The organism is Candidatus Peregrinibacteria bacterium (genome assembly GCA_030700255.1).
GTDB lineage: Bacteria > Patescibacteriota > Gracilibacteria > UBA1369 > JABINC01 > JABINC01.
Genome location: JAUYJN010000036.1, coordinates 1 through 57,671, shown reverse-complemented (window position 1 = coordinate 57,671; position 57,671 = coordinate 1). Strand labels below are relative to the sequence as shown.

Below are 57,671 nucleotides of genomic sequence, written 5' to 3'. Positions count from 1 at the left end.
CTAAAAGATGATTCTGAGGAAGAATTTGCTATAGTTGGTACTACTGAAAGTGACCCTCTAAACTATCTTCTCTCAAATGAGTCACCTATCGGTGCCGCACTTATTGATAAAATGGTTGGTGAAGAAGTGAAAGTTCAAGTCCCGGCAGGAACAGTCAAATATAAAATAATGTCTATCAAATAGGTATTATCTTTTCTTCTTAGTCTTTTTTTTCGGCACCGGTATGTATTTATCAGTCACCATCTTTTTCTTTGAGCTGTGTGCCTGTGCGTAGGCTTTTTTCTTGTGAACCGATACTATCTGCCAAATCTCATAAATACTCCATAGTATGAGCATATATGCGATTATTCTCATCCCAAATAATGGTATACTTAAATGTCTGGCACCTATCGTGAGTAATCCGAGTATTCCTATTAAAGCTAATTTTTGTAAATGCTTCTTTTGTAATTTCCTTACCAATTTATTTTCTTGGTGCTTTGCTGCTAACAATCGTAAGTGAGCGCGCAGTACAAATAAGGCTACGAAATATATTGCTATAAATATACTTAAGATAGATGCGGTAGGTGTGAGGTTAAAATAATATCCGAATGTGAAGAAGTTACTGATTTCCATGGGCTTGTTTTTTAAGTTGCCTTAAGTATATACACGAAGCGGCTGTTATAATAAAGGATAAATAAAGCGTTATGCTTATATTGAATATTGTATTGATCGTATCTCCTCTGAATATATTCTCTATAAATAGAGATGTGCTGATTAGCATTATGATAAATGTTGCTTTGAAGCCTTGGATCCGGAGATCCTCTTTTTTTCTTTTGAAGTACTCTCGGGTTATAAATATTGATATACAAAATAAAACAGTCCCATAGATTTGAGTTGGATGTACCGGTGATATGATTGGGATGTCCATGTTTTTGAATGCAATACCTATTGGTAAATCAGTTTTTGAGCCATACCCTATGCCATCAAATAACTTACCTATATACACGACCGGTAAGGCATAAAGAAAAGGCCCCATAACATAGTCCATCCATTTCTTAAATGATTCTTTGTTTTTTCTTGTGATATACAGTAATGCGATGACTGATGATAATAAACCGCCCCAAAAAGAAAATCCTTTATCCCAGAATGCAAATATCGAGAATATACTTCTTAAATTAATTTCATAAAAATAATATGATGCATTTGAAATAACATGGACTATTCTTGCACCGATGATAAAGCTTATAATTATAAAAGAACTATTTTCGTATAGTAATTTAAAGTCATCACGTTTTTTTTGGAGAGATTTTATGAGTAATTGTATGAAAATAAAAAAACCTGCTATTATAAATATCCAAATAGTAGAAATTATGAATGGGCCTATTTCAAATAACGTTGGGTACATTAGAAGTTTATATTAACAAATAGTATGACTAGAATAATAAGTGAATAAGATATGTAATTGAACATTTTATTTTCTTTCATAAAAAATCTTTTTGTTTGCAAGCTTATGTGTAATAAAAACACAGTTAGTATAAGATAGGTAAATACAGGTGATAAGAATATATTTGTTTGCCAATAAAATTTCTCATTTAGGAATATACTCTTAAAAGTCAGGTAATAATTTATGAAATAATACGCTATATAAAATGTTAAAAGCCAACCAGTTATTATGATTAAATCGCTATCCAGTTCACTATGGTGGTCATGATGTTTTTCCAGATTCTCTGATTTTAAAACTGATTTTAACTGAGTTTTCAGATCTTTCTTTTTAAATCTTAATTCTCTTATTTCTGTTTTGACTTCTGATTTCAAAGTTTTTGGTGCTTTTAGCCATATTCTTATGTAGTCAAGAATTTGTCCGTTGACTAATTTCATTTCATTTTTGATTTTCTCTACCTCTACTGATTCTTTCTTTAGGAATTTTTTAAAAAAAGACAACTTGCCTTCTGATATATTTATATCTTCATTGAATAGACCTATATTAGGATTTGTATCTAATTTATGTATTTCAAGTAATAACTTTTGAGTATCTAGCTTAATACGGTCTCTCTCTTGTACGAACCCATCTTGCTGTAGGTAAATTTCTTTTTCTTGTATACTTTTTAGTAGTTCTTCAGATGTTTGTTTTATAAAGTTAAGATTGTTCGAGTTTTTTAGTCTAAGTAATTTGTCTTCTATTTGTTCTATGTGTTTTTTCTCTTCCGGCTTTATACTGTCACCGAATTTTTGAAGTACTTCGTTTACTTTTATAATTACAAATTCAACTTCTTTTAATAGCTTAGATCTTACATCTTTTTCTTTGTCAGTAAGAATATCCGGAGCATCTTTTTCTGCTTTTATTACATCATAGCTGGCGCTGATATCTTCTATATTTATTCTAGCTTGTTGTTTTTCTTCTTCAGTTGCATCCATTTTATATAGTGCCAAAACTTGGAAACTATATTCCTCTATAAGTCTTTTGTATGCGCTTTTTAAATCGGTCTCGGGTATCGTACCTATTATTTTCTTCCCAGACTTGTCTAGGGCCTCAAATTTGAGTTTTTTGTCATTTTCCTCTTTGGTATCTTGAGTTTCATCTACTATTTGTATACTCAAAACTGCCAACCCTAAATCATTTAGTTGAATTCTGGCATTCTCTTCGCTTATGGCATTAATAAACCCACTTAGCTTTTTATTTTCATTGTTTATTGCTGTGTATTTGAACGTTGAACTCATCAGTTGTGCAGTTAAATATTAACGCTTTGCCTTCGCTGCTTTAATAAGTCCAAGGAAAAATGGATGTGGTTTATCAGGTCTTGAAAGAAATTCAGGATGGAATTGACTTCCCATCATGAATGGATGATTTTTTAATTCTGCTACTTCAACCAGACCTGCCTCCTCATATATACCACTTGCTACCCAGTCTGAACCTTCTAATTTTTGAACGAATTCATTGTTAACTTCATATCTATGCCTATGTCTTTCTACGATTTGAGTACGATTGTAGTATTTTTTAGCTTTGGTGTCTTTTTGTAATGTACATGGGAATGCACCAAGTCTGAGTGTGCCACCCATCTTGCATCCTTTGAATTGCCCAGGTAAGAAATGAATGATGTATTTTGATCGGTCTAATTTCTCATTTTCGTCAAATTCTTCTGATGTTATTTGTGGATCATTGAGGAAATGTCTTGCGTATTCTATAGTTAAAATTTGCATTCCGAGGCAAAGACCCAGATATGGGAATTTGTTCTCTCTCGCATATTTAGCAGCCAAAATTTTACCTTCAACTCCGCGTATTCCAAATCCTCCGGGTACTACCATTCCATCACATTTTTTTAGACGATCCCATGTTGATTTCTTCTTTTTTTCGAGCTCTTCTGATGAGATCCATTCTAAATCAAGGTCGCGGTCTTCGTAATAACATGCTATTTTGAGTGATTCAATCACGGACAGGTATGCATCATCGAGACCTGTATATTTGCCCACAAGAGCGATCTTGATAGATGGTTTTTTCTTATCAATTTTCTCTACAAATTCTTTCCATTTTGTCATTCTTGGAGATACTTTTCCGAGGTTTAGTTTTTCAGCTATTATTTGTGCAACTTTGTGTTTTTGAAATTCCAGTGGAACTTTGTAGATAGAATTTAGTGTTAGCGCCGGAATTACCGCTTTTAATTCTACATCACAAAAAAGTGAAATTTTTTGTAGCATTTCTTTTGGGATATCATAGTCTGCACGCGCTACTATGATGTCCGGCTGGATACCGATTGAGCGTAGGTCCCGTACTGACGCTTGAGTTGGTTTTGTTTTTAGTTCTCCTGAGCCTTTTAAGTATGGGAGTAGGGTTAGGTGTACATAAAGCGTATTTTCACGCCCTAGCTCGTGTCTAAGCTGTCTGATTGATTCCAAGTATGGTAGCCCTTCTATATCTCCGGTTGTTCCGCCAATCTCAACAAGAACTATATCTGCTTTACTCTTTTTGCCTGCTTTTAAGATGCGGTCTTTAATTGCTCCTGTGATATGTGGGATAATTTGAATAGTTCCTCCTAGAAATTTCCCTTCACGCTCCTTGTCTAAAACTTCCATGTAGATTTTCCCTGTACTGACTGATGAATCTTTTGAGAGATTCTCTCCGATGAAGCGTTCATAGTGTCCTAGGTCCAAATCTGTTTCACCTCCATCTTCTGTGACAAATACTTCTCCATGTTGAAATGGACTCATTGTACCCGGATCTACATTTAAGTATGGATCCAACTTCATTGAAAATACTTTTAAACCACTAGCCTTAAGAAGCGTACCGATAGATGCTGATGCGATCCCTTTTCCAAGAGATGAGCACACGCCACCGGTAACGAAGATGTATTTTGTCATATTTATTTTAAATTTCTATTTAAGTCCTACTGCGATTTTGACTTCTTCTAGCGTTTTATTGGCAAATTCATTCGCCTTGTCTGCGCCTTCGTTTAAAACGGATTTAATGTAATCCAAATTCTTCTCGAGTTCAACTCGTTTTTTGCGATATGGTCCAAAGTAATCCATGATGCGTTCTAAAAGCATTTTCTTCACTTCTCCATAGCCAAGCCCACCATTTTTGTACTTATCTGCAAGGTCTTTTCGCTCCGTTTCATTCAAAAAAAGCTTGAAGATTTGATAAACGTTACAAGTAGAAGGGTCTTTCTTCTCTTCCACACCTTTTGAATCAGTGACTATGCCCATTACTTGTTTCTTTAAAATCCCTTCTTCTGCGAAAAATTCGATTGTATTGCCATAACTTTTACTCATTTTCCGACCATCTGAACCGGGGACTATTGCTACTTCCTTAGGTGTAAATTCTTCAGGCAATCCAAATAGTGGTTTATCTGCTTTGCAGTATTGATTATTGAATTTTGTCGCTATATCTCTCGCAATTTCAAGATGTTGTTTTTGATCCTTCCCAACCGGCACAAGACTCGGTTTGTATAGAAGTATGTCTGCAGCCATGAGTACAGGGTATATAAACAGTCCTGCAGTTGTATCTTTTACACCTTTGTTTTGCGCATCTTTCCAAGAGTGAGCTCTTTCTAGAAGTCCATGTGGAGTTAAGCATGCAAGAATCCAAGCAAGCTCTGTATGAGCAGGGACGTCACTCTGTCGAAAGAATACTGTTTTTGATGGATCAAGGCCGAGCGCGAGGTAATCGAGCGCGAGGAACAGTGTATATTCTTTTAATTTAGCCGGATCTTTAACAGTCGTTAAGGCATGCATATCAGCCATAAAAATAAATGATTCAAATTCGGGGTTATTGCCCATATCTACATTTTGCTTCATTGCACCAAAATAATTCCCCAGATGAGGAACCCCGGACGGCTGTATTCCAGATAAGATTCTTTGCATTTTTATGATTTATTTTACTCTCGGACATTCTAATGAACATGCTGTTTTTTGGCAACTTGATGTTTTGCTTGGTGAAGTATGGCTTTTTATGATTTCAAATGTGGTTTTGAGCTTTGAAAGTTGTGCTTCAGAGCTTGTGCCCACGCATAAGTCACGAACGCCGTACTTCAGAGGCAATTCTCGGAGAAATCGTCGTGAAAGTCATACTTCAGACCTCATTTTTGAAACCTTAGTGAATGATTATTTATTAAACTATTTGCAAAATCATCTTTCATGGTGTTATGATGTTGTACTAATTTTTAATAAATTAATATGGATGTAATAGAAGATGTTGTTGATGAGGTAATTGTTGAAGATGGTGGTGTTGAACAAAGTAAAGTCTTATCTTTTGATGAAGCGGCGGAGGAATTGATTGTTATGCTTGAAGAAATGAAAGGTGGTATGATTTTGAATCTTAAAGTTGTTTCGAATGAAGAATTGCTTGAGCATATTCGTAATCGGACTGAAATTGGTTTAAGACTTATTCATAATCATATAGAAGTTCAGGAACGATTATCTAGAGGCAGAGCTGAGGAAGATGATTTTTCTCATAAAGCAAAAGGCCTTGCTCGTAGTGTACGGGAGTTGCTAGCGGGAGTTGCTAGATTATTCTAATCTTTGAAGATAATAGATTTTAGATCCTGTCGATTTTGATTTCCCTGAGTGTTTCCGGGGTTAGTCCGTCTAGGGCTTTGTCGGGGTTTGAGCTTTGGATAAACACGTTGTAGTGGTGCGCATTTGCGTGGTAGGGGATGTAGTCTGGGGCGAGGTAGATTTTGGTTTTTTTAGTTGGTTGTGTTGGTGGTTTAGATACGATCTGTTGTAGTTGCTTTGTTAGGTTTTGAGCTTTTTTTATGCAAGGTTTGAGGTCTTTGTCGATTACTGTTAGTTTTATGATTTTTGAAAATGGTGGAAAATCAAATTTTTGACGTTCAGAGACTTCTTGTGCATAGAATTCGTGGTAATCATCCCTTGCGGCAGAGAGGATCATTTTGTTGTCAGGGTTATAAGTTTGGATTACGACTTCCCCGTGCTTGTCACCCCTAGCCGTACGGCCAGCTACTTGTGTCAAAAGTTGAAAGATTTTTTCACTTGAACGGAAGTCGGGTATGTTGAGGCCTATTTCCGCAAGTACTATTCCGACCAATGTGACATCTTGAATATCCCAACCTTTTGCTATCATTTGTGTTCCTATGAGTATATCTGCTTCGTGGTTTTTGAAAGTTTCGTAAATTTGTTTTATACCTCCTTCCTTTGCAGTTGTATCACTGTCGGCTCGGATTATTTTTGCCTTGGTGAAATGTTTTTGAATTTCTTCTTCGACTTTTTCTGTTCCAAGTCCTGTTAATTTAAAATTATGGCCTTGGCATTTTGGGCACATTGAGGTCATCGGTTTTGCGATGCCACAATGATGGCATTGGAGGGTAGGGGAATTGTGATCGAAGCTCGCTGCGCTTGATCGGTGATATGTGAGTGGGATGCCACATGTGTCGCAGGCCTCTTTGAATCCACAATCTTTACATATTATGGCGCTTGCGGAGCCCCTGCGGTTTACGAATAGGATTATTTGTTCATTTTTGGATAATTTTTCTCGTATTTTTGATATTAATAATTCTGAAAATATTGAGAAGTTTTTTTTCTTCCATTCTTCTTTCATGTCTACCAAATATACGTCGCGACGGCTGTCTTTTGCGATTTTTTCATCTATGTGGTTTAGCTCGATTTGTGAATTTGATTTCATAGCTGAGAAATAAGTTTCTATATTTGGAGTGGCTGATCCGTATATGACTTTTATGTTTTTTAGTTTTGCTATCTCAGCAGCGACGCGCTTGGCATTGTAGCGCGGAGCGGTATCTTGCTTGAAACTCGAATCATGCGATTCATCCAGAATTATTATGCCAAGATTCTGAAATGGTGCAAAAAGTGCGCTCCGCGCTCCAATTAAAATCTTAGTTTTCCCCATGTATACATTTAGCCAACTATCTGTTCTTTCTTTCTGTGTTTGTCCGCTATGCATTATAGAAATGATGTCTTTGCCAAATACACTTTTAAAATACTCCTCCGTTTGAGGTGTAAGGGAAATCTCCGGTAGTAAAATCAGTGATTGGTTGCCCTTTTCAAGTTGTTCGTGAATCAGATGTAGATAAACTTCCGTCTTACCAGATCCTGTGACTCCATGTAGTAAGTGTAATAATTTTTTACTTTTCTGAATATCTTCAAATACTTTTTTTTGTTGAGTTGTGAAATTTGATTTTCTAGTTCGAAGCTTACTTTCGTTATGTGTCATTTTCACTTCTTCAATTGTGTTTAAATGAGACTCTTCATATTGCTCGATGAATTCTTTTTCGATCAATGATTTGATGATTTGCTTTGAGAAATCTTTGCTTAATACATAGTCTTCTTTTCTGTCTTTTATTTCTAGAAGTTCCATAAGTAAATATTGTTTTTTTGAACGAGTCAGCTCTTTTTTTAGTTCTTCAAAATCTTTTTTTCGAATTTCATCTTTGAGCTTGTACCATATCGTCTTTGGTAATTTCACCTTATGATCCCAAATTCGAGACGGCAAAAATAATTTTGCTGCCATAACTTTTCCGCAGAAGTAGAATTTAGCAATCCAGTTTATTAACTCAACAGTTGATTCATTTATTGAAATTTCTGAGATTTCGAGTACCGGTCTTGTTTTGAATTTTGGTGCAATACTCGTTTTGTTGATAACAAGCCCATGCATGAAGCTTTTACGGAATGGTATTTTTACAATACTACCAATATTTATTCGCCCTTCAAATTCCGCCGGTACGGAGTAGGTGAGGGTTTCAATATTACAGCTGTTACTGGGGATTACTTCGATATACATATTTGTACAAAAAAAGAGAGGGTAATGCTATGCGTAGCATACCCTCTCTTCTATTTATTTTGAAATCTTTTCTCTTGTTTCTTGGTCTATTTAATCAGCAAGTAGTCCTTCTACTATTACCTTAGCTGCTTCACCACGAGTCATAGACTCATTTGGTGCAAATGTGTAGTAGTTTTTACCGGAAACGATATTCATATCTCTTGCTATTTCTATCCAACGCATACCCCAATGTGAAGCAGGTACGTCGGTGAATGAGCTAGCATTAACTCGTGATGGATTCTCACCCATTGCGCTTAGAACCATTTTCACAGCTTCTGCACGAGATACTTCGTTATTTGGTTTGAATGATCCATCTAGATATCCATCAACGATACCAAGCTCTTTTGCAGTATATAAGTAATCTCCATACCATTCTCTTGACTCTACATCTGTGAACGGGCTGCGATTAGCATTCATAATTTCTTCATTCATAGCACCTAGTAACATTTTCACAAACTCTGCTCTAGTTACAGCATTGTTTGGTCCAAATACTCTAGACCGTCCATATCCACTAACTATTCCCAGTTCACATAGTTCATTAACGTAAGTTTTTGACCAGTGATTGTAGATGTCAGTAAGTGTACATCTCTCCGTCTCACGTACCGGCTCATCACTTGCTAGAACCGGAGCATCTCCTCTAGCCATAAGTGGAATATATCCATTACTTGGAGGTAGAGTAAACCCACCACCACCACTTGAACTGTTACCACCACCACTACTAATGAATGGCGATGCTATTGTTTCACACGCGTCTCCAACTCCATTATTATTTTCATCTAACTGATTTGTATTTGGTTCTGTTATACAGTTGTCTATACCGTCAAGTATTCCATCATGATCTAAGTCAGCCTCAGTTGGACTTGGGTCACATGGATCACCAAGACCATCACCATCTGTATCAAGTTGGGAAGGATTGGCGATCGCAGGACAGTTGTCCACAGAGTCAGCGACTCCATCAAGATCAGAGTCCACTATCGGTTCATCATCATCATCATCACAAGCATCACCAACGCCATCACCATCTGTATCTAGCTGATCAGCGTTTAAAATATCAGGACAGTTATCAGTTGCATCTGGAACACCATCACCATCTGTATCTGTCGTTGTGTCTTCATTTGAACAACCGGGAAGTGTGTTATCAGGGTCACAGTAATCAACCGGACTAGATTCTCCTTCATCAAGTACCGCATCTCCGTTTAAATCTTCGTCACCGTCATTTATACCGTCGCCATCCGCATCAACGTCTTCCCAGTAATCAAGTCCATCGGCATCAGGATCGAATTCTGTTTCAAGTACCCACCATACATCTTCACGCTCATCTGTAACACCATCACCATCTGTATCATTAAGGTAAGAACCGATTTCAGAAGTACCATCGGCAGTAGTTGTTACTGTAGCTGTTACGTACTTAAGTAATGGGCTTAATACGAAATTTGTAAGTTGGAATTCTCCTCCGGTTACAGTCACTGTTGCGACTGGGAATGGAGTTGAATTAGCAGTTTCATCTTCGTTATTTGCAACATATATATCAACAAGTGAACCATCCGGTGCAGAAACTGAACCGAATACTGCATTGTGTGTAGTTGGGTATGCAAGGATCGGAGTCATCACACCATTGTTACCATCTATTAAGTTGATACCTTTTGCTCCACTAAGTAAACTAGCAATCTGATTGAATCGTATGCTATTTCCGAAACTTGCTGCTCCATCTACTGTTATTGCGGCAACATTTAATCCTGCAAAAAAGTTATTTTGAACATCATTGTTATTTGATCCGTTGGTAAGTATTAGTCCATCGTTGTGGATAGAGAATCCAAAAGATGTATTGCTTGGCATTGCATTAATGTAATTACCTTGAACTAGATTGTCATCTGAGTCACTTAATATAAGGTCAGCAGAGTTATTACCACCTATGTAATTAGCATCACCTTCGCCCTCTCCACCAATTGTAGTATTGTTAGCATCTTGAAGGTACATACCATATTCATTGCCAGTACTTATGTATCCATTGTTTCCAATGTAATTGTTTTTGAAAATAGAATTTTCTATTCTATTCCCATAAATACCATATGTATTATTCCAAAAATGGTTATAAAGGTTTAAATCATTTGTATTGAAATCTCCAACTTGGAAGTTATCAGCTTGATATAGGTTTAGACCTGCGGCATCCGGAGTTGTGAAGTTTTGAAAAGTAATACCGGTTACCAGTCCGCCATTTACTTGGTCAAATTTAAGTCCGTATGCACCTGGCAAAGTAAGTAAACTACCATCTAATGTAAAGAAGTTTCCACCATGGATAGTAGTGCCATCAGCAGTGATTACCGGCAACAAACTACTTGGCTGTATTATAGTTGGAACAGTGAAATCAAAAACGATCGTATCGTTACCATCCCCAATAGTTTCGCCTCCATGTAATATACATCCGGCAACTGGCATTTGAGCAGGCACACCATCGTCATTAAAAAGCTGCCCACATTCCATGCCAGTAAGAGAATTTACTGAAGCTGTTCCATTTACAAGTTGAATAGCTTCTCTAAGAGTAAGCTCATCATTGAAAGAATCTGGATAGCTTACATCGTTCGAGGTAGAATTCACATGTAGTGTCCCTGCGAAACTAGTTCCCGCAAAGACCGTAAAGAGTAGGGTCGTTAGACCAACTCGACAAAGGTTTTTAAACATAGTGCTTTTCATGTTATTTGAATTAAATTTATAATTTTGCTAAATAAGACGTGATTCTAGTACAATCACATCCCACTGTCAAGCTTTTAGGTGAGGTTTTCATTATTTATTTAATCTGCGCCACGCACACAAGATAGGTGAAGCTGTAAATATAGATGAATACGTCCCTACAATCACTCCCATAAGTAGTGCGAATACGAAGTATTTTACACTCTCTGCTCCGAATAAAAATAGTGCCGCAATTGTAAATAAAGTTGAAATAGATGTGTTTAAGCTGCGCGCCATAGTTTCATTCAAAGCTGTATTTGTAACGGTGTCAAACTCTGTATTCCTTTTCATTATGAATAAATTCTCACGTATTCTGTCGAAGACAACTATAGTGTCATGTACAGAGAATCCCATAATTGTGAGTAGGGCGGTAACAAATAGAGCGTCCATTTCTACATTTAAGAAATGACCAAGCAGTACAAATACCCCAACTGTTATGATAACATCATGTGCTAATGCAAGGATCGCGCAGAAACCAAATTTCCATGGAGATATCTCTTTTGGTATTTTCCTGAAGGCGAAAGCTATATAAAGCACAATCATGATTGCAGTAATAAATAATGCAATTAAAGCTTTTTTCTTTAGTGAGCTACCAAGAGTTGGTCCAACTACTGTAAAGCGAGGCTCTTCTACTTGTCCGAATTTCTCACTTAATTTTGCAAGTAGCAAATCATGTTGTTCATTTGTTATGTCTTTTGTTCTGATAATGAAACTTCCGTCTTCGCTTGGTAGTATTAAAGGTGAGCTAAAATCAACTATTTCTTGATTCTGTTCAGCTAGTTCTGAATGAGTGTTTGCGAATATTGTGGCTATCTCTTCACTAGTCGCCGGAGATGCTGTTTTGATTTCCATCATCGCTCCACCTGTAAAATCTATTCCCAGGTTGAATCCAAATGCTAGGGTTGCGATTATACTTATCCCTATAAGGGCTCCGGAGATGCTAAACCAAACTTTAGAATTCTTAATTATTTCAAAGTGTCTTTTTTCTTTCTTTCTCTTCAATCCAAATTCAAGCCATTTTCGACCTTTTTCTGTCGATGCCATTACATCGAAGAAAGCACGTGTGATTGTTATAGCTGTGAACATAGAGACCAATATACCTGCGGCAAGATTGATTGCGAAACCTTTGATAATAGAAGTTCCGAAATAAAGTAGAATTGAACATGTGATTAATGAGGAATAGTTTGAATCACGGATAGAGCTCCAAGCTCTCTCAAATCCAATCTCGATTGCAGCTTTCATAGGTTTGCCGATATTTACTTCTTCTTTGATACGTTCAAAAATAAGTACGTTAGCGTCTACAGCCATACCTATAGAAAGTATAACCCCTGCAATACCCGCTAGAGTCAATACTATTGGTGAGCTGAGTAGGAATATTAAGAAGAAGAACACGAATGAGGCAACCAGAAATGATATTAATTTCTCACCTCCGGAGTCTTCATTTTTTAGAATCATCGATATGAGTCCTGAATATATGACAAGTGCAATAATGAAACTTAAGGTCATAGGAATCGCTATCTTTATAAGGAAGAACAGAAGGATCGCATATATAAGGAGTGCTAGGTTCGCTATAAGGCCACTTAGCCTGTAATAAAGCATCATGTACATAGCGAGGATGATTAAGCCAAGGATACCTGCATATATACTTTTAGCGAGGGCGTCAGCACCAAGAGATGCCCCGATAGAATACTGCCCTGATAAGATGATTGGGGCAGGGATAGCTCCGGTGTTTAAGTCTCGAGCTAGTGTAGAGGCCTCTTCATATGTGAAATTTCCTGTGATTTGAGCGTCTCCGCCAAGGATTTTTTCATTTACGTTAGGTGCTGATATTAATTCTCCACCTACAAAGATTGCTATAGGCTTACCTACATTTCTTCCTGTAATTTCTCCAAATAATTTTTTACCTTCATCATTGAATTTGATAGATACTAAAGCGTTATTGAATTGATCAGCTACCACGCTTGCTCTTACAAAATGTTCTCCGGTTAATCCGGTCTCTCTCCATCCATCAGGAACGGTTGAATAAAATAACGTTTGGAATTTATATGATTTTTCAATAACGGTTTTTGTGCTTGCTTCCTCTGTATCGTTTGCCCTTATAAGGTGGTAACCGAATGGAGTCTCTACAACGTCTGATAATTGATTTACTTTAAGTGTAAGTGCCGCTGCTGTAAAAGTAGGATCATAATAAGGTGCTTCTCCATCTTTCAAAGTCTTCACCGGTTCGATCAATTTACCACCTGTAGATTTTGCAGCAGGTTCATCAGAGTATTCTTTTGCTAAGGCTTCAAAATCACCGCTATTTTGTAATTTTTGTTGTACTTCTTTGATTCTTTCCAGTGCCTCATCTTGACTTCGTGTAACTGTACCACTAGCACCTTTGGCACCGGTATATGAAACGACTATATGACTTACAGTCGTTTGTTTTTCTGTTGTTTTCTGCACCTCTTCCTCTGCCGCATCCAGTCTTTTTATTATATAGATACCGGTTTTATCTTGACCTGTTTCGGTAAACCCTTCACTTATTTCCAGAAGACCATTGTAGAGTTCACCATTTTTTAACTTACTAAGTACATTTTTCAGATCTTCATTACCTAGAGTTTCTTCAGATATGAATTCTTTGCCATCATAAAACGACGTTTTCCCTGGGAATGCCTGCATTTCCTCGTTCCCAACTAGGGTGAAATTGTCATTTTCTTTTATTTTTTCTAATGCGCTATTAGCATAATTTCGTATTTTTTCTTTTTCATCACTAGCTAATCGTTCTTGCCTCTCTTTGAACTCTAATTGGATTGTTTTTCCGACTAATCTTTTTGCCTCATCAATATCTTTGATACCGGCAAGTTCTACGACTATATGATGTTCGTCAGCTATTTGTGAAGTATATATGTTTGGTTCTGATACTCCCAGGTTATTAACACGTTTGTTGATTACTTCTGTAATACCTTCTATTATTGCAGCTTGATCTGCGACTTCAACCTTTCTTAGGTCAATCTTGTAGTCCAATTGAGTTCCACCTTGAAGATCGAGTCCAAGATGTATTTTTTGGCTAAGATTTAAGCCTGGTATTATTTTGTTCTGGTTGACTTGTGGCATGTCCAAGAATCCAAGTAAAGCAGCCATTAATAGGATGGGTAGCAGTCTTCTGGTAACTATTTTCTTCATTTTATTAAATTAAATTATGTTTTTTTTGATAATTCTTCGTCGAGAGTTTCATCATTTCCTTTGCCTGACCTTCCATAATCATCGTGTAGTTTGACTACATCTGTCAGCTCCGGAGTTGATACTTCGAAGATCTCACTGTCCTCTATGGCCTCAACGCGGTGGATAGTATATGGAGTGATGTCGAATTTGTCACCAGGATTTAAAATTATCTCTTGCAAATTCCGCTCATCCTTTCCGAATGTAAATTTCACTTTACCACTATATACATATTGGGTTTCTGTTTTATGCTCATGATACTGCAAAGATAGTCGGCAACCTTTATTAACTTCAAGTATTTTTCCTGCGTAGTTATCAGTGTGTGCGAACCATATCTCGCGGCCCCATGGTTTTAGTTTGATTTTAATTTCTTCCATTATAAAAGTTCTTTATTTGTTTTACTGAGTTCTTTGAGTAAATCTTTGAGATCAGATGTGCGATTTTTATCGCATATTAGCAAGGCGTCATCAGTTTCTACAACTACTATATCCTTTACCCCAAAGGCGGCCACTAATTTTTTTGAATAGTTGTATATAAGTGAACTCTCCGTGTCAACAACTAGAGTTTTACCTTTTTGTACATTTGCTTCCGGATTTTTGGTTAATTCATCATATAGAGATTTCCATGTGCCAATGTCGCTCCAACCTAAATATGCAGGTATAATCCTAACATTTTTCTTATTTAATTTTTCCATTATTCCATAATCTATCGAAATTTTCTTACATGCTTCGTATTCTTGTTTTATTTCCGGTTTAGCCCAATCCTCCTCTATGCTTTTCATCATTTTCATCAATCTTTTGTAGGTGTCCGGCATGAATTCCGCATAAGCATCCATAATTGTGTCGAGCCTCCATACGTATAAACCTGTATTCCACATATATTTAAAAGATTCGACAAGTTTTTTTGCTGTCTCCACATTAGGTTTTTCGATGAATTTTTCAAAGCTGTATACTTCGTGTCCGTCCACCGGGTCCAGAGCCTCTCCTATCATTACATAACCATAGCTCGTGCTTGGATATAGGGCTTTTACTTCTATTATATTTATAGTTCCTTCTTTTCGCGCTATCTTGTCGGCTACTTGTAATTTTTCTTGGAACGTTTTTTTCTCTTTAATATATTGATCTGAATATATTACGGCCATTGTTTCATGAGGATGATTTTTTGCTATGTATGCAGCTGCGAAACCTATACATGTGGCTGTATCGCGCATTGCCGGCTCTATAATAAAATTTTCATCAGGTATTCTTTTTGCTTGAGATTTAACTTCTTCTTCATATTTTTTGTTTGTAGCAATGTATATATCCTCCGGTTCCAAAAAATCCAACCTGTCGATTGTTTCTTCAAGCATAGTTTTGTTTGAAATCAATTTGTGCAATTGTTTTGGGCTTTTGTCCCTAGAGAGCGGCCAAAGCCTACTTCCCGAACCTCCCGCCAGTATTACTGCTTTCATTAGTCGTGCAATTAGTATTAATGTTATTAACCAGAGTATACGGAGTAACGAATTCAGAATCTATATATAAAATAGTTCCAAATACCATTTGATTATAGCTTCTCCATAAAAAAATGCGATATATGTTCCAATCACTAGGAATGGTCCGAATGGTATCATACTTTTTCTTGTGAATTTTTTGGAAGTTAGGAGGAGCAAACTTATAACTGCACCTATGCAGTATCCTACGAATAAAGCCAGTAAAACAGCTTTCCATCCGAGTAAAACACCCATCACAGCTCCAATCCGAAGATCTCCTCCACCGATCCATTTGCCCTTTGAGATTATGATTTGGAATGCAAAAAATGCTATTGGAATCAGAAGCCCAAGTGCCATGTCTTTTGGCTCTAAAAAATAATTTGGTGTAAATGGTAGAATTATTCCAATTATTATTAGTGGTAGTAAAATTCTGTCGCTTATTTCCAAATACTTTAAATCATAGAAAAAAGTGAATATTAAAGCTGTAAATGTGAAGTAATAAAATAATACCGTATGTAGGTATCCGGTATTGTAAGTTACTTCGTGTAGTTCAAAAATACTTGGAGTGAATAAATATAGAGCCAAAAATGTAAATCCGGTCATGAGTTCTAGAGCAGGGTAGGTTAAGCTGATTGATTTTTTGCAACTACGACATTTCCCTCTTGTGAATATATAAGAAAATAGTGGAATTAGATCAAGTGGTCTTAGTTTGTATTTACATTGTGTGCACTGTGAGCGTCCCAGTAGTATTCCCGGTTTGTTCTCATGTATTCTGTGAATTAAAACACTTATGAAACTACCGATCATGGTTCCAAAGATGAATATAATGAGTGGCATAAAAGTGTGTAGAGTCATGATTGAGATTGGTCAGATGATATTTCGTTTTTTATAATTGCATTGTACAAGTTTAGAGCTTTTTCTCCAACACCGGTTCCTTTTTCCAGCTCATATGCTCTTTTATAATTTGCTTTTGCTTCGATTATGTTTTCTTGTGCCTCATACCAAATTCCTAAGTTTAGGTAGGCTGCAGCTAGGTTCTCATCTATTTCTAAAGCTTTATCCAGGTTGTCCTTCGCTCCTGCCATATCGCCTTGTATTGTTTTAGTCCAGCCAAGTAAATTATAACTCAAAGCGTCTTCCGGATGTGTTTTTACGGCGTTTTCCGCAAGAGCCTCGGCCTTGCCCGGGTTTCCTATAAAATCAATATATATCCATATCGCTTTTGTAAAAGCATCTAAATTGGATGGATCAATTATTATTAATTTTTCATAGTAATCTACAGACTTCTCATACTCTTCATTTTTTAAATAGCTTTCTGCGAGTTCTTTGAAGGCTGTCGCTTTTGGTTCAAAGCCATTTCTTATGGCAACTTCTAAATTGTTAATAGCTTTGCCGTATTCGCCTTGTTTTTTTTGTACCAATCCAAGGAAATAAAGGGTCTCCGGCTTACTTGGGTCTATTTTAAGCGCCTTTTCAAAGCTTGAAATAGCATCGAAATATTTCTCTAAATTCAAATAAGAATATCCTAGAATGATCCATGAGTCCCTATATTCCGGATTTTCTTCCAATACATCATATATTACTTGTATTGTTAGGTTGTGCTCATTTACTTCACTTAGTGCCTTTGATAGCAATGTTCGTCTATATGTTTCTTGAGCTCCTTCGCTTTTTTCAAAAGTTTCGAAGGCTGATAATATTTTCTGAGCATTTTCTTTTATATTGTTCCCTTGGTCTGCTTCTATGGCTTTTTCTAAATTGTATTTTGCATCATCATATTTTTTGTAAAGTATGTTCAGAAGCCCTCTATAATAATAAAGTCTCGCATCATCTCCGGTTACGGAGTTTAAGATTTTATCTGCTTTATCAAATTCATTTAGGTTTATATAAGCAATTCCAATAAGGATTTTTGCTTCTATATCTTCCATATCAATTTGGCTTGCTATACGAAAATTTTCTAATGCTTTTTGAAAATTCTTTTCACTGAAATGTACTTTCCCTATTTTTATATATGCTTCCGGGAGACTTGGTTCAAGCTGGCTTGCCAGCGTGTATTCAGTTATTGCTAATGTATTGTATCCATTTTGAAAGCGTAAATCCCCTTTCTCTATATGTGTTTTGTATGAAATCTTTGTTTTTATTTTTTTTGGTGTATTTGTTTTAACTACTTCATTTGTTTCATTGTTTTGTGTGAAGTATTTTGTGACATAACTTGAAAGACTGAAGTGTTTTATGGTTATAACACTTAGAAGTATTAGAGACACGAGAATTAGAATATTACTTAGTTTTTTCATTTTGGTATTTTTGAGTTCTGTACATGGCAAAGCGCAATTGCAATTGCGTCCGCCGCATCATCAGGTTGTGGGATTTCCTTTAGATTTAGTATGGTTTTAACCATTTTTTGTACCTGGAGTTTATCTGCTTTCCCATCTCCTGTCACGTTTGATTTAACTTCGTTTGGAGTATATTCATAGATTTCGAGCCCCGCCTTTGCGGCCAGATGCATCAGCACTCCACGTACTTCCGATACTGACATTGCTGTTTTGACATTTTTTGAAAAGAAAAGTTTTTCAATAGCACATATATTTGGCTTATATTTTCTAATCAAGCTATCAATATCTTCAGCTATTTCATTTAATCTTTCGTGATGAGGTTCCGTCGATTTTGTCCTTATGCAGCCGTAATCAATCAAATGTACATTTTGTTTATTAAATTCGAGTAAAGAAAATCCTGTTATTGCAGTACCCGGATCGATCCCAAGAATAATCATTTTTACATACGTTTAAATAGCGTATGCATTATACGTTATGCTTGTTTGAATACAACACCTCTAGATTATAATTGTTTCGATTTTGTTTGAATTTTTTTGTGTATTAATGATGACAACTTTTTGTCCTTTGTGAGAAAGTTTTTCTTTTTTGAGAATTTTAACGATTTCTTTAGCATTTAGCTTGGCGAAATCTTTTATACAGAATATTCGATTTACTCCCCAGACAAGTGCCAATTGGTTCTTTGTTTTTTCGTTTTTTGTAAATACGAAGTTGTTTTTTAGTGGTCTCATCTTTGCGACTTGAAGTGCGCTTTCACCAGTTTCTGTAATTACTATTATTGCATCTGCATTCATATCACATGCTATGCTCACTCCGGCGTAAGCGAGCGCGCAAGTTTCTCCTATGTTATACATTTTGTTTGGCACAAAAAGTTCATGTCTGGCCATTTCATCTTCTACTACATGTGAAATTCGTTTCATGATTTGTATGGCTTTGAGTGGGTAAGGGCCGGTCGAGGTCTCGTTTGAAAGCATAATTGCATCGGTGTGATCGAGGATTGCATTTGCAACATCGCTCACCTCGGCTCTGGTTGGAGTAGGGTTCTCAATCATTGATTGCATCATTTGAGTTGCAGTGATCACCGGACGCGCATGCTTGTTTGCTAAGTGAATCATCCTTTTTTGAAGGATTGGGACGTATTCAGGGCGTACTTCTACGCCTAGGTCGCCTCTGGCGACCATAATCGCATCTGATGCGATTATTATCCCTTCAAGCGTTTCATCTTCTACCGCCTCCCTTCTTTCAATTTTTGAAATAACTTTTATTCCTGTACCTTCAAGTCTTTTTTTCAGACTTATAATATCTGAAGCTTCTTTTACAAATGAAAGGGCGACAAAGTCCACTTTGTGTTTTATACCCCAAGCGAGGTCTTTTTTATCTTTTGCTGTGAGCGTTGCAGCTTTTAGGAATCCATCAATCACGTTCATGCCTTTGTTTGATTCAACGATTCCTCCACATACAACCTTACATTCTATGCGATCTTTTTTATTTGTTTTTAATACTTTGAGTTCAAGTAGTCCATCATTTATAAATATAGTTGAGCCGGCTTTTACTTCAGATGGAAGACCTTTGTACTGAATAGGGATATTATTTTCCTTTGTTTCATTCTTTGTGTTTATTATTACTATTTGCCCTTTTTTTATTTGAATAGGTTCTTTTAGTTTTGCGATCCTGATCTTTGGTCCTTGTAGATCTTGAATAATTGCAATTGGAACTCCCAGCTTCTTTGAAACGGTGCGTACATTATTTAAAAGCATCTCATGATTTTCATGTGTGCCATGTGAAAAATTTAATCTGGCAACGTTCATGCCGGCCTGTACCATTTTCGTGATAGTTGTACAGTCGTCCGATGATGGACCGAGAGTCGCTACAATTTTTGTATTTTTGAGCATGGTTTATGTATTTATTATGCACTCAACATTTTGGAGCATATATTTTTCTGTCGTCGTATATTGAATAAGTTGCGGTGTGTTTTGCGGTGTGCAATTGAAATTATTGTAATAATTCGGACGTATTGCGTATACGGAACTTTGTAACTCGATCAATGCATCTTCTAATGCTTGTTCAAGCACTGTATTATTAACAGAATTGGTATACAATTGTGTAGTAAGAGTATTATTACATACAATATCGTTGGTAGTGTTCAAACCGCAAGTTGTATTTTGTCCAAGTCGTGTACTTTGAAAATCAAGAGGTATTTGCTGTGTGGGCGGTAATAGAGAGAAGCTGTTTGATCCAAGTGGCCCATCACAATAATATTCAGTAAGAGGGTAATATTGCCCGGGAAAGCCTTGATGCTCAGGAAATGATATGTAACCCATGCGGCATTGCATTGCTTCAAAATTATTTGAAGATCCTTGCAGTTCATTTATAATTTGATTCAGTTGTGCATTAAAAGTACTCCATGCCACGACGTAATCTTGCGTGATTGAAAGAGGGCCTGTTAATGTCCCTCTGCATGAGAAACGTGAATTGAGACTCATCGCGGCAACCGAGCATTCGCCAAGATGTCCGAATTGTGTTGTTTGAAATATTTGTTCGACTGCGGTCGGATCATTAAGATCCAGGTTATTCACATTTGGAAAAATTGTAAAAGGATTGCTAAGATTTGATATATTTGCGATTTGTTGGTCTAGGTAATTTTGGTAGCTGATTTCCAGTCCGGGATCATTTGCCATTTGATTGATGAGTGAGTCAAATGCCACGATGTTAGATTCATGAGCATAGATCAAAAGGTTGCGTAATGTATCTTTGTCATTTGCATAAAGATAGTTAAACAACATTCCCGCATAACGATAAAAAATGAAATTACCGTATGATGTATTTACGATTTGATTTATTGTCATTCTGTTTGTGCCGTCTGATGCGATTTGAGATATGAGCATTTGACGAGTATTGATACCCGTTTGCATACTCCATGCAAGAAACTCCGCTAAGCCCTCATCAAACCATACCATGCGATCTCCCGAATATATTGGGACTGTTCCCCAAAAACCTTGAATCAAATATCTACCAACTAAATAGTGTACATATTCGTGACGAAAAAGTTCTTCGAGAGAATATATACTTTGTGAAGCGGTGCGTTGACAGGTATAAAATATCCCATCTTGTTCTATGTATATGCCACCATTATTTATCGGTAGATTGTATAAAAACCATTGATAATTCCAATACTCTTGCATTGTCCCATACAGTCTAATCGTTAAAATCCCGTTAGGGTCGTTTTGAACGGGGAGTATCGTCTCGGTTATACGATTGAATTGTCCTTGTACTTCTTTTATTGCATGGTACAAAGGTTGGACATCAGTTAATGGTAATGATGTGTGTACGACCATGGTTGTGTCATCGAAATTATATTGATATGGAAATACCATTGTCTCAACAATTGGAACAATGCTTGGCTTGCAGATATTAATAGATAGGATAGGGCAAGGTAGTCCGTTTTGGTCTATGATTTGCAGTACCCAAAGATATTGCTGACTTAGGTACGGAAGCGCGGTAAATATATCGGATAATGCTTGTAATGCTTGAGTTTGGTGAGCCGGTATGGTTGCAATGTAACCAAGGGTATATATCGCCTGATTAACGACATAGTCGGAATTCGGAATAAGGTTTGTATTGAGCGCAATGTTTTCCAGCGTAGATATGAGGAGTGGATCAATTTGGTTTATAAATTGTGTGTTACTGTTCGTGACGGCTCTAAAAACTACATACATCGCCGAGTAAGCATTATTATCTTGCCAGGAGCTTCCCCATCTCGATGCATTCGTGTCATAATCGGATAAAACCTCGTATAATTCATTATAGTATAAATGTGACATTTCCGCCGCATCGATGCCGTTTATCCATTCATACATAATATTTTCCGTATCAGTATCTAAAGCGTTAAAATTAACATTTTGACTGAATGAGGTAAATGTATTTGTGGCCGCTTGGTCGACGAAGGTACTGAAATTCAATGAAGTTTGATAAAATTGATGATAATAAGCGGCTCGCGTAAAAAATATCAATTCCCTCAGGTTGTCCGTATCAATTCCAGTATATGTGTTGGTCAAGTTCATCGCGGTATTGAGCACCTCTGACATGTGGGCATCTGTAAGTACAGTCTGAAGGTTCGCATCGAAAGACCAAAGAAAATTAAGACAATTATATGAATTATTTTGAAGGTAATCCTTCAGGTCGATTGGTGAGAGTCCTACAACATCCTGTGAAGTACATGTTGATGTGGTAGTTGAATTCGGTGCCATAGGACCGGGCACCACCAGGTTTCCAGACAGGGGAATTTTACCTTCCGTATGTTGATCTCCGTGTTCAATAGAATTAGTTGTTGAGACTTTTGGTATCAATGGAGGTACTTTGGACCGCTTCTTTGTATCTGAAATCTTTTTTTCCTTTAATGTGGGTTGCTTTGACGGTGGTTTGAATTGTTTCCCGCCTAATTTTTCAAGTTGAGGTGATTTTTTTTGCATTTGCACCTTTCCCATAAGTTGGTTCCCGGAATTTAGTGCGAATGTGGTGAATATGGCAGTAAGTGTCGCAACCGTTAAAGCTATAGAAATTAGTTTCCAATGATTTTTTAGAAATGTACGCATTATGTTTTGTAACAATCTGTATATCATAGCATAAAATGAACGGGAGTTGTACTAGATTCTTTTGAAGGAAATCACAGGACTTAAAAGAAACCGTCTTTTCAAAAAATAAAAACCTATTTTACCGTTACGCTTTTCGCGAGATTTCTTGGCATATCAGGATTGTTTTCGCGGAGTACTGCGAGCTTGTAAGCGAGCAGTTGTATTGGAATTATATTCACGATAGGCGAAGCGTTGCCTGCGTCCGGAACTTTGATCCAATAATCGAAGATTTCTGATTCTTCGGGGCTTACTCCGATTATGTATCCGCCTCTGGCTTTGATTTCCATGGCGTTACTGAGGATTTCTTGTTTGTATTCATCGTTTGCAACTATAGCGATTACGGGTGTGCCTTTTGAAATAAGTGCGATTGGGCCGTGCTTTAGTTCGCCTCCGGCGAACCCCTCTGCATGAATGTATGATACTTCTTGTAGTTTGATAGCAGCTTCGAGTGCTATCGGATAATTCATGTCTTTACCGATTATGTACATGCTTTCTGCATGATAAATTTTTTCAGCGAGTTCTCTGATGTGTTGTTCGTATCTTGGATTAAGCATGTCGTTGATCTGTGCCGCTGTATTGATGAGTAGCTGCTTTCCGTCGATTAATCTGTCTGCTAGCGCGTATGCGAGCAGGGTCAATATTGCTATTTGAGAGGTTGTAACTTTGGTTGATGCTACGGCTTTTTCCGGGCCGGCTTTTACAGGGAGTACGAAATCAGAAAGTCTTGCCATGGTAGATGTTTCTACATTGATAATAGATGCCACTTTTGCGCCGGCCTTCTTGGCTACATCTATAGCTTCGAGAGTGTCGGCTGTTTCACCGCTTTGAGATATAGCAATCATTAGACTTTTTTCTTTTATGAAATGTTTGTAATGGTTGAACTCAGATCCGAAAGTGACGTTGATATGGCGTTTTGCGATGTGTGCAAAAAGATATTCAGCTACCATACATACTTTACCTGCCGTCCCACAGCCGATTAGAAAAGTCCCATATGCACTTTTTATATATGCAGCCAGATCGATGATCATTTTTGTATCTTGATTGATAGCTCTGTGAAGAGTGTCTTTTTGCTCCATGATTTCTTTGAGCATAAAATGCGCAAAGTCACCTTTTTCGGCGCTTTCTATTTCCCAATCAATAGTGATTATACGTTTTTCAATTCGTTTGCCTGTTTCGATTTCATAGAAATGTGCGCCATTTTGATCGATCGTTACCATTTGTCCATCATCTAAATACATAACATCTTTTGTGTATTCCAAAAACGCCGGTATGTCCGATGCTATGAAATATTCGTGATCTTTTTTGTTGATGCCGATGATGAGCGGCGAGCCGACGCGAGCCGCGATAAGCTTGTTCTCAGTTTTGCAAATTACAACTATTGCAAAGCGTCCTTTGATTTTCGAAAGGGCTTTTTTTACGGCCTCTTCGAGGCCGTCCCTAATATACAAATTTATCAAATGCGCAAAAACTTCCGTGTCAGTTTCAGAATAAAATTCTACACCGTTATCTTGAAGTTCCTTTTTTAACTCGAAGAAATTTTCGATTATTCCATTGTGAACCAGAACTATGTTTTTATCTGCAGAATGATGTGGATGCGCATTCATTTGAGTCACTCCTCCGTGAGTTGCCCACCTCGAATGACCGATCGCTATATTTGTAGTAAGTCCGGTAGGCGTCAAATGTCTTTTTATTGCTGAGTCACTAATTTTCCCGACCTCTTTTTCAATCTCAATACCTTTGTCTGTTTTATATGCAATCCCCCATGAATCATATCCTCTATATTCGAGGGATTTAAGCCCTTTGACAACCAATTCCTCTACGTTTGTTCTTGACCCTAAATATGAAAATACTCCACACATAAAATTTGTTTTAGAAACAATGGGTATGATATCGAATTCGTTCTAAATGTAAAGGGTGTGCTTATGTATTTTTGACATTTACGCTTCGTATTGCAATTGGAATTCCAATTGGGTATAATTAGGGTGTCTTTTTACCTTGATACATATGATTCCTTTGGAAAAAACAATTCGACCCACTCAGTTACAGCCAAAGCTGTATTCTGTCATAAAGCAGCTTGGTAATACAGCTGACTATCGTGTCGTTGTAAACAAGGACAATACCCCTGTTTGTATACTCATAAGTTATTCTCTTATGCAAAATGTTGATCTCGAGAGTATGCTTCCTATTTCTGAGGAGGTACTTCGAAAACAGATGAGGGAGTATTATGCGAATGAACCTGAGGAAGAAAAAGAATGGAGAGAGTTTGCTATAGATGATGGAATTGATGAATTATGAATATAATAAAATATGGTGACATTTTGCTTGTTGATTTCAATCCTGTGAAGGGGAGGGAGGTTTCTAAAATACGCCCTGCCATTGTAATTTCTAATGCTTTCATCAATGAAGAAAGTCCATATCTAATTGTAGTCTCTCTTTCAAGCCAGGTTAGTCGAGTGCTTGCTTTTCAGTTCATTGTCGAAAAATCGAAAGTTAATGGGCTTGATGTTAATTCAAAAGTTATGCCGGAGACGGTAAGATCTATCGATAAAGTTAGAGTAGTTAAAAAAATCGGACATCTTGAAGATAGGTATATTGAGTTATTGGAAGGGAAGATTTTATAACATCTTTATGCAATCTTTTAATTGCTTTGGTGTTTTTGTAAATAGCTTGATTCCTTTTTTTGTTACCACTCCCATGTCTTCAATTCTTACTCCAAATTCGCCTGATAAGTAAATGCCAGGTTCTATAGTTACCACCATACCTTCTTTAAGTGTGTCTTTTGAGCGTGTACTAAGCGAGGTTGGTGGGTCGTGTACTTCTATGCCAACTCCGTGACCAAGTGAATGTGTGTAATTGTCTCCGTAGCCTGCTTCTTCAATTATTTTGCGAGCAATTTTTGCAACTTTTGAGGCTGTTTCTCCGGCTTTAATTGCCTTTATGCCAGCCATTTGTGCGCTGAGTACGGTATTGTAAACTTCGGTTTCTTTTTCAGTTGGTTTACGCGTCCAGATCATTCGTGTCATATCTGAGCAATATCCTTGAAATCTGGCCCCATGATCTATGAGGATGACGTCTCCTTTTTTTAATTTCCGATCACTATTGTTGTGATGTGGGCTTGCGCTATTATCTCCAAATCCGACTATTGGTTCAAAAGAAATATCATTTGCTTTGAATTTTTGACAGAGTTCTTTGATTCGCCAGGCTATTTGTTTTTCGGTTTGCCCGACTTTTAATTCCTTCTTTATTTGAGAAAATACTTTTTCGATTATCTGCTGAGCCTTGCTGACCTTCTTAAGTTCTGTTCTATTTTTTTGTACACGCATTTTAGTTGCAATTTCATGGACGGTTTCTTTAAATATCACTCCTTTTGAGAGTTTTTTAAATGATGAGAGTTTTGATACTGTGAGATCATCGGCTTCAAAATTTAGGATTTTGATCCTATGTTTTTTCAAAATTTCCTTCCACTTATTTTTGAAATTTTGGTCGTAAAGTACGAATTCAAATTTAACTTTTGAGCTTTTTGATTTTTCAAGTTTTTTTGCAATTTCCAAATATCTCCCATCCGTGAAGAAATAGTTTTTGTCTTTTGTTAATAACATAAAACCATTTGAACCGGTGAATCCGATTAAGTACTTCAGATTGAATTTGTTGGTGACGAGTAGGGGTAGTTTCATTTATTTTTGATAAGCCTCTTTCAAAAATGAAGTAATAATTTCTTCAGTTGATAGATTTTCCGTATCCAATCTTTTGAGTCCGAGAGTGATCTGGTGTCTGTTGTAGCCTAGATTTTCTAGAGCTTCTATTATTTCACCAACGCTTGGAATATTTGCAGATATAGATTTTGGCAGAGCACTTGGCGTCACTTTGCTTTTGAGCTCTAGAACTAACTTTGCTGCAGTTTTAGCGCCCAGGCCCGGAGTTTTTGCAAGGAGCACGTTGTCTCCCATGTAGATTGCATTTTTTAGCATTTCTACCGGTTGATTTAGGAGCTCAAGCCCTATCCTTGGGCCTATCCCTGATACACTTATAAGTAGTTTAAATAACTCTAATTCATCGTAAGATCCGAATCCATAAAGGGAAATATCATCCTCACGAACATGAGTATGAATGAATACTTCTATGTCTTCATTTTCTTTGATGTCGCTGATTAGATTTGTATTTGATTTGACTTCATAACCGACTCCTTGTACGTCAACTATGAGCGATTTTTCGAGTTTTTTAAGTACGTATCCTTTTAGGTATGAGATCATTTTAGTTTGTTATTAACTACATTAGTTTTATGTCCTTTTTAAGGATTCAATCTTGTACTTCTTCGCATCAGCATCCTACTTTTACTCAGCATTTTACGCAAGACATTCGCTATGCTCATGTCTATTTTACAAATCGTTTCATGAATTTTTCTCGAAACTCCGCATAACGACCTTCTCGAATAGCTTCTTTTATCCAAGTTGTTAAATTTTTTAAAAATCGTAAATTGTGAATTGTGAGGAGTCTTGTGCCGAGGATTTCATTTTCTTGGCAGAGGTGAAATATGTAATTTACTGAATGATTTTTACATGCATAGCAATCACAGTCTTCGAGTAATGGTGCGTCTTGATTTCTATATTTGGCATTTCGTATGTGATGTCTACCATCGAGTGTCCAAAAAGTCCCATGCCTTGCAAGACGTGTTGGAAGTACACAATCAAACATATCAATCCCATGATAAACGGCTTCTACTATGTCTTCGGGGCTTCCAACTCCCATCAAATATCGCGGTTTTTCTTCCGGGAAATATAGACTGATTGCTTCGAGTGTTCCGTACATATCTTTTTTTGATTCACCGACACTTAGTCCGCCGATTGCAAGACCCGGCAGAGGTAGTGCCGCCATGAATTTTGTAGATTCAATTCGGAGATCCTCATACACAACCCCTTGTGCAATCGGGAAAAGTATTTGACCTTTTGGGTTGGTCGCTTCCAGTTTTTTATGTTCTTCGATACATCGTAGTACCCAATTGTGAGTACGTTTCATAGCTTTGCGAGCATATTCGTGAGATGAATTTCCAGGCGCGCATTCGTCGAATGCCATAACTATATTTGCGCCAAGTTTGTGTTGTATCCGCATAGCTTCCTCCGGAGTGAGGAAACGTTTTTCACCATCGAGGTATGATGAAAATTCAACTCCGTCCTCGGTGATTTTATTATTTTTCCCAAGTGAAAATACTTGAAATCCGCCCGAGTCTGTCAGTAGTAGCCGATCCCAATTTATCCACCTGTGAAGGCCACCTTTTTTTGCCACGAAACCTTCTCCCGGGCGGAGCATCATGTGGTATGTGTTACACAAAAAAAGATCATAGCCGATCTCTTTGATGTCTGCATTGGTTAAGCTCTTTACGCTGCCTTTTGTACCACATGGCATAAATATCGGAGTCTCTACTTCAATCCCTCCTATTTTCATATTTCCTATGCGGGCTTTGCCGTCATTATTTTTTATTTTAAACATGGTACTTGTTAAATCATTGAAAATGTGGTACAATTCATGGATTTAATTAAAATAAATCTTTAAACCCAAACGAAATGGATAATACTCAGTTACCGGACACCGGTCAACCACCAGTGGAAGGAGGGCAAAACCCTAGTTCGAATGTATTCGATGAAGGAGCTATCAATGTAGATCAAAGTACTCTAACTCCAACCGGCACAGATTCAACATATGAAATATCAACCGCAGAGGTCAAACCTGATCTTATGCAATCTAGTAATAATGGTAAAGATCCTGAGCCACCAAAGAAATCACGTCTTGGGATTTACGTAGGAGCCTTTGCAAGTGTATTTATACTTGTGACTGTTGTTTACTTCTCTATGAATGGAGGATTTAAGCAGCTGACTGGTTCTGTTCCTCCTCCTGCTCCTGATGCGGACGCTGATACTGATGGAGATGGACTGATAGATGAAAAAGAAGCGGTTTTTGGATCAAACCCACTTATCTCTGATACAGATGGAGATGGGTTAAGCGATTTTGTTGAATATAATGGTGAAACAGATCCAAATAATCCATGTGATCCAGATCCTGGAAATGCGGCATGTCCTGCAGTTCCAACAGTTGGGACTCCTGATCTTCAATTTGTAGATGTAGCTTATGATGCAGATACGGAAGAAGTTGTATTAAAGATTAAAAACATTGGTGATGGCAATGCTGATTACAGGCCTGGCACTTCTTCTCCATTGATGGCTCATATGGGGGGTATTGACATTCCGGATGGAGCTCCTGATGACGTAACATTCAAATTGGTAGATGGAGATATAAATGATGCTGCCTTCTATGAGCCAGGTAGTTCTGGCAAAATTGGATTTGATGCTTCAGATTTAATTCCTGGAGATTATGAATATAATGTATGTCTTGATTTGACAGATGTAATTGATGAAGGTGCAGGTGGTGAAGGTGCAGGTGGTGAAGATAATAACTGTGATATTGTTAAATTCATCGTACCGTCTTCTGGTGAGCCGGAGCCAGTAGTTGAAACTCCTGATCTTCAATTTGTAGATGTAACTTATAGCTGGAAATATAATGAAGTTGTATTAAACATTGAAAACGTTGGTGATGGCAATGCTGATTACAGGCCTGACACTTCTTCTCCATTGATGGCTCATATGGGGGGTCTTGACATTCCGGCTGAAGCTCCTGCGGACGTAACATTCACATTGGTAGAGGGTGCTATGGGAGCGGCTGCCTTCTATGCCCCAGGTAGTTCTGGCAAAATTAGATTTGATGCTTCAGATTTAATTCCTGGAGATTATGAATATAAAGTATGTCTTGATTTGACAGATGTAATTGATGAAGGTGAATTAGGTGGTGAAGATAATAACTGTTATGTTGCTGAATTCACCGTACCGTCTCCTGATGAGCCGGATGCACCTGTGGATACAGAAGTTGAAACTCCTGATCTTCAATTTGTAGATGTAACTTATAGCTGGAAATATAATGAAGTTGTATTAAACATTAAAAACGTTGGTGATGGCAATGCTGATTACAGGTCTACCGATTTTTCTGCATTGATGGCTCATATGGATGGTATTGAAATTCCGGATGGAGCTCCTGAGGATGTTGTAACATTCACATTGGTAGATGGAAATATGCGTGAGACCGCCGCCTTCTATGCCCCAGGTAGTTCTGGCAAAATTAGATTTGATGGTTTAAATTTAATGCCTGGAGATTATGAATATGATGTATGTCTTGATTGGACAAATGCAATTGATGAAGGTGCAGGTGGTGAAGATAATAACTGTTATGTTGCTGAATTCACCGTACCGTCTCCTGGTGATCCAGATGCAGTAGTAGATACAGATGGAGATGGTGAGCCAGATGCAACTGATAATTGTCCTTTAATTGCGAATGATAATCAGCTTGATGCAGATCATGATGGTCTTGGTGATGTATGTGACTCCGATGATACACCTGTAGAGCCAGACCCAGAGCCAGACCCAGAGCCAGACCCAGTAGTAGATACAGATGGAGATGGCGTTGCTGATGATGAAGATAATTGTATGACTATTCCAAATACTAGTCAGACTGATAGTGATTCTGATGGAATAGGTGATGCTTGTGAGGCCGTAGCTATCGTGACTCCTCCAAGTGGAGGTGGTGGCGGCGGAGGAGGTAGCTCTTCTGGAGGCGGTGGGGGTGGCGGCGGTGGATATACGCTTCCATTTAGCACACTTCACACGCCATCTACATTTGTTGATGTAGCACTTGAATCAAGTGATGGAGAGCCTGACGCAGTACTTGCATCGTGTTATGTTGAGAGATCAGGTGTATTTTCAGATGTTTCTTCACATTGGGTAAAAGATAGTGCGAATGAAGCTTATCAATTATCTATTGTTGACGGTTACGTAGGAAATAAATTCTATCCTGATAAACCTATCAATAGAGCAGAGTTTATAACAATTGTTCTTAAGGCGCTTTGCGTGGATGTGCCTTCCGTATCTCCAAATAAACCATTCCCTGACGTTGAGAAGATAGCATGGTTCGCACGTTATGTATATACGGCAAAACTTAAAGGATTTATAAATGGTTATGCGGATAATAACTTTGGACCTGCTAACGAACTAACTCGTGCAGAAGCTTTGAAAGTTTTACTTATCGCTGTAGATGAAGAAGTTGGCAACTATAAATCAAGTTTATTCTCTGATACGAGTGGTCACTGGGCTACTAAGTTTATTGAGACGGCAAGACGTTTGCAATATGTACGTGGTTACGTGGATGGATCTGTAAAACCGGATGCCTCTATAACTCGTGCAGAAGCGATAACACTTGTAAATCGTATCGTTATACAAAATGATGCGTGGGAGGCTTATGTGAAATAGCCTAAAAAAGTTCTCTTATAATTTCTTCGAGCTCCTTGTCGTGAATAGCAATATTCTCTACAGGGAGCTCGTTTAGTATTCTTCCCATAGTTTTTGTAATGTGCTCTTTTGGTACTGAGATCTGCACCTTTAGTGGTTTGTATTTGATTATCTCTCCGTATTGCCCAAGATCTTTTTCTTGTATATCAGATGTGAATGACGCTTCTATAACTCTATTCCTTGTATATTCTTCGGTGAATTTTTTGAATGATCCATCATACATGATTTTACCTTTATCTATCATAATCATACGCTTTGAGAGTCTTTTGATATCTTCCATGTAATGTGAGGTAAGTATGATGGTAGCGCCTCTTTCCTCATTATATTTTTTTAAAAATTCTCTTATGTTTGATTGAGATACGACATCGAGACCTATGGTTGGCTCATCTAGAAATAGTATATCCGGATCATGGAGTAGGGCTCCTGCGAGTTCACATTTCATACGTTGCCCGAGGCTCATCTTGCGTACTTGAACCTCTAAGATCTCCTTTATGTCCAATAATTCAACTAAGTAATCCAGGTTTTTTTTGAATTTCGCTTCCGGTATTTCATATATTTCTTTGAAAAGCATATAACTCTCAATTGGAGGGAGGTCCCACCAAAGTTGATTTTTCTGTCCCATAATTAATCCAAATTTTTTTTGAAATTCAGGTTTTCTATCCCATGGATTGAATCCATTGATTTCTATGGCTCCTGAAGTTGGACATAAAATCCCTGCAAGCATTTTTAGGGTGGTAGTTTTACCCGCTCCATTTGGGCCTATAAACCCTATGAATTCTCCTTTTTGTATTTCAAAACTTACATCATCTACTGCATGTGCATATAATTTTTCACGTGAAAATAACGATTTTATTGAACCTATTAATCCTTGTTCTTTTTTGAAGTATTCAAAAGATTTTTTTATATTTTTTACTTTGATTATTGTGTGGTTGTTTTGCATATTTTTATCGTTGTTTAATTAGCAGAAGAATATTTTCTTAATCCTATTTTAAATACTGCCTGTGCGAGTATACAGAATCCAAGTACTATTACGAAGAAAAAGAAATGCATTTTTGACGTTTCAAATCCTACGAATATTTCTGCCGGAATTGATGTCATGAGGGCAATAGGAAAGACGAATTCGAAAAATACTTTACCAAATCCGGTAAAAATCTGTCTTGGATATCTACCTACTTGCGATAAGTTCCACATTATAGACCCGAGTGTGTCAGCTTTTTCCAGATAAAATGTTGATGTCGCAACCAGCAGTAAGAAATGATAGAAAAATGCCACAGAAAGAATTGCATAAAGAAATCCTATGATTATATTTTGTAAAAGAAGTGGTTCTGTGAGTAGTGAAGCTCCATACCAAAATAAAAATAATACTATTATTGGAGAGCTGATTTGGTCGAATCTCATTTTCGCAAAAAAGCATTGGATTTGGAACATTGCAGGCTTTGTTAAATATTGATCCAAAAATCCACGTCGCATTTTGTTGCCGAAATCCTCGAAATTCTCACGAAATAAGAAGTTTGCAATGCTCGTTATGAAATAATAAAAAGATAGGATAATAAGTATTTCTCCTTTGCTCCATCCAGCTATTTCATTTGTATGCCCATATATCACTTCGATTAAGGCTGTGTAAGTTGCCATCCAGAACATAATTGCGATGAAGCTTATATAAAAACTCTTTCTATATATGAGTACCATTTTGATATTCATGGAGCAGAGGCATAGGGAGATCTTCGAATTGTGTATAATTTTTTTGAACATATGTATTTTATTAGCGGCCGACACCTTCGAAGTGTTTGAGTCCTCGTTTGATTTCAAGTGAAAGAAGTGATCCCAGTAAAATTGAGAATGTTATTTGCATTGTAAAACCTCTGATGATTTCAGATGAAGTCAGTAGGCCTTGAGCTAATTTTATTGGGAAATAAAATGCATATGGAAATGGAGTATACATGAGGATTGTTTGAAATGGTTCCGGGAAAAGATCTATTGGTACTATCCATCCCGCAGCGAGTGTTGTTAATGCGAAATAAAAGAATATTAATCTATTTGCGTCAGTGAGCCAAAAAGCTAAGCATCCAATCATGCTTACGAAGCAGTAATTTATGAAATGGGCTGGGATTGCTGCAAGCAATCCAAGTAAGATTGATCCGGCTGAAATTGTGGAAAAATCAAAGAATTGCCAAAACAACGCTAATATAAACACATTTGAAATAATACTTATTAAGAATTTTACTAAGTTTCTACCTATCTCAAGAGCATAATAATATGGCAATAATGAAATTGGTTTAGTCATTAAGTTTGCCATGTCTCCATTTTGAATGTCGCTATTTATTACGAATCCATAATATGAGAAAAGTAAATTTCGCATAACTTGTACCAAAAAAAAGTATGTTAACATCGTGGTTATGGTGTAAGTTCCGATATTTGCGTTACTCGCAAATATCGCTCTCCATAAATAAAAATAAAGTAAGAAACTTATAAACCAAGCAATTATTTGCATATAGATCTCTGCTCGATATACAAATGCATCTTGGCAGGACTGTTTTATTAAAAGAGAAAATGTACGAAATCTCATTTATGTATATGTTTTAAATTTTCTCAAGTTCTTTGATTATTTTTTCACCGCTGCCTTTGAAGATTGTAAATCCTACAATTGGGCTTGTGATATTTAATTCAGTTAATCTCTCTCCGATAAAATCGAGTCCGGCAAAGAATATTTTTTGTTTTTTAAGTTCTTTTATAATGATTTTTACAGCTTTCAATTCTTTTTCAGTCACGGTTGATGGATGGCCGGTCGCCCCTTGAGATATGTTTCCTCGGAAGTCATCTTTTTTTGGTACTCGGAGTATGCAGTTGATAATTTTACCATTTACAACCGTTATTCTTTTATCCCCTTCGCATGCTTCTTTTAGATATTCTTGTACCATTATAAATTCTTTTTCTCTCTTTGTTATTGTAGCTATTTTTTTTAATTTTTCTTGATGTGTGTCATCCGGTTTTAGCCAGGTTATTCCACTTCCACCTTTTTCATTTAAAGGTTTTAAAATTATCCCATGTGCGTATTTATGAGAGAAACTCAATATTTCATCTGTTTTTTTTGCAACCATGGTTGGAGGTATTAGCTTTGGAAAATTCAATATAGCCATTTTCTCGTTCCATGAACGTAACATTCCCGGTGGATTTATGATTTTTATTTTTGAATTTAACTTTTTAAGCTTGTCTAATATGTATGTGTGATACACGTAATTTAAATTGAATGGTGGGTCGAGTCTCATCATAATGACGTCACTTTTTGAAAGATCAAACAGAGAGTTCTCTTTTTTTAAGTTTGGGAAATTATAGAATTCTGAAAGTATTTCTTCAGTTTCATATCTGATATCACCTTCTTCGATAAGTATTACTTCGTGACCTCTTTCGCATGCTACTCTTGCAAGCTCCATACTCCCATCTTTCGGATGAAGTTTTTTAATCGGATTTATTATAAAAGTTATTAGCATTGTTATTTGGTTATGTCTTTCTCGAGCTCTAGCATTTCCATACCTGAGGCTATTGATGCGATTTCTGCAATTTTGAAATACAACTCTTCTAAACATTCTATATCACAATCTGTGGAGTTGTTTTCATAGCCTAACATTTCATGGAAGCATAATTTGGTAAACCTCATTCCACCGGTATTTAAATTACCTTTTTCATCTTTGTCTTCATTGAGTCGGAAAAAACCACCAGTGGCGTTATTGCCAACCAGATAAATAACAGGTTCACCGGTTAATCCTTTGAATCTTTCAACAGTTGGGATACCTTCTTGAATAATAATATCTGTCACAGCTTTCTTGTCTTTCCCGATTGAAAGTTTATTTCGCGTTTTCCGATTCATCTCAATTATTTCCTCAGGCTTTTCGACGTGGTGTATCGCAATCCCATATGTTCCGGAATCATTTTTTATAAATACATATGGAGTTTCTTTTATGTTATGTTGATTATATTTTGCTTGTATTTGTTTGAGTAATTCTTCTATCGCTTTTGCTATTTTTTCAAATCCTTCTTTTGTTTGAAAATTCACGTTTTCTATTTTTATAGTTATGGGGCTGAAGAACCATGAATCTACATCGAGTAGTTTTGCAAATTCTTCGATTAATATTTCATAATGTTTCTGGTGTCCATATTTGGATCTTTGAAACCAACCTAGATTTGGATTTGGAAGTATTGGAATTTTTACGTTTTTTAATATCTCCGGGATACCTCCTGAGAAATCATTATTTGTGAGGATAATATCCGGGATAAAAGTTTCAGGGCTATTTATAAAAATAATGTCATTTTCTTTTTTGAATTCATGGATAATGAGTTCTTCGCTCGCCGCAGTAGTATGGGTGCCAGCTATTTCCGAATCATAATGTGCCACATAAATTCTAAATCCATGTTCTTTTATTATATTTTGTAGCTTTCTTACATTTTCTAGATAATAGGTGTTTTTTGTATGACCTTCAGGGAAAATAATTATGTTCTTAACATTTGGATAATATTTATTTATATGTGCCTTAAATAGTATTCCCGTTTCTTTTGAATAATTTGGGCATAGATTGTTAAATCCTGCCGGGAAAATGTTTGTATCTATAGCGGCTATTTTGAATCCACTATTTCGTAGGTCGACAGAATTGTAAATAGGGCCTTTTACTTTATTTCGCAAATCTTCAAGCCAAAAGTCGACTTCCCCTTTTTTGTCTTTATATGATTTTACCAGGTTGTGCAGCATTTTATTCTTTTAAGAGCGTTTTCCAAGATACAGCTCTCCGACTTTTTTGTCACTCAGAAGTTTTGTACCTTCTCCCTCTAGGCGTTTTTCACCAAGTTCCAGTACATACCCTCGATCTGAAATTTCCAGTGCGGCTTTTGCGTTTTGTTCGACCATCAAGATTGCAGTCCCATGTTTTTTTATTTGTAATAACATTTTAAATACATCTTGTATGATTTTTGGTGCGAGCCCGAGGGATGGCTCATCCAGCATGAGTAGCTCCGGTTCTAGCATGAGGGCACGTGCGATTGATACCATCTGTTGTTCACCACCGGAGAGCTGACGGGTTTTCTGCTTACGCCTATCATAAAGTTTTGGGAATTTCCCGTACATTTCTTCCATCTTTTGCTTCACATACTTTTTGTCATCTCTGATATAAGCTCCGATTTCGAGATTTTCTTCAACAGTCATAGACCGGAAAATACTTCTACCTTGTGGAACATAACATATTCCTCTCTCAACTGTGTCTTCTGTGCGAACCTTTGTTATATCTTCATTATAAAAATTTATATTTCCATTGTGAATTTTTGTTATACCAAAAATTGAGCGAAGCACGGTTGATTTCCCTGCGCCATTTGGCCCGATTATTGTGACTATTTCACCTTCCTTCACATTCATTGAAATGTTTTTGATGATGATAGGGCCGTCCCCGTAACCTGCTGTGATGTCGTTTATTTCTAACATATTTTATAATTATTTACCGAGGTATGCTTCGAGTACTTTTTTGTTTTTTTGAATATCTGAGGGCTTGCCTTCTGCGATTATGTGGCCGAAGTCCAGGACTACCACTTTGTCTGAAATATTCATGATAAATCCCATATCATGTTCTATTATGAGAAATGTTCGCCCTTCTTTGTGAAGTTCACGGATAACATCTATTATTTTGTTAAGCATATTTGGATTTACTCCGGCGGCCGGCTCATCAAGCATGATGAATTCTCCACCTTGTGCAACCGCTCTTATAATTTCAAGTAGTTTTTGTTGTCCATAAGATAGGTCGCCGGCCTTACAGTTTGCCTTCACATTTAAGTCGACTTTCTTTAGAAGTTCATGCGCTTCATCTATAAGACGTTCTTGCTCTTTTTTTTGATTTCCGAACATTTGCATTAAACTTTGCTGATTCCCTTTGAGCGCTACGAGTACGTTTTCAAGCGTTGTTAGCTCAGGGAATATTCTTATAGCTTGGAATGTTCGAGCGAGGCCTCTCACGCTTCTTAAGTATGTTGGCATATGAGTTATGTTTTCACCTTCATAGATGATTTCACCATTATCTGATGGTATGACCCCGGTAAGTAAGTTAAATAGCGTTGTTTTCCCGGCGCCATTTGGCCCTATAAGTCCGACTATAGTGTTTGGTTCAACTTTGAAGGTGCAATCATCTACGGCTTTTAATCCGCCGAAGTGTTTATTTAAATTGTTTATTTCAAGTGCGTGCATATGTTGAAGGTTAAGTCCGATCCTCTTTTATACATTTTAAGTGAATTGCTTTTCGTCCGAGTATCCCTTGTGGACGATATAACATGATAGATATAAATAATATTGCATATATAAGCATTCTAAGTGAGCCGAGTATTGATTCCGGTAAATTTAGGAATCTTAGTGGCTCAAATATCATATAGAGTAGAAAAGGTCCTATGATTCCGCCACCCCAGAAGGACCCGCGGCCTCCGAGTAGGAGCATGAGAAGTACAAAGATCACTGTATTTAGACCGTAATCTTCCGGTACTACGATTGAGAGTTGCATTGCAAACAAAGCACCGGCTACGCCGGCGAAGATTGCCGAGACTGTCATCGCTTCAATTTTTGTGCGCACAGTGTTTCTTCCAATTGTTTCTGTTGCGATTTCATCTTCTCTCACAGCTTCGAGTAGTAGTCCATATGGAGATTTTATTATTCTATAGATTATGTAATGGCACAAAGCTGCCACTAATATTACAAATAGTAAAAAACTTAATGAATCGTTGAGCGTATATCCGAAAATTTCCGGGCGTGGAACTCCAAGTATTCCGAGTGCGCCATTTGTAAGTTCAGACCAGTTTAATTCGATTGATTTGATTATTTCATTGAAGCCATAAGTCACTATAACCAGATAGTGGCTTTTGAATGGTAAGCTTATTTTCCCTAAAAATACCCCAAAAATCCCAGCTATTAATCCTGCTGCTACCATAGCAGGAATTATTGGAAATCCGGCTTTTACAGTTAGAATTCCAAATGTATAAGCTCCGATTCCAAAAAATGCAACGTGCCCTAGGTGGAATTGCCCAGCATATCCCAATATCAGATTATAACTCTGTGAAAGTATTGTGAATATCGTTGCAAACGTTATGACTGTGAGATAGTAATTCATAGTTTATTCTTTACGAGTGTCCTCAGACTTGCTGATGCCAAAAATACCGCGTGGCTTGACGAGCATTACGATTATTAATATAAAAAATGCAATTGAGTCTTTGTATCCGGTGCTGACGAGGCCGAGGCCCGGTAATATGTTTTCAGCGAGCCCTATAGTAAATCCTCCGATGAGTCCGCCGGGTAGACTTCCAACTCCACCAAGTATGATTGCAGAAAACGCCTTAATACCTATAGAAACTCCTCTTGTCGGTTGGAGATAATTTTCATATCCGAGCAAAATACCGGCGACGCATGCAAGAATTGCGCTTAGCGCAAATACTATGAGTATATGTTTATTTATATTTATTCCTAAAATTTCAGATACTTGCCTTGAGTCAGATACAGCGCGGATTGCCTTGCCTGTTTTTGTCTTCTTTAAAAATACAAAAAGCCCAATCATACAGATGATGCTGGTTACTATTATCATAATTTGGTTGTCTGTTACTCGTATAAGTCCGTGCATTAGGCCGCGTCCTTCATGTACTTGGTCTGTATATATTCGCATATTTCCTTTAAAAATCATTTCTATTATTGATCTAAGTGCAAATCCAACACCAACAGATATGATTAGTGCGGATATAGGATTTTTATCTCTTACGGGTCTAAATGTTATTTTTTCGATGATAAATGCGATTATGATTAAGCTTATTGTTGCGAGTAGGGCGGAGACCACTAACGGCATCTTTAACATAACCAAAAATACGAAAAATAAATATGATCCAACCATAATCATGTCTCCATATGCAAAATTTACAAATCCCAGTACTCCGAATATTAGATTTAGGCCGAGCGAAGCGAGGGAATAAATCGCACCTGCGATTAATCCATTCATGATTAATTGTGGGAGTATGTCTAGCATTCTTAAATTTTGATTTGTTTTACCTTGCGTATTTTTACTTAACGTAATCTACTAATTTATTGTCTCTGAAAGTATAAAGTCCAACTTCTTTTTCTGTCATTTCACCTTTTGCATCAAATGAAATAGTTCCAGAAGCGCCTTGGTAACCTTGAACTGCATATAGATAATCTCTGATACCAGCTGAATCAGTACCAACCGTTTTGATTGCTTGTGCGAGTAATCGCGCCGCATCGTATGATTCTTTTGAGTATGCTTGTGGCTCCTTGCCATATGCTGCCAGATAAGTTTCTTCATATTTTTGACCAAGTCCTTCTTTATTTTCTTTACCTTGTGCGACTACTACATTTTCCGCGATATCACCAACTGTAGTTGCTACACTTTCATCTGCAGCGGCGTCTCCTCCAAATACTTTCCAGTCAGTCATTCCAAGTTCTTTCATTTGTTTGAGCATGACTATCATTTCAGGTGCGAATGTTGGCACATATATTGCTTTCGCCTCGCTGTTTTTAATTTTAGTAAGTTGAGTTTTAAGGTCTGTTGCAAGTACTTCATGGCTTTCTGTTGTTACAACTTCTCCACCAAGTGCTGTGAAGCTTTCTGTAAATACTTGTGTGAGCCCTTGTCCCCATGCATCATTTCTTGTGTTGATTGCAACTTTTTTAAATCCTGCATCAAAGATAGCCTGTGCGACGACCTTGCCTTGAAATGAATCAGATGCGACAACTCTAAATATGAAATCTCCAGCATCAGCAATATCCGCATTTGTGGCTGATGGTGTGATTGCGACTATTTGCTCTCTCTCTGCGAGAGGTGCTATAGCAAGAAATGCTGAGCTGCATTCGGGCCCTATCAAAGCGGTTATTCCATCAGATTTTAGTTTATTGTATGCATTTATACCTTGCTTTGGATCACATTGGTCATCTTCTGCTACCATTTCAAATGTATATTTATCGTTTGATTCTTCTTCAAAAGCTAATTTAACACCATTCATAGCAGTTTCTCCAAGCCATGATACATCTCCGATTAGTGGCCCTAAGAATCCAATTTTTATAGTTTGTGGTCCGCTTGCCGTAGGTAGGCCTTCTTCCAGAACTTCCAGATTGCATGCAGTCAATACAAATCCTGCGATTAGGATTGTAAATAAACTTAAAAGGATTTTTTTCATAGTTTTTTTGGTTAGAAAATTTATCTTAAATTATTTTTTTATAAATTAAATCTCGGTGCCATATTCTAAAGTAATTGGCTTGTATAATTCAAGCGTTTTACGATTTACAATATGTAATTTTGGAGGGAATACATGGTTTTGTCAATATATATATTTTACAAAATATGAATATATATGATATAATGCAATGATGATTAAAATAAACATGAAATATCCAATACGTAAATTATTCGTTTTGACTCTTATTTTAGGTCTTGCAGGGACTTTTGGTAAGGCTCCGGCTCTTTGGCTCGTAAATACTTTGAATGCGGATCAATCTCAGCAAAAAATATCATGGTATGATGAAAAATATGTAGGTGAAGAGCTTGCTATAGAATCGGATAATCCAAACTATGATGGCATTATTTTGAATATAAATAACATTCTTGCTACTCAGCATATAGATGACTTTACTATGAAAAAGTATATTAAGGATATGCTTACTTTGCGTCGAGGGCCAAATGCACGTGTTTATTTGAAGAGAATTTGTCGTACAATTTTTAAAAAAGATTTAACAAGTGCAGATGTTTCTTCTATTACTCAAACTGTACTTTCATTGATCAAAGAAGAGCCAACTAAAGATTCAAAACGAATTCAGGCTTTCGTAGATGACATTATATTCCCTGATAGCAGGTATAAAACACGACTTGAGCGTTCACGTTCGATTTGTCATTTTATTGAAGAAGCTCATGATTTTGAAAAGGACAATCATTCAACGCAGACGTTGGAAGTCTCTGTAGGTTTGGTTCGTTATCTTTTACAAAATAATATTACTTATCCAATTGCAGGGCTTCTGCGTAATAGTGAATTGAGTGAAGATATGAAAGCTTTATTGTTCGAATATAAAAACATTCCAGATTTAGCTCCACTTATAAATAGTATTGAGAATGTGGCCTTGGCTTCCTTTGAATTTATAGATTCTGAAGCTAAGGTTATATCTGTTGATCCAAAAAATGAGAAAAAATCAGAAGCAAAAATGACGATTCGAAAATCGTGGCCGGAGCAAAGAACTGCGACCGATAGTAATTTACCATTCGTACCTGATTTCTCCACTCCAGTGCGTCGTTAACATTTCTTGAGTACTTGGTTGCACTGATTACGGAGCAAGTGATCTGCAAGAGTTAGCGCTACCATACCTTCAGCTACAGGAATAAATCTTGGTATTATGCAAGCATCATGACGTCCTTCTATTTTGATTTTAGTAGATTCGCCTTTTTTGTTAATTGTTACTTGTTCTTTATTTATACTTGAAGGTGGTTTTACAGCTACTCGCATGATTATGTCAGGTCCTATTGATATGCCTCCTTGTATTCCACCCGAATGATTTTTACTTAATTTCACACCTTGTTTTGGATTTTTAGCATTTGTATATGTGTCATTACTTTCTGAACCATCCATCTCAGCAACATCGAATCCGGCACCTATTTCAAAAGCTTTTACAGTGCCTATTGATAACAATGCCTTTCCAAGATCCGCATGCAACTTATCAAAACAAGGCTCTCCAAGGCCTATTGGCGGATTTTTTATAAGTATTTCGACTATACCTCCGACACTATCTCCAATTTCTTTTTTTTGGATTATATATTCTTCCATTTCTTTTGCGATTTTGGCATCCGGACAGCCTATATTGTTTTTACTAATTTCTTTTAAGGATAGGTGAGGGGCCCATTTCATAAATGATGGGATTTCAAATGGTCCGACTTTTTTTGCATATGCATATATTTCCGTTTTATTGACCGTATGTAATAGTTTTTTTGCGATTATTCCTCCCATTACTCTGCAAGCCGTTTCACGGCCTGAACTTCGTCCACCCCCACGATAGTCTCTAATCCCATATTTTATTTCATATGCTAGGTCAGCATGCCCCGGTCTATAGATATCTTTAATATTATTATAGTCTTGTGATATTTGATCTGTGTTTCGTATAATCATTGATATCGGCGCTCCAGTGGTTACTCCTTCGAAAATTCCAGATAAAATTTCAACTTTATCTTCTTCTTTTCTTTTTGTGGAAGATGGATTCTTGAATTTTGGTTTACGTCTATCAAGTTCTTGCTGAATTTCTTCTTTAGTTATTTTTAATCCTGCCGGGCAGCCATCAAGTACACAACCCAAAGCCTCACCATGAGATTCTCCCCATGTAGTTAATCTAAATATTTCACCAAATGTATTTCCCATATGCGTATATTCAAAAATAAGAATGAGCTCAATCAACGTAGCGCACTCCTAAAAAAAAGCAATATTAAGCTTGTATTAAGTCTACATCATGTCTTACGCTTCAGTAGTCTCTTCTTTAGCTATATCTTCTTCAATTACATCTTCTTCAATTACATCTTCTTCAATTGTACCTTGCTCATCCTCATCCTCATCTACTTCTACTTTAGGAGCATTTTTTTCTTGAAATTCTTTTGCTTTATCCATTTTAGCCTTGAACTTGTCTACACGCCCGGTTCTATCAATAAGATGATCTTGTCTACCTGTATAAAAAGGATGGCATGCGCTGCATACTTCGATTTTCATTTCTTTTAAAATTGATCCAGCATGATACTTTTGACCACATGAACATGTGATAACAGTATCTGTATGGTAATTTGGATGGATGCCGGTTTTCATATAAATTTTTAAGATTTTCTTGATTTGGATTGCACTTTCTTCGTCTTCTTTTTAGCGTGTAAAATCGCTATTTTCGGCTTATTGTCGCTATCTTCCTCGTGTTTACCTCGTTTTTTTGCCAGTAGAATATACTTAAGTGACATGAGAATTGCAAGCAAAACTCCTCCAATTATAAGTAGTATTCTAAATATTCTATTATAATCTCTTACTTTCACTAAGATCTCTTTGCTTCTTGTTTCATTCTTGTCATCTTGTGCTATCACGGTGATTTTGTAAGTGCCAGGTTCTTCGAAATTCGCTTGAAAATTATCCCCTATATATGAGTATAGTTTTACAATGCTATCTTCTGAAGAGAAATTGAGATTTGAATTGTTATTATCTAATTGAATAATCTCCCCTCTACCACCAAAATATTGTTCAATAATATCATCTATACTACTTATATTAATGGTTCCATTATCATTGGAGTCTGACGTATTATTGCTTGAACTGTTATTGTTTTTATTTGACGTTGATGCCGCAGGAATTCCAATCTTTTCGATTACTATTATTGTATTTACTATTTCCCCATCCAAATCTATAGATTCGGTAGTATCAATATTAAGGGTGTTATTTACGTCAACCGATCTACTTGTATCGCCAACTGAAATTATTGGTCCTTGATTATTTGAATTCGTATCTTCTGTATCCGGTATACCATCGTTATCATCGTCTTGGTCTGCATTATCACCAATACCGTCATTGTCAAAATCATTTGTTTCTGATGGATCTAGCGGGAAGGCATCATCGCCATCATTTACAGAATCACCGTCTGAATCAGGATTTAATGGATCGGTCTCATTGGTGTCAACTAGACCATTTTGATTGATGTCTTCCAGAGTATCATTGATTCCATCATTATCATCATCGGGGTCAGCATTATCGCCAATACCGTCATTATCAAAATCTGAGGTTTCAGTTGGGTCAAAAGGGAAGACATCTTCTGAGTCTGGAACGTCATCATTGTCATCATCGGGGTCAGCATTGTCACCTACGCCGTCTCCATCGGCATCGGCCCATTCACTTTTATTTAAAGGAAATAAGTCATTGCTATCAGCTATCCCATCATTGTCATCATCTATGTCGTTTGAATTACCAATACCATCATTGTCAGTATCTTGATCTACGAAAACTGTGAAACTTACGATGTTATTACTTGGATCATCTATCTCAGGGGTCCATGGTATTATTTCAACTTTTATTGTGTGTGTGCCATAACTTGGATTCCAGTCTACAAATACATCATCCGCACGCGTAGGTATAAGTGAAACCGGTTGGTCAGTACCTATTTGTTTTTGTGATGCATCTTCGTAAAAACGAACAGATCCAAGCGTGTCTTTGGTTCCTGCGTTATGTATAGTTGCATACACTCTAACTGAATTTGAGTTTACCGGTTTAGGGTTCGAAAGATAAACATCACTTTGAGTAAGGCTTAAATCTCCATCTGAAGCTGCAAATGCCATGTATGGCATCAGCACTATGGCAATACCTGCAATGTATTTCCATTTTTTCATGACTAAGTTTATTGATAGGCTTTACAATAACGCCTCTTGAACGCTGTCCTTCTCTTTTGATACATCTTCTTTATTCTCAGATTCTATACCTTCTACCCCACTCGTATCAATATCATCATCACTTCCGCCTTCATCTTCTTCGCCATCTTCAGGTTTGATATATGGTATTAGTGATATAGATGCCACATGATCCCCAGCATTTACTCGCATCAAGTATACACCTTGTGTAGCTCGCCCCCTTGAAGGGATATCTTCAATAGGCATTCTGATTACTTGTCCTTTCTTGGAAATCACAATCACGTCTCCGTTAAGTCCTTCGTATATAATTTTCGCACCTACGATCTTACCTGTTTTCGCAGTTAAACTTGCTGTTTTTACTCCGGTACCACCTCTACCTTGTAGGCGGTAATTAGTTAGATCGGTACATTTACCAAGTCCATTTTCAGTTATTACTATCAGCTCCGTTTTGGTGTCCGGCTTTATTACATCCATTTCAACAATACGATCATCACCTTTGAGTTTCATACCGCGAACCCCTTGCGATGGTCTACCCATAGATCTTACATCCTCTTCTTCAAATTGGATTGATTTACCTTCTTTGGTTACGAGGATGATCTTATCTTTACCGTTTGTTTGTTTTACCCATTCAAGTGAATCATCTTCTCGTAGTTTTATTGCTATTAACCCGGTTTTTCTGATATTAGCGAAATCTTCAACGGGTGTTTTCTTAACTGTTCCATTGATCGTTGCCATGAATAAATATTTACCGGCCAAATCTTCTTTTGCGTTAAGCATTGCAGTGATTTTTTCATCCTCTCCAAGTTGGAGTAGGTTTACTATCGCTTGTCCCTTTGCTGTTCGTGAAGTTTGTGGTAATTCGTATACCGGAAGCTTGAAAACACGTCCTTTGTTTGTGAAATATAGTACTTCATCATGATTATATACATTTATCATTTGTGCTATTTCATCCTCCTCTTTGGTAGTTCCGCCTATAATACCCTTTCCTCCACGTCTTTGTTGCTTGAAGCTGCTTGGGCTTACTCGCTTAATGTAGTTTTCACGGGTTAGGATGACAACCATAGGTTCATTTGGAATAAGTTGTTTGCTAGAAAATTTACCTAGTGCATGTTCAAATACTCGAGTTCTTCTAGCATCTCCATATTTTGTTTTCATTTCTTCTAATTCCTCAATCATGATTGTTTTAACTTTTTCAGGGTCAGCCAAAATCCCTTCAAGCTCCGCTATTAATGCTAGCTTCTCTGCAAGTTCATCTTCGATCTTCTTTCTTTCAAGACCAGCGAGTGTTTGCAACCTCATTTCAAGGATTGCCTTTGCTTGTAGTTCAGTTAGGCCGAATTTATTCATCAATGCAGTCCCAGCCTCATCTTTTGTCTCTGACTTTCTTATAGTTTCGATAACTTTGTCTATATTGTCCAGAGCAATTTTTAGTCCTTCTAATATATGAGCTCTCGCTTTAGCTATTCTTAAGTCATACGTAGTTCTTCTGACGATAACCTCTTTTCTATGAAGAATAAAATATTCAAGTACTTGTTTTAGATTAAGAAGTCTTGGTTGTAGCCCATCTACAAGAGCAATCATGTTCATGTTGAACGATGTTTGCATTTGAGTGTACTTGAAAAGCTGGTTCAATATTTTCTTAGGATATGCCTCTTTTTTTAGTTCTATAACCACTCTAATACCTTCTCTGTTTGATTCATCTCGTAAATCACTAATCCCGGAAATCTTCTTATCCCTTACAAGATCAGCAATTTTAGTTACAAGTGTTGATTTGTTAACTTGGTATGGTATTTCAGTTATTATTATTTGAAATTTACCATTTTTCGCCTCCTCTATCTCCGCTTCAGCCCTTACCATAATTCCTCCACGACCTGTTGCGTACATAGTTTTGATTGCTTCCGCATCATAAATAGAACCATAAGTTGGAAAGTCAGGTCCTTTTATTAATTCCATTAGGTCATCTATAGTAGCATCTTCGTTTTTTGCCAGATGTACAACCCCATCGATGATTTCAGTTAAATTGTGAGGTGGTATGTTAGTAGCCATACCAACTGCGATACCCATAGTTCCGTTCAAGAGTAGTTGAGGTACTCTGGCAGGTAGTACGTTTGGCTCAGTCCTTGTCGAATCATAATTTGCACTAAAATTTACAGTTTCCTTCTCTATATCTGCGAGCATATCATCGCTTATTTTTTGCATTTTAGCCTCCGTGTAACGCATAGCAGCCGCATTATCTCCGTCTATCGAACCGAAGTTACCTTGACCATTTATGAGTGGGTAACGCATAGCGAAATCTTGAGCCATACGTACCATTGAATCATATACTGCCGTGTCACCATGCGGATGGTATTTTGCCAGTACATCTCCGACTACGGCTGCAGATTTTCTAAATCTAGATCCTGCATTTAATCCTAACTCATGCATCGAATACATAATTCTTCTGTGAACCGGTTTTAAACCATCCCTTACATCCGGTAGTGCACGTGAAACGATTACACTCATTGCGTACGTTAGATATGATTCTGACATTTCTTCTGTAATTGGCCTTCTTTTGTATTGATCAAAAAGAGTAGCCTCTTCTTTAGTTGTATTGTCACCATTACCAGCCGTTTCGACTTCATCTACCTTGTCGATTTCTTTGTCTTCAGGGGCCTCACTGTGTTCGTTTTGCTCTGACATAAGCTATTTTTACGTATTTAATTAATGGAAATTAAGGGCATCTTAAAAAACCCTGGGCATATTATCATATTCAGCTTCAAAAAATAGTGCTTTTTTGCTTGTTTCCGGCCACTTCCCGTGAAAATGATTTGCAAATGACGCGGAATGTTTTGTAATAGCCCCTTGGTGCATTGAAGGGATAATTAATTTCTGGTATACTTAACTGATTTAATTAATGCTATGGCTGACGACAAAACTCTTACACAATCAACCGTTACATCTGACGATACTCAGGGTGGTGCTAATGATATTTCTCATGCTGTAACTGACGTGCCTTCTTGGTTAAAAAAAGGTGATAAGCAAGATGTTGCAACGGTTTTAGAAAAAGTAGATGAGGTGAAGGCTACATATGAAGCTGATCATAATGAGCCACAGGTTGAAGTGTCTTCTGAAGATGAAAAAGCGCCATTGAATATGGAAGTTGCGAAGGAAGAGGCTAGGCAGAAGGCTGAAGAAAAAATGGATGAAGCTAAGGAAATTAATAATGCTCCTGTGAAAAAAAGTTTCTTTTCTAAGTTATTTCGTAGTAAAGAAAAAGATGAAGAGGCAAAAGTTGCCGCAAAAGGAGTTGAATCAAGTGAAAAGGTTGTTAAAGAAGTTTTAGATGATACTTTTGATATTAAGAAAATTTCTCCGGAGGAAAGGGCGAAAATCATCGAAGCTGAGAAGATATTTAATGAAGGTTTGGCTTCGATCAAGGATTTGATTGCTCCTTCTTCTATGGAGGTTGCTTACGATCATGTTCGAATAGAAGGACAGTATTGTCAGACGATTTTCGTTTATTCATATCCTCGTTACATAGATACAAATTGGTTGTCACCACTTATAAATTTTGACGTGACAATGGATATTTCACAATTCATCTATCCGATAGATTCGACGAAGATAATGAAAAAGCTCAAGACTAAAGTGGCGCAAATTCAATCTTCTATTCGTATGAATGCTGAAAAGGGTAGTGTGCGAGATCCGGCGCTTGAAACAGCACTTGAGGATGCTGAGTCACTTCGTACTGAGATTCAACGTGGACAGGAGAAATTTTTCCAATTTGGTCTTTATATTACCGTTTATTCGGATGATTTGAAGCAATTGAAAAAGGTAATGAAGCAACTTGAAAGTATACTTGGAGGTAAGCTGGTTCTTACAAAAAAAGCTGATTTGCGCATGGAGCATGGGCTTAATTCTTGTCTGCCACAAGCGACTGATGAGATAGGTGTGTATCGAAATATGAATACATCTCCACTTTCATCAACTTTCCCATTTAGCTCGACCGACCTTACGTCAAACGACGGTATTCTTTATGGGCTAAATCGTCATAACGATTCATTGATAATATTTGATAGATTCTCTTTGGAGAATGCGAATTCGGTAGTATTTGCAAAATCCGGTGCCGGTAAATCATATGCTGTGAAATTAGAAATTTTACGTTCTATGATGACTGGTACAGATGTGATCATTATCGATCCTGAAAATGAATATGAGTCACTTTCTCAGGCAATCGGTGGTACTTATCTAAATGTTTCTTTGAATTCAGATAGACGTATTAATCCATTTGATCTTCCAAAACCATACGATGATAACGATGTTCAGCCCGGAGATCTACTCCGTAGTTCTGTAATAAATTTGAATGGTCTTCTTAAGCTTATGCTTGGGGAGATTACTTCTTCTGAAGAGGCTTTGGTTGATAAGGCACTTATAGATACATACTCTACAAAAGGTATTACTATGGATACGCCAAATCCTCAGGATTTTGAGCCACCTACAATGGAGGATTTACATAGCGTTCTTTCTTCTATGGATGGGGCTACATCTCTTGCACAGAGGCTCGAAAAGTTTACTTCCGGAACTTATGCGGGGATTTTTAATAAACCTACGAATATAGATCTTGATAATCAGCTTGTGGTCTTCTCGATCAGAGATCTCGAAGATCAACTCCGGCCTATCGCCATGTATATTATATTGGATTATGTATGGACCAAGGTTCGGTCTGAACTAAAAAAACGTATCCTAGTCGTCGATGAGGCCTGGAATTTGATGCAGCATGAAGATAGTGCCAAATTCCTATTTGGACTCGTGAAACGTGCTCGTAAATACTATTTGGGGATTACTACGATCACGCAAGATGTGGAAGACTTTATGAATCACGAGCATGGCCGTTCTATCGTAACGAATTCTTCAATGCAGCTTCTACTCAAGCAATCGCCTGCGGCGATTGAACTCCTCGGTAAATTCTTCAATCTTACTGAAGGAGAAAAGTATATGTTGCTCAACTCCGGGGTAGGGCAGGGATTGTTCTTCGCCGGTCTTAAGCACGTAGCAATTCAAATAATTGCTTCATATATAGAAGACAAGATAGTCACTACTGATCCGGAAGAGGTATTACGCCAGAGGGCGGAGTTTACTTAAGCGAATGCATGGTCTTTAGTTCGCGTAGAGCTCTGTCTATGACTTCGTCGTTTTTTGTTTCTTCTTTGTCTACGACTTTGATATCCGGTTCTATGCCTAGCTTATTTAGACGATTTTTCTTTGGGCTAAGCCATTCTGCTATAGTTAATTTTAGTGATGAACCATCATCATAGAAAAATAACTGTTGAGCAACTCCTTTACCAAAAGTTTTGTCGCCTATGATCTTTGCTAACTCATAGTCTTTTAGGGCTGCGGTTACTATTTCAGAAGCTGAGGCTGAAGATGCGTCAGTGAGTACAACTACTGGAAATTTGTCTGCATACATTCCGGTTGCTTTGGCTTGTGCAACACGATCTGTTTCTCGGTAATCCAAGTAGTACATTATTTCTCCTTTATGCATAAAAAAACTTAGAAGGTCTTCAGCGGCCGTTACATATCCGCCAGGATTATTCCGTAAATCCAGTATAATCCCTCTAGTTCTATCGTTTATGATTTTCGCCGCAACTTCGTTAAAATCATTTTTCAAATCTTGTGGAAACTGGCTTATATCAAAGTAAGCGTAATATGTTTCCATGATTTCCCCACTTACGAATTTCATTTCAATTTGTGCACGTTTTACCGTTATGTTGATACGTCGCTTGTCAGGATGTTTCTCAATAAATAGAGTTACTTCACTTCCGGCAGGCCCTTTGATAGTGGCTGCTACTTTTTCCGGTGACCAACCTTTTATGTCTTCGCCATTCACTTTGAGTATTAAGTCACCAACTTTCATATTGGCTTCTTCCGCAGGTGAGTCAGGTATAACTCCGGCTACACCGGTATACCCACTTTCCGTTCGTTCGATCCACATACCAACACCTTGAAATTCACCACTATTGCCTTGTATGAAGTCGTCAGTCCCCTGTGGCGTATTGAATACAGAGTATCTGTCGCTCAGTCCGTTTACTAAGCCATTTATGGCTTCATATACAAGTTTGTCATTGTCGATTTCTTTATCGTAAAAATAAAATTCTTGTATTTTGTTGTACACATCATAGAGTACATCTATATTTTCGATATTTGGACTGCCTAAATATATTTCTTTTGGTTGTCTTTGATTTTCCAATACATTGTTTATTTCTACGAGTATTCCAGCTGTTTCTTTAATTGTTAAATTACTATTTATTCCAAATGAATTTGATTCTTCCGGTTCTATTAAGTCTAGTTTCATAGCTCTTGCTATATATGGTACGTACCATGCTCCTTTTTGCACATCTGTATATTGTCCATCGAGTTTTAGAAGTCTTGAAGCGGAAATCCCATATAGATCTAAAATCATTTTCAGACCTTTTACTTTGTTTATTTTCGCCTTAGGATTGAATTTTTTGTCAGCAGGCATTTCTATTATTCCTGTTTTAAGCGCCGTATATGCATATGGTGCATAAGACATAATGTTTGAAACATTAATAAATCTTTTTTCAGGTCTATCGAATTTTAGGTTTCTGTTAAAGTCAGGTGAATTTCTTAATATAAATCTAAGAAATTGAGATTGAGTTATTGGGGCACTCATATCGACCTCTTCTTGTATTACTCCGGATGCACGTAAAGTCGCGATGTATTCTACATATCTACCCTCGGTAAATGCCGAAGCGGTTTCCGAGAAAATTATTGTTGAAAGTGCGAATATACTTACTATTATCGATGTATACGTCCTGATTTTGTTTTTTGATCTCATGAGTTTTTTTTTAATATATGCCGTTGGATTGTAGAACATTCATTTGTTTAGGTAAAGGTTCGCTTGTTCTTTGTAATTGGTTTTTTGAAACAATGATAATTCCTCGGTTGGTTGCATTTTTTTGAGCAGGGAATGTCTTCTTTCTAAGTGTTGTATCTTCTTAATCCAAAAATATAGCACGACTTAAAAGTAAGTCAACGCTCACCATGTAATATTTGTATTTTAGCGCAACTCAAAGTTGTGCTTTTTGGCTTGTGACTTGTCCTTTCGGGCATTTTAGTCTTGACCAAAAATGGTGAGTGAATGTTATAATTTGCTCGTACAATTGTTGTTACTAATTTATTTCTAGAATGAATAAATCACCAAAAAACTACAATATTTTTTAATCAAAACCTTATGAAAAATCTAACAAAACTTTCTGATGTGGAGAAATTATCCGATAAAGAACTTATTACTCTTTGCCAAAAATATGGAACTCAAACGATTCTGTGGAAACGCAAATTTATCGGTTTACTCCCGGAGGTAAATAGTAGACGTCTTTATGAACGTAAAGGATTTTCAACTATTTATGAGTTTGCGGCACGCACAGCTGGTTTGAGCCGTGAGCAAGTGCAGCGAGCGATACATGTTGAGCGCAGATTTAGAGAAGAAGGACTTACAGATTTACGAAATATTTTTGTTGAAGGGCATTCGAGCGTAAGTAAATTATTTAGAGTTGCCTCGGTTGCAAATGCGGAAAACGAATCAGATTTTGTAAAATGTATTTCCAAATTATCGCAATCCGCTCTTGAAACTCTGGTTCGGCATGAAAAAGAAATTCAGATGAAAAATCTACTTGGTGAAAATAGCGGAGGTTTTTGTGAGGGGAGTTTGTTTGGTGGAGCCGCGAGTGGATGTGGAGTTGTTAATGAAGATGGCTGTCTATCTCATGCCGTCGACTTGCCTCATCTCCCTGAACATGGTGAAGGTATATTTGTGCGTACGCACAAAGATGATTACGCGACAGATGCTAACTTGGGGCAAGCCGGCGATTTGGGATTTGAGAAGAAGGAGGTCTTGATTACAAGCGAGAATATGGCTGATCGAGAATTGACATGTGAGCTAGGGCAAGTTGATTTGCAGACTTTACAGAAACTTGGTTTGGATAAAAATGTTATTACCAGATTGAATGAGCTTAAATCTAAAGGTTTTGATTTGAACGAAATTTTGGAAAAAATGCTGAATGAACGGGAGGAAAGGCTTGAGGAGAAATTGAACACAGTTGGCGAGGAGGTTGTGAGAGAAGAGGCGATTGGCAAAGAAGTCGGGAGAAATATTCCTGCGAAAGTGAAGCGAGTGATCAGCGCGCGGGCTGGTACAAAATGCGAAGTGCGAGGATGTATGAGGGATGCGAAAAATACGCATCATACGATACGATTTGGCCTGAGTCGCAGTCATGATCCGAGACATTTAGTGCAACTTTGCAAAGAGCATCATGAACTTACCCATGTGCTGGATGAAAAATATTTGGAGAAAAGACGGCTATAGTGGGAGGTGGAGCAATGGAAGATTTGAACGGTGCAATAGGTGGAGGTTATGGCGTTTTCGTATTGTAATTATAGGTATGCTGGAAAAAAGGGAGAATGAATGAGTTTGTTTGAGTTTGAGGGTGGTTTTTGACGTATTTTTGTGCTAGAATATATAGATTAATAGATGAATCTATGTTAAAACAATTTTTTCACAAAAAATTCTCGCTTTTCCTCGCATTTTTAGTGATATTAAGCGTATCTATAATGTTTGAGGCACGGTTTGTGAAATCTTCTAATGTAGAACCATTGACGATTTTTAATGTTATGCAGACGAATGGTGATGTTGAGCTTTTGGATAATAGCGGTAATTTATCTCCTGTCGTTAATGGGCCAATAGACCTTAAAAGTGGGCAGACATTGATAACCCATTTGGATTCGGATTTATTATTGGAGGTAAATGGCGTTAGTTATTTCCGCCTTGCGAATAGTTCAAAACTTAGGGTTGATGCTATGACTATTGGCTCTGATGATACTAGTGAAATGTTGAAAAACATCACTCTGTACCTTGAGTCCGGGCGTCTTTGGGTAAATAATGTGTTCAATAGTGTTGAATATGATATTTATACTAATAAAACGCTTGTTATCCCTGGAAATGCCGTATTTGAAATGACGTATAATGGGTCACGTCTTTATGTTTATAATCATATGCATGATTTGAATATAGGGCTTTTGTCAAAACCATATTCTGAACTCAAAAGAGGAGGTAAATTGAGTGATTCTTTTTATAATTATTTCTTTTTACCGGAGGGGAATCGTGTAGATATTGCTGAATCGAAAATTTCGCAAAAACTTGCTACTTTACTTCTTTCAAAACTTGTAAAAGAGTTCCCGATTCAGGTTGTTTTGAAGGAGGATTTATTGAAAGACGAATTTTATAGCCAGAATTTAGAATATGATAATTTGTACTCAGATCGTTACATGCAATCTTATATAACATCATTAAAAGATACTGTCGTCTTTGGTTCATTTACAAATTTACAACAGTTGCTTTTGGAAAATTTAGAGAGAAATAAATTTCCTTTGATATTTTCAAAGCAAAAGAAAATTGTGAGCAAGGAGGATTTTCTTGGAAAAATATTTAATATTGCTCAAGTTTGGAGTTTAAATGAAGATACTAATGCTGCTGAACGTAATTCAGGTCAGTTTTATGCGTTTTGGCATGCGAGCCTCGGTTATTTAAATTTTGATAATAGGGCATATTTGTCATCTGAATTGAAGGGGTTGCAAGGTGTTTTGCAAACAAGTCTTTTGTACCCGGGTAAAAAGCGCGTGTGGGATGCCACATTTGATTCATTGCGTAGTAATAAGGATTATGAAGGTTTGACGGAGATACTTATTAGTAATTTGGAAGAAGTTTACGATTTGATGGATCGTACTGAATATAGTCGTGCACTTACAAGTTTCAATGAATGGGGATCACGTTTGAATCTGTTTTTGAGTTCTTATAACAAAGAGGATCTCCAACCTTACTACAGTGCCGTTGAAACTATTCGTCAAAATGTTACGAATCTTTTTGCACGTTATTCTGATTTTTATGCTGAAGATTTCTTTGATACTCTAACATTTGTAGATCAAAAACTGATCGAATTATCTACTGATAAACTGGAGATGGAAGAGAATAGACAAACTATTATTCAAGATAGAATAAAAATCTTAAAAAGACTTTCATACCTTATTCAAAACAATAAGTTAGATCGTAAAAACGGTGTAGCTCTTGGGCAAGCTATGCTTGCAAACGTTGTTAGTGTGCGAAATCAGGCACTTTACCGCGTTGCTATATATGAATATTTTGATGCGGAAATCGATGAGCAAACTTTGTTATTTGAATTTTATGCATCTCCGGAATACCTTCTTTTGAAGGGTGGGTTTGAGGAGGCTTTCAAGGCTTTCCAAGCGAGTAGGGTGGATTGGGGTGATCTTCAAGAATATTTGAAAAAGGTTCAGCCCGGTCGTTCAAAGGTAAAGCGTGTTGATACAGATAAGCTTATAGCTTCTGTATATGAACAGTTTACTGAACGTAAAATTTACCCGGAATCAATTGGTGCACTTTCCGATGACCAAAATCGTTTATTTGAAATTAAAAAAGGTAATGTTGGTCAAAATATATTTTCCGGTATGTTCGATAATCAAACGAAGTTGATGTATGACCTCGTTGTAAATGAGCGGAAATTAAATAAAGGTGTTCATATTGATAAGTTGCGAGAAGTTGTTAATTCAATTGCTTTGATAAATGATGAGGTTGAGTCCGCCCGTTCAGAGACTGAAGTTGTTATAAGTGAAGAATTGTCTGAAAACGTTTCTTATTCTTCTTCTGAAAGTCTGGCAATTACACTTGTTGTCAATGAATTGAGTGAGCTTGGATTCTTTATTTCTAAATCAGATATAGAAATCCTTGATCTACTTGAAAATCGTTTTTATGTTAATAATGTTGAATTAGATGAATTTCCTCACGTTCTTAGTTTTGAATTTGATAATACTCATGATCGATTAAAGAAAATTGTTGTAGAAGCAAATGTTCCGGACGTGGTAGGCATGGCTCCGACCGAAACTAAAAAAATGTATCTTGAAGGGGAATTTGATATTGATGGTTTGGCTGAGAAATTGAATTCCGTAGTTGGAAAGCTTCTTATTGAAGACGCTCCCATTACTCCAAAGGTGAAGCAAAAAGTTAAGAGACAGTAAGCTGTTTTTGTCTCTTGCACATTAGATTTCAATTCAGTATATTTCGTTCTGGTTTTTAGCACGGAGTGTGCTTCCGCATGACCTTGTAAATTTAAACAGAAACACATATGAATCAAAGTTATGATGCGTCCAATATTCAGGTATTAGAAGGTCTTTCAGCCGTGAGGAAGAGGCCCGGTATGTACATTGGTACTACAGATGTAGCCGGTCTTCATCATCTAATTTGGGAAATTGTTGATAATTCTATAGATGAGGCGATGGCCGGTTATTGTACTGACGTTGATGTTACTATTCATGAGGATGGTAGTGTATCTGTAAGTGATAATGGACGTGGAATCCCGGTTGATACACAGAAACAGACCGGTAAATCGGCACTTGAGACAGTACTTACCATATTGCATGCCGGAGGTAAATTTGGTGGAGGAGGTTACAAAGTCTCAGGAGGTCTGCATGGAGTAGGTGTCTCTGTTGTAAATGCACTTTCTTCTCTTCTTATAGCTGAAGTTAAGAGGGATGGTAAGCTTTATAGGCAAGAATACAAAGATGGTGGTAATCCGGTTGAAGACATAAAGGCGGTTGGTACTGTTCCGGAAGATGAAACCGGTACAACTATTCGTTTTTACCCTGACCCAACAATATTTGAAATTATAGAATTTGATTTTATGACTGTTTTGAATAGGCTTAGACAGCATGCTTATCTTACAAAGGGTGTTCATATTCGTCTGCAAGATTTACGTGAAGGTAAGGAGGCGAAATATCAATTTCATTTTGAAGGAGGTCTTAAGTCTTATGTTCGTCATTTGAATAAGAATAAAGAGTCTTTGACAGAGATATTTTATGTAGATAAAGAGACTGAAGATGGTACTGTTGAAATTGCGTTGCAATATACCGGCTCATTTCAGGAGCATATTTTTACTTTTGCAAATAATATTAATACGCATGAGGGAGGTATGCACCTTACCGGGTTCAAAGCTGCTTTGACGCGTACTATTAATTCTTATGAGAAGAGTGCCGGACTTATAAAAGATAAGGAACAGAATTTATCATCTGATGATGTTCGTGAAGGTTTGACTACTGTAATCTCTGTAAAACTTGCTGATCCTCAGTTTGAAGGCCAGACTAAGGCGAAACTGGGAAATGCTGAGATGAGATCGGCTGTAGACTCTGTTTTAAACGATGCTTTGACTCAATATTTGGAAGAGAATCCGATTGATGCGAGAGCAATTATTGGTAAATGTAGGTTAGCTGCTCGCGCGCGGCTGGCCGCGCGCGCTGCCCGCGATACGGTTATCCGTAAAGGAGCGCTCGAAGGTATGACTCTACCTGGTAAACTTGCGGATTGTTCATCCAAAGATACCGTTAAGACTGAGTTATACATTGTAGAGGGAGATTCTGCGGGTGGTTCAGCGAAACAGGGACGTAATCGTGATTTTCAAGCAATTCTTCCACTTAGAGGTAAGATTCTTAACGTAGAACAAGCTCGTCTTGATAGAATTTTGGGTAACAATGAAGTTAAATCTTTGGTTATTGCTATTGGTACAAGTATTGGTGAGACATTTGACGCTGATAAAATCCGTTACGGAAAGATAATTATCATGACGGATGCGGACGTTGATGGAGCTCATATCCGTACTTTACTTCTTACTTTATTTTATCGTTATTTCAGGGCGCTTATCGATGCCGGTCATATATATATAGCTCAGCCACCTTTGTACAAACTGTCAAAAGGTCGTCAAATCTGGTATGCACAATCTCAAGAAGAGATGGAGGAAATCCTTGCTCGTGAAGATATTTCCACTCAAAATATTCAACGTTATAAAGGTCTCGGAGAAATGAATCCTGAGCAACTGTGGGAAACTACTATGGATCCAAACAGACGTACAATGTTGCGCGTAGCAATCGAAGATGCTGAACGTGCAGATGCAATCTTTGACACACTTATGGGGTCAGAGGTGCTTCCACGCAAGAAGTTTATTCAGACACATGCAAAGGGCGTTAGCAATTTGGATATATAAATTGTTTTTTTCGGGATAAGGGAATTTTTTGCGGGCTGATGTTATGAATTTTCGAGTAAATAATGCATCATCTTTTGCTTCCTTTTTTTCGCCAATCCTCTGTGAACCCCCAGCTTGCCTTTCCAGTGTGCAAAGGAACCATCACAGCTGTT

Annotated in this window: 44 protein-coding genes and 1 pseudogene (1 of these 45 running past the window's edge); 11 read left to right on the top strand and 34 right to left on the bottom strand. The window is 37.2% G+C overall.

Annotation, left to right across the window (positions count from 1 at the left end; genetic code table 11):
- Nucleotides 1-183, top strand: partial view of a transcription elongation factor GreA gene (gene greA / locus Q8P68_04615; GenBank protein ID MDP4008445.1) — the 3' end only. Its footprint begins 294 nt before the window's first position; only the last 183 of its 477 coding nucleotides appear in the window; its start codon lies beyond the left edge, outside the window; it ends in the stop codon at nt 181-183.
- 3 nt (nt 184-186) lie between these two features.
- Here the strand turns inward: greA and Q8P68_04610 are convergent, their stop codons facing one another.
- Genes Q8P68_04610 through trpS form a run of 5 tightly spaced genes read right to left on the bottom strand, consistent with a single transcriptional unit; the run spans nt 187 to nt 5,334 of the window.
- Nucleotides 187-612 (bottom strand): hypothetical protein, encoded by a 426-nt coding sequence (locus Q8P68_04610; GenBank protein ID MDP4008444.1) that lies wholly within the window; start codon nt 610-612, stop codon nt 187-189.
- Nucleotides 599-1,384, bottom strand: a complete 786-nt coding sequence (locus tag Q8P68_04605; GenBank protein MDP4008443.1) for a prolipoprotein diacylglyceryl transferase — start codon at nt 1,382-1,384, stop codon at nt 599-601. The genes Q8P68_04610 and Q8P68_04605 overlap by 14 nt, the downstream gene beginning before the upstream one ends.
- Nucleotides 1,384-2,697 (bottom strand): hypothetical protein, encoded by a 1,314-nt coding sequence (locus tag Q8P68_04600; protein MDP4008442.1) that lies wholly within the window; start codon nt 2,695-2,697, stop codon nt 1,384-1,386. The genes Q8P68_04605 and Q8P68_04600 overlap by 1 nt, the downstream gene beginning before the upstream one ends.
- Before the next feature lie 18 nt (nt 2,698-2,715).
- Nucleotides 2,716-4,332, bottom strand: coding sequence for a CTP synthase (locus Q8P68_04595; GenBank protein ID MDP4008441.1), 1,617 nt, complete (start codon nt 4,330-4,332; stop codon nt 2,716-2,718).
- A 15-nt stretch (nt 4,333-4,347) separates the two neighbouring features.
- On the bottom strand, nt 4,348-5,334 hold the full coding sequence (gene trpS, locus Q8P68_04590) for a tryptophan--tRNA ligase (protein MDP4008440.1): 987 nt from the start codon (nt 5,332-5,334) through the stop codon (nt 4,348-4,350).
- A gap of 4 nt (nt 5,335-5,338) precedes the next feature.
- On the opposite strand from trpS, the gene Q8P68_04585 reads away from it, so the two are divergent.
- Together Q8P68_04585 and Q8P68_04580 are read left to right on the top strand one after the other, a co-directional pair.
- Complete coding sequence (locus Q8P68_04585; GenBank protein ID MDP4008439.1) at nt 5,339-5,656, top strand: hypothetical protein; 318 nt, start codon at nt 5,339-5,341, stop codon at nt 5,654-5,656.
- A complete protein-coding gene (locus Q8P68_04580) occupies nt 5,647-5,988 on the top strand; it encodes a hypothetical protein (protein ID MDP4008438.1) in 342 nt (113 codons plus the stop codon). The genes Q8P68_04585 and Q8P68_04580 overlap by 10 nt, the downstream gene beginning before the upstream one ends.
- A 19-nt stretch (nt 5,989-6,007) precedes the next feature.
- Here the strand turns inward: Q8P68_04580 and priA are convergent, their stop codons facing one another.
- The 11 genes from priA to glmS form a co-directional block, all read right to left on the bottom strand.
- Nucleotides 6,008-8,227, bottom strand: a complete 2,220-nt coding sequence (gene priA, locus Q8P68_04575; protein ID MDP4008437.1) for a primosomal protein N' — start codon at nt 8,225-8,227, stop codon at nt 6,008-6,010.
- A 90-nt stretch (nt 8,228-8,317) separates the two neighbouring features.
- On the bottom strand, nt 8,318-10,957 hold the full coding sequence (locus Q8P68_04570) for an S-layer homology domain-containing protein (protein ID MDP4008436.1): 2,640 nt from the start codon (nt 10,955-10,957) through the stop codon (nt 8,318-8,320).
- A gap of 90 nt (nt 10,958-11,047) precedes the next feature.
- A complete protein-coding gene (gene secF / locus Q8P68_04565) occupies nt 11,048-14,158 on the bottom strand; it encodes a protein translocase subunit SecF (GenBank protein ID MDP4008435.1) in 3,111 nt (1,036 codons plus the stop codon).
- A gap of 14 nt (nt 14,159-14,172) precedes the next feature.
- Nucleotides 14,173-14,571 (bottom strand): cupin, encoded by a 399-nt coding sequence (locus tag Q8P68_04560; protein MDP4008434.1) that lies wholly within the window; start codon nt 14,569-14,571, stop codon nt 14,173-14,175.
- A complete protein-coding gene (locus Q8P68_04555) occupies nt 14,571-15,644 on the bottom strand; it encodes a sugar phosphate nucleotidyltransferase (protein MDP4008433.1) in 1,074 nt (357 codons plus the stop codon). The genes Q8P68_04560 and Q8P68_04555 overlap by 1 nt, the downstream gene beginning before the upstream one ends.
- A 60-nt stretch (nt 15,645-15,704) precedes the next feature.
- Nucleotides 15,705-16,499, bottom strand: a complete 795-nt coding sequence (locus tag Q8P68_04550) for a prepilin peptidase (protein ID MDP4008432.1) — start codon at nt 16,497-16,499, stop codon at nt 15,705-15,707.
- A 14-nt stretch (nt 16,500-16,513) separates the two neighbouring features.
- Complete coding sequence (locus tag Q8P68_04545) at nt 16,514-17,953, bottom strand: tetratricopeptide repeat protein (GenBank protein MDP4008431.1); 1,440 nt, start codon at nt 17,951-17,953, stop codon at nt 16,514-16,516.
- Entirely contained in the window at nt 17,950-18,429 is a 480-nt protein-coding gene (gene ruvC / locus Q8P68_04540; protein MDP4008430.1) for a crossover junction endodeoxyribonuclease RuvC, read from the bottom strand. The genes Q8P68_04545 and ruvC overlap by 4 nt, the downstream gene beginning before the upstream one ends.
- Before the next feature lie 60 nt (nt 18,430-18,489).
- Complete coding sequence (gene pyk / locus Q8P68_04535; GenBank protein ID MDP4008429.1) at nt 18,490-19,881, bottom strand: pyruvate kinase; 1,392 nt, start codon at nt 19,879-19,881, stop codon at nt 18,490-18,492.
- Between the two features lie 3 nt (nt 19,882-19,884).
- Nucleotides 19,885-22,608 carry a collagenase gene (locus Q8P68_04530; GenBank protein ID MDP4008428.1) on the bottom strand — a complete coding sequence of 908 codons (2,724 nt, stop codon included), beginning with the start codon at nt 22,606-22,608 and terminating at the stop codon, nt 19,885-19,887.
- 86 nt (nt 22,609-22,694) lie between these two features.
- Entirely contained in the window at nt 22,695-24,479 is a 1,785-nt protein-coding gene (gene glmS, locus Q8P68_04525; protein ID MDP4008427.1) for a glutamine--fructose-6-phosphate transaminase (isomerizing), read from the bottom strand.
- A 145-nt stretch (nt 24,480-24,624) separates the two neighbouring features.
- Here glmS and Q8P68_04520 point away from each other — a divergent pair, with 145 nt between their 5' ends.
- Together Q8P68_04520 and Q8P68_04515 are read left to right on the top strand one after the other, a co-directional pair.
- Nucleotides 24,625-24,915: a hypothetical protein gene (locus Q8P68_04520; GenBank protein ID MDP4008426.1), complete on the top strand. Its 291-nt coding sequence runs from the start codon at nt 24,625-24,627 to the stop codon at nt 24,913-24,915.
- On the top strand, nt 24,912-25,241 hold the full coding sequence (locus Q8P68_04515; GenBank protein MDP4008425.1) for a type II toxin-antitoxin system PemK/MazF family toxin: 330 nt from the start codon (nt 24,912-24,914) through the stop codon (nt 25,239-25,241). Before Q8P68_04520 ends, Q8P68_04515 begins: the two co-directional genes overlap by 4 nt.
- On the opposite strand, the gene Q8P68_04510 is transcribed toward Q8P68_04515, so the two are convergent.
- From Q8P68_04510 to tgt, 3 genes are all read right to left on the bottom strand, one after another.
- Nucleotides 25,236-26,294, bottom strand: a complete 1,059-nt coding sequence (locus Q8P68_04510) for an aminopeptidase P family protein (GenBank protein MDP4008424.1) — start codon at nt 26,292-26,294, stop codon at nt 25,236-25,238. The genes Q8P68_04515 and Q8P68_04510 overlap by 6 nt on opposite strands.
- Nucleotides 26,295-26,870, bottom strand: a complete 576-nt coding sequence (gene ruvA, locus Q8P68_04505) for a Holliday junction branch migration protein RuvA (protein MDP4008423.1) — start codon at nt 26,868-26,870, stop codon at nt 26,295-26,297. It abuts the gene before it with no gap.
- A gap of 121 nt (nt 26,871-26,991) precedes the next feature.
- A complete protein-coding gene (gene tgt / locus Q8P68_04500) occupies nt 26,992-28,104 on the bottom strand; it encodes a tRNA guanosine(34) transglycosylase Tgt (protein ID MDP4008422.1) in 1,113 nt (370 codons plus the stop codon).
- A 74-nt stretch (nt 28,105-28,178) separates the two neighbouring features.
- Between tgt and Q8P68_04495 the strand changes: the two genes are divergently transcribed.
- Nucleotides 28,179-30,965: an S-layer homology domain-containing protein gene (locus tag Q8P68_04495; GenBank protein MDP4008421.1), complete on the top strand. Its 2,787-nt coding sequence runs from the start codon at nt 28,179-28,181 to the stop codon at nt 30,963-30,965.
- Nucleotide 30,966: 1 nt separating this feature from the next.
- Here Q8P68_04495 and Q8P68_04490 read toward each other — a convergent pair whose 3' ends face one another.
- The 10 genes from Q8P68_04490 to Q8P68_04445 all read right to left on the bottom strand — a co-directional run bounded on the left by Q8P68_04490 (nt 30,967) and on the right by Q8P68_04445 (nt 40,196).
- On the bottom strand, nt 30,967-31,944 hold the full coding sequence (locus tag Q8P68_04490; protein ID MDP4008420.1) for an ABC transporter ATP-binding protein: 978 nt from the start codon (nt 31,942-31,944) through the stop codon (nt 30,967-30,969).
- 14 nt (nt 31,945-31,958) lie between these two features.
- Nucleotides 31,959-32,705 carry an ABC-2 family transporter protein gene (locus Q8P68_04485; GenBank protein MDP4008419.1) on the bottom strand — a complete coding sequence of 249 codons (747 nt, stop codon included), beginning with the start codon at nt 32,703-32,705 and terminating at the stop codon, nt 31,959-31,961.
- 61 nt (nt 32,706-32,766) lie between these two features.
- A complete protein-coding gene (locus tag Q8P68_04480) occupies nt 32,767-33,495 on the bottom strand; it encodes an ABC-2 family transporter protein (protein ID MDP4008418.1) in 729 nt (242 codons plus the stop codon).
- Nucleotides 33,496-33,583: 88 nt separating this feature from the next.
- Entirely contained in the window at nt 33,584-34,492 is a 909-nt protein-coding gene (locus Q8P68_04475) for a hypothetical protein (GenBank protein MDP4008417.1), read from the bottom strand.
- 2 nt (nt 34,493-34,494) lie between these two features.
- Nucleotides 34,495-35,745: a glutamate--cysteine ligase gene (gene gshA / locus Q8P68_04470; protein ID MDP4008416.1), complete on the bottom strand. Its 1,251-nt coding sequence runs from the start codon at nt 35,743-35,745 to the stop codon at nt 34,495-34,497.
- A 9-nt stretch (nt 35,746-35,754) separates the two neighbouring features.
- On the bottom strand, nt 35,755-36,468 hold the full coding sequence (locus tag Q8P68_04465) for an ABC transporter ATP-binding protein (GenBank protein MDP4008415.1): 714 nt from the start codon (nt 36,466-36,468) through the stop codon (nt 35,755-35,757).
- Nucleotides 36,469-36,477: 9 nt separating this feature from the next.
- Nucleotides 36,478-37,221, bottom strand: a complete 744-nt coding sequence (locus tag Q8P68_04460; protein ID MDP4008414.1) for an ABC transporter ATP-binding protein — start codon at nt 37,219-37,221, stop codon at nt 36,478-36,480.
- Nucleotides 37,222-37,231: 10 nt separating this feature from the next.
- Nucleotides 37,232-38,131: a branched-chain amino acid ABC transporter permease gene (locus Q8P68_04455; protein MDP4008413.1), complete on the bottom strand. Its 900-nt coding sequence runs from the start codon at nt 38,129-38,131 to the stop codon at nt 37,232-37,234.
- 3 nt (nt 38,132-38,134) lie between these two features.
- Complete coding sequence (locus tag Q8P68_04450) at nt 38,135-39,031, bottom strand: branched-chain amino acid ABC transporter permease (protein MDP4008412.1); 897 nt, start codon at nt 39,029-39,031, stop codon at nt 38,135-38,137.
- Nucleotides 39,032-39,065: 34 nt separating this feature from the next.
- A complete protein-coding gene (locus Q8P68_04445) occupies nt 39,066-40,196 on the bottom strand; it encodes a penicillin-binding protein activator (protein MDP4008411.1) in 1,131 nt (376 codons plus the stop codon).
- 205 nt (nt 40,197-40,401) lie between these two features.
- Between Q8P68_04445 and Q8P68_04440 the strand changes: the two genes are divergently transcribed.
- Entirely contained in the window at nt 40,402-41,304 is a 903-nt protein-coding gene (locus Q8P68_04440) for a hypothetical protein (protein ID MDP4008410.1), read from the top strand.
- Here Q8P68_04440 and aroC read toward each other — a convergent pair.
- The 4 genes and pseudogenes from aroC to gyrA all read right to left on the bottom strand — a co-directional run bounded on the left by aroC (nt 41,301) and on the right by gyrA (nt 47,098).
- The gene (gene aroC, locus Q8P68_04435) at nt 41,301-42,413 is read right to left on the bottom strand and encodes a chorismate synthase (GenBank protein MDP4008409.1); all 1,113 of its coding nucleotides are present in this window, start codon (nt 42,411-42,413) and stop codon (nt 41,301-41,303) included. The genes Q8P68_04440 and aroC overlap by 4 nt on opposite strands.
- Before the next feature lie 225 nt (nt 42,414-42,638).
- A pseudogene (gene rpmE, locus Q8P68_04430) lies at nt 42,639-42,848 on the bottom strand (50S ribosomal protein L31).
- An 8-nt stretch (nt 42,849-42,856) separates the two neighbouring features.
- Nucleotides 42,857-44,401, bottom strand: a complete 1,545-nt coding sequence (locus tag Q8P68_04425; GenBank protein MDP4008408.1) for a hypothetical protein — start codon at nt 44,399-44,401, stop codon at nt 42,857-42,859.
- A 21-nt stretch (nt 44,402-44,422) separates the two neighbouring features.
- Complete coding sequence (gene gyrA / locus Q8P68_04420; GenBank protein MDP4008407.1) at nt 44,423-47,098, bottom strand: DNA gyrase subunit A; 2,676 nt, start codon at nt 47,096-47,098, stop codon at nt 44,423-44,425.
- A 219-nt stretch (nt 47,099-47,317) separates the two neighbouring features.
- Between gyrA and Q8P68_04415 the strand changes: the two genes are divergently transcribed.
- Nucleotides 47,318-49,540: an ATP-binding protein gene (locus tag Q8P68_04415; protein ID MDP4008406.1), complete on the top strand. Its 2,223-nt coding sequence runs from the start codon at nt 47,318-47,320 to the stop codon at nt 49,538-49,540.
- Here the strand turns inward: Q8P68_04415 and Q8P68_04410 are convergent.
- On the bottom strand, nt 49,533-51,254 hold the full coding sequence (locus Q8P68_04410; protein MDP4008405.1) for a S41 family peptidase: 1,722 nt from the start codon (nt 51,252-51,254) through the stop codon (nt 49,533-49,535). The genes Q8P68_04415 and Q8P68_04410 overlap by 8 nt on opposite strands.
- A 396-nt stretch (nt 51,255-51,650) precedes the next feature.
- Here Q8P68_04410 and Q8P68_04405 point away from each other — a divergent pair, with 396 nt between their 5' ends.
- From Q8P68_04405 to gyrB, 3 genes are all read left to right on the top strand, one after another.
- Nucleotides 51,651-52,781 carry a hypothetical protein gene (locus Q8P68_04405; protein MDP4008404.1) on the top strand — a complete coding sequence of 377 codons (1,131 nt, stop codon included), beginning with the start codon at nt 51,651-51,653 and terminating at the stop codon, nt 52,779-52,781.
- Nucleotides 52,782-52,954: 173 nt separating this feature from the next.
- Nucleotides 52,955-55,504: a hypothetical protein gene (locus tag Q8P68_04400; protein MDP4008403.1), complete on the top strand. Its 2,550-nt coding sequence runs from the start codon at nt 52,955-52,957 to the stop codon at nt 55,502-55,504.
- 107 nt (nt 55,505-55,611) lie between these two features.
- On the top strand, nt 55,612-57,519 hold the full coding sequence (gene gyrB, locus Q8P68_04395; GenBank protein ID MDP4008402.1) for a DNA topoisomerase (ATP-hydrolyzing) subunit B: 1,908 nt from the start codon (nt 55,612-55,614) through the stop codon (nt 57,517-57,519).
- Nucleotides 57,520-57,671 lie beyond the last annotated feature (152 nt).

Bases quoted from the DNA above. Each gene is read 5' to 3' on its own strand.
- Q8P68_04480 (MDP4008418.1), bottom strand. From the start codon at position 33,495: ATGCAAATAATTGCTTGGTTTATAAGTTTCTTACTTTATTTTTATTTA.
- Q8P68_04545 (MDP4008431.1), bottom strand. From the start codon at position 17,953: ATGAAAAAACTAAGTAATATTCTAATTCTCGTGTCTCTAATACTTCTA.
- Q8P68_04455 (MDP4008413.1), bottom strand. From the start codon at position 38,131: ATGAATTACTATCTCACAGTCATAACGTTTGCAACGATATTCACAATA.
- Q8P68_04550 (MDP4008432.1), bottom strand. From the start codon at position 16,499: ATGCCACTCATTATATTCATCTTTGGAACCATGATCGGTAGTTTCATA.
- ruvA (MDP4008423.1), bottom strand. From the start codon at position 26,870: ATGATCTCATACCTAAAAGGATACGTACTTAAAAAACTCGAAAAATCG.
- ruvC (MDP4008430.1), bottom strand. From the start codon at position 18,429: ATGATTATTCTTGGGATCGATCCGGGTACTGCAATAACAGGATTTTCT.
- gyrB (MDP4008402.1), top strand. From the start codon at position 55,612: ATGAATCAAAGTTATGATGCGTCCAATATTCAGGTATTAGAAGGTCTT.
- gshA (MDP4008416.1), bottom strand. From the start codon at position 35,745: ATGCTGCACAACCTGGTAAAATCATATAAAGACAAAAAAGGGGAAGTC.
- Q8P68_04475 (MDP4008417.1), bottom strand. From the start codon at position 34,492: ATGCTAATAACTTTTATAATAAATCCGATTAAAAAACTTCATCCGAAA.
- tgt (MDP4008422.1), bottom strand. From the start codon at position 28,104: ATGTTTAAAATAAAAAATAATGACGGCAAAGCCCGCATAGGAAATATG.
- aroC (MDP4008409.1), bottom strand. From the start codon at position 42,413: ATGGGAAATACATTTGGTGAAATATTTAGATTAACTACATGGGGAGAA.
- Q8P68_04445 (MDP4008411.1), bottom strand. From the start codon at position 40,196: ATGAAAAAAATCCTTTTAAGTTTATTTACAATCCTAATCGCAGGATTT.
- Q8P68_04460 (MDP4008414.1), bottom strand. From the start codon at position 37,221: ATGCACGCACTTGAAATAAACAATTTAAATAAACACTTCGGCGGATTA.
- Q8P68_04570 (MDP4008436.1), bottom strand. From the start codon at position 10,957: ATGAAAAGCACTATGTTTAAAAACCTTTGTCGAGTTGGTCTAACGACC.
- Q8P68_04485 (MDP4008419.1), bottom strand. From the start codon at position 32,705: ATGAATATCAAAATGGTACTCATATATAGAAAGAGTTTTTATATAAGC.
- glmS (MDP4008427.1), bottom strand. From the start codon at position 24,479: ATGTGTGGAGTATTTTCATATTTAGGGTCAAGAACAAACGTAGAGGAA.
- Q8P68_04440 (MDP4008410.1), top strand. From the start codon at position 40,402: ATGAAATATCCAATACGTAAATTATTCGTTTTGACTCTTATTTTAGGT.
- priA (MDP4008437.1), bottom strand. From the start codon at position 8,227: ATGTATATCGAAGTAATCCCCAGTAACAGCTGTAATATTGAAACCCTC.
- Q8P68_04610 (MDP4008444.1), bottom strand. From the start codon at position 612: ATGGAAATCAGTAACTTCTTCACATTCGGATATTATTTTAACCTCACA.
- Q8P68_04585 (MDP4008439.1), top strand. From the start codon at position 5,339: ATGATTTATTTTACTCTCGGACATTCTAATGAACATGCTGTTTTTTGG.
- Q8P68_04605 (MDP4008443.1), bottom strand. From the start codon at position 1,384: ATGTACCCAACGTTATTTGAAATAGGCCCATTCATAATTTCTACTATT.
- Q8P68_04465 (MDP4008415.1), bottom strand. From the start codon at position 36,468: ATGTTAGAAATAAACGACATCACAGCAGGTTACGGGGACGGCCCTATC.
- Q8P68_04515 (MDP4008425.1), top strand. From the start codon at position 24,912: ATGAATATAATAAAATATGGTGACATTTTGCTTGTTGATTTCAATCCT.
- Q8P68_04425 (MDP4008408.1), bottom strand. From the start codon at position 44,401: ATGAAAAAATGGAAATACATTGCAGGTATTGCCATAGTGCTGATGCCA.
- Q8P68_04555 (MDP4008433.1), bottom strand. From the start codon at position 15,644: ATGAAAGCAGTAATACTGGCGGGAGGTTCGGGAAGTAGGCTTTGGCCG.
- Q8P68_04410 (MDP4008405.1), bottom strand. From the start codon at position 51,254: ATGAGATCAAAAAACAAAATCAGGACGTATACATCGATAATAGTAAGT.
- gyrA (MDP4008407.1), bottom strand. From the start codon at position 47,098: ATGTCAGAGCAAAACGAACACAGTGAGGCCCCTGAAGACAAAGAAATC.
- Q8P68_04530 (MDP4008428.1), bottom strand. From the start codon at position 22,608: ATGATATACAGATTGTTACAAAACATAATGCGTACATTTCTAAAAAAT.
- Q8P68_04490 (MDP4008420.1), bottom strand. From the start codon at position 31,944: ATGCAAAACAACCACACAATAATCAAAGTAAAAAATATAAAAAAATCT.
- Q8P68_04510 (MDP4008424.1), bottom strand. From the start codon at position 26,294: ATGAAACTACCCCTACTCGTCACCAACAAATTCAATCTGAAGTACTTA.
- Q8P68_04405 (MDP4008404.1), top strand. From the start codon at position 51,651: ATGAAAAATCTAACAAAACTTTCTGATGTGGAGAAATTATCCGATAAA.
- Q8P68_04600 (MDP4008442.1), bottom strand. From the start codon at position 2,697: ATGAGTTCAACGTTCAAATACACAGCAATAAACAATGAAAATAAAAAG.
- secF (MDP4008435.1), bottom strand. From the start codon at position 14,158: ATGAAGAAAATAGTTACCAGAAGACTGCTACCCATCCTATTAATGGCT.
- pyk (MDP4008429.1), bottom strand. From the start codon at position 19,881: ATGCTCAAAAATACAAAAATTGTAGCGACTCTCGGTCCATCATCGGAC.
- Q8P68_04495 (MDP4008421.1), top strand. From the start codon at position 28,179: ATGGATAATACTCAGTTACCGGACACCGGTCAACCACCAGTGGAAGGA.
- Q8P68_04450 (MDP4008412.1), bottom strand. From the start codon at position 39,031: ATGCTAGACATACTCCCACAATTAATCATGAATGGATTAATCGCAGGT.
- Q8P68_04520 (MDP4008426.1), top strand. From the start codon at position 24,625: ATGATTCCTTTGGAAAAAACAATTCGACCCACTCAGTTACAGCCAAAG.
- Q8P68_04400 (MDP4008403.1), top strand. From the start codon at position 52,955: ATGTTAAAACAATTTTTTCACAAAAAATTCTCGCTTTTCCTCGCATTT.
- Q8P68_04560 (MDP4008434.1), bottom strand. From the start codon at position 14,571: ATGGAAGAAATTAAAATCAAACTAAAACCATGGGGCCGCGAGATATGG.
- Q8P68_04595 (MDP4008441.1), bottom strand. From the start codon at position 4,332: ATGACAAAATACATCTTCGTTACCGGTGGCGTGTGCTCATCTCTTGGA.
- trpS (MDP4008440.1), bottom strand. From the start codon at position 5,334: ATGCAAAGAATCTTATCTGGAATACAGCCGTCCGGGGTTCCTCATCTG.
- Q8P68_04415 (MDP4008406.1), top strand. From the start codon at position 47,318: ATGGCTGACGACAAAACTCTTACACAATCAACCGTTACATCTGACGAT.
- Q8P68_04580 (MDP4008438.1), top strand. From the start codon at position 5,647: ATGGATGTAATAGAAGATGTTGTTGATGAGGTAATTGTTGAAGATGGT.